Origin of the sequence: Sphingomonas faeni (assembly GCF_030817315.1) — a bacterium.
Lineage (GTDB): Bacteria > Pseudomonadota > Alphaproteobacteria > Sphingomonadales > Sphingomonadaceae > Sphingomonas > Sphingomonas faeni_C.
This window is the reverse complement of record NZ_JAUSZF010000001.1, coordinates 2,635,456-2,680,000: the sequence shown is the minus strand read 5'-3', so window position 1 is coordinate 2,680,000 and position 44,545 is coordinate 2,635,456. Positions and strand designations below refer to the sequence as shown.

Genomic DNA, 44,545 nt, shown 5'->3' with positions numbered 1-44,545 from the left:
GGATGAAGGTGCAGTAACATGCACTGGAGGTCCGAACCGATTAACGTTGAAAAGTTACCGGATGAGTTGTGTTTAGGGGTGAAAGGCCAATCAAGCCGGGAAATAGCTGGTTCTCCGCGAAAACTATTGAGGTAGTGCCTCGCACGAACACCTTAGGGGGTAGAGCACTGGATGGGCTAGGGGGTCGCGAGATCTACCAAACCTAACCAAACTCCGAATACCTAAGAGTGATATGCGGGAGACAGACGGCGGGTGCTAAGGTCCGTCGTCAAAAGGGAAACAGCCCTGACCTACAGCTAAGGCCCCCAAATCGTATCTAAGTGGGAAAGCATGTGGGACTTCCAAAACAACCAGGAGGTTGGCTTAGAAGCAGCCATCCTTTAAAGAAAGCGTAACAGCTCACTGGTCTAAACAAGAGGTCCTGCGGCGAAGATGTAACGGGGCTCAAGATACGTGCCGAAGCTTAGGGTGTGCCACTTATGTGGTACGCGGTAGCGGAGCGTTCCGTAAGCCTGTGAAGCGATCTGGTAATGGGTCGTGGAGGTATCGGAAGTGCGAATGCAGACATGAGTAGCGATAAAGAGGGTGAGATGCCCTCTCGCCGAAAGACCAAGGGTTCCTGCGCAAGGCTAATCCGCGCAGGGTGAGCCGGCCCCTAAGACGAGCCCGAAGGGGGTAGTCGATGGGAACCACGTTAATATTCGTGGGCCTGGTGGTGTGTGACGGATCATGTGTGTTGTGCGTCCTTATCGGATTGGACGTGCTTCGAAATGGTTCCAGGAAATAGCCCCACCGTATAGACCGTACCCGAAACCGACACAGGTGGTCAGGTAGAGTATACCAAGGCGCTTGAGAGAAGTGTCCTGAAGGAACTCGGCAAATTGCCTCCGTACCTTCGGAAGAAGGAGGCCCTCACTATGCGCAAGCACTTTGAGGGGGCACAGGCCAGGGGGTAGCGACTGTTTAGCAAAAACACAGGGCTCTGCTAAGTCGGCTTCAAGACGACGTATAGGGCCTGACGCCTGCCCGGTGCCTGAAGGTTAAGTGGAGGGGTGCAAGCTCTGAAATGAAGCCCAGGTAAACGGCGGCCGTAACTATAACGGTCCTAAGGTAGCGAAATTCCTTGTCGGGTAAGTTCCGACCTGCACGAATGGCGTAACGACTTCCCCACTGTCTCCAGGACATGCTCAGCGAAATTGAATTCTCCGTGAAGATGCGGAGTACCCGCGGTTAGACGGAAAGACCCCGTGCACCTTTACTGCAGCTTCAGAGTGGCATTAGGAAGAAACTGTGTAGCATAGGTGGGAGGCTTTGAAGCATTGGCGCCAGCTGATGTGGAGCCATAGGTGAAATACCACCCTGTTTGTTTCTGATGTCTAACCTCGTTCCGTAAGCCGGAACAGGGACCCTCTGTGGCGGGTAGTTTGACTGGGGCGGTCGCCTCCTAAAGAGTAACGGAGGCGCGCAATGGTGGGCTCAGGACGGTCGGAAACCGTCTGTTAGAGTGCAATGGCATAAGCCCGCCTGACTGCGAGACTGACAAGTCGAGCAGAGACGAAAGTCGGTCATAGTGATCCGGTGGTCCCTCGTGGAAGGGCCATCGCTCAACGGATAAAAGGTACGCCGGGGATAACAGGCTGATAACCCCCAAGAGCTCATATCGACGGGGTTGTTTGGCACCTCGATGTCGGCTCATCACATCCTGGGGCTGGAGCAGGTCCCAAGGGTTTGGCTGTTCGCCAATTAAAGTGGTACGTGAGCTGGGTTCAGAACGTCGCGAGACAGTTTGGTCCCTATCTGCCGTGGGCGTCGAAATTTGAGAGGAGTTGACCCTAGTACGAGAGGACCGGGTTGAACATACCTCTGGTGTACCAGTCGTTCCGCCAGGAGCGCAGCTGGGTAGCTATGTATGGACGGGATAACCGCTGAAAGCATCTAAGCGGGAAGCCTCCCTCGAGATAAGATTTCATAGAGCCGTCGGAGACCACGACGTTGATAGATCGGATGTAGAAGTGCGGTAACGCATGGAGCTAACCGATACTAATTGCTCTATTCGCGCTTGAGAGTCTCACACCATCAATGACAACACTGGGGTAACCCAACGCGTCAGATGCGTGCGGATGATTAAGTCGAACGCCAGATTGCCAATCCCCTCGCCGTCGAGGGATTGGTCCAAATACCACTACAACCTTGCACGGTATCGATTTTAAAACCCCACCAGGCGTCAAGCATGGTGGGGTACCCAAAGCATTCCCAACGTATCGTCGCACCGGCTCCATTGCCTGGTGGCTATAGCGTCGGTGTCCCACCCGATCCCATTCCGAACTCGGCCGTGAAACCCGCCTGCGCCAATGGTACTATCGCTCAAGCGATGGAAGAGTAGGTCGTCGCCAGGCATTGAAGCCCGTGCGGCGATACGTAACAGGAAACGCTGAAAACCCATTCACCATGTCTTCTACCCACGTTCTCCAACGAGAACCGTCGCGGGGTGGAGCAGCCCGGTAGCTCGTCAGGCTCATAACCTGAAGGTCACAGGTTCAAATCCTGTCCCCGCAACCATCTTAACTTGCAACGCCTCCGAGGGAACTCCCGAGGGGGGGGCGTTTCTGCTTCGATACATAGCGACAGCATCGACGCAAGCTCACCGCGCAGTTCGATGGCGAGATTGCCGTCTTCCGGCATCAGAACCACCGCCTCGATGAGCCCGCGCAACCGTTCGAACGCCTGCGCCTTCAGCGCATCGTCCTGGAACGCCGCAGTGAGCTGACCGACCTTTTCGCGATAAAGGCGACCAAGGTCGGGGCGCAGCAACTGGGATTCTGTGGATGCGGTCTGCGCGGTGTCCTGTTCAGCAAGCAGGACCTGACGACGCTCGGTCCAGACCTTCATGTCCTCGACGACAACGCTGCGTCGACACCCTTCAGGATGGCGGCCTTCGCAAGTGCGATCTGCCGGTCGAGATTCGCCAGTTCGACTTCGCGCTCCGGACGGGCGTTGACCGTTTCAGCCGCCAAGCGCCGGGTCTCCGCCTCATACTCGGTGAGGAATGCCGCGATGACATCGTCGCGCAGCATCTCGGTTGCCAACCCCGCGAGCACGCGCGTGTCCAGTTCGTCCTGGCGGATCGTCAGCCGGTTGCCGCACCAGGTGGGTCCTTTCGGGGTTTTGCTGCATGCGCCATCGTAGCCAGTCGGAATTTGACCCAGTCCCACAGTTCGAGGGGGACGATGCCAAGGGCCGGTGACTCAACGTCATCAGATCGCTTGTCTTCCGAGTTGATAAAGGCGTGGCGTTTTCCCGTTTCCGGGTTCTTGCGATACATCTGCTTGCCGTACGGTCGTCGGCCCACATACAGCGGGTTGTTAAGGATGCCGTTGCCACGCGCAGCCTTGCCGGTCAGCGTGTTCGGTGTCCATGCCGCGGCTTTGCCGAGCAGGTGCCTGCTGGCTTTGCCGCTACGCGGCGAGGGCACGCCCTTGGCATTGAGTTATCTGCGTAATTCTTCGAGTCGAAGCCGACATACGGGGTTGCGAGCGGCGGGGTGGTAGCGGCGAAGTCGGGTTCGACGTCAGTAACAATTCGGGCTGCTTCCATCGTGTTCGAATAGCACCACCAGGGACCAGCGAGCCAGAATACGCCCGCGTTAGTTCGAATACGCTGCGGTTCTTTTGAAAGAACCCCTGAACGGACCGGTCCGGCGGGTGATAATCGTATTGATGCAGGTAAACGTCGCGGATTTTCGGGAAAGATACGGTCTTGCCCACGTTTTTCGGTCGTGCAGGACTTCAGGAAGGGGTGCCCGGAGATAAATGGATCGGATGGCGTAGCACTAACCTGCGAAGATCCACATTTCCGATCGTTGTTCCTATGATTACTCAGAGAGTAATATCGGAGATTGATAATGGGAATTAAAGCTGTGATGGATTCGGCAGGTGTAATGCTCGAATCTGTTTGTTCGACAACGCAAGGTGATTTACAAGGCGATCGTGCCGACGTACTGCAGGATCTGCATTTGGCGGAAAAGGCCTGGGCGACCAACGGGGTAGTTACAGGGAATTGGTTCATGCGTGATGGCGACCATGTTGCTTTCACGCCTACTACCCGCAATGGCGCAACGCTGACGATCGCCGGTCAGACGACGACGTTCGTACCCGCCGCGCGGTTCGCCGATTACCTGGTGAACATGCGCACTGCGGTCGAGAGCGGCGAGTTCGATCATGAGATCGCTGCGGCTCTGCACGGGTCTGCAAATGTGGGCGGCATCGCCGAGGTTCCGCTTCCTGCCGAACGCGACGGCGACCCGGATACCGTTCGGCGGGCCCAACAGGACGCCGCGCTGGCGCGCGAGGGGCGTAACCCCGACGGTTCATTGGCGGCCGTTCGTTAGCCTATCCCGCAATTTATGCGGTTTCGCGCGTTTCGCCGAGGGGCCGCGACCAATCGGTTATCAGGAGAAAACGATGATGACGAAGTATCTTGGCCTATTGCTGTTCGCTGCGACCAGCGCACCACTGGCAGCGCAGACCCCGCCGCCTCCACCCCCCGCCGAGGCAAAGTCGTCGGCGGCAGCTTATGTTGCTGCTGCTGGAATGAGCGATCTTTACGAAATCAATTCGAGCCAAGTGGCGCTTCAGAAGTCGCAGACGCCAGCCGTGCGCAAGTTTGCGACGATGCTGATCAAGCACCACCAGAAAACGACGGCTGCGACGATGGCAGCGGCGAAAAAGGCAGGGCTGACGCCGATGCCGCCGGCGCTCGACGCAGGCGCGACGGCGTCGATCAACGAACTGCAAACCGCCTCGGCGGCGGATTTCGACCGGCTGTATCTGGGCCAGCAGGTTCCAGCGCACCAGGCGGCACTCGATCTTCACCAGAGCTATGCCGCCGGTGGCGATCAGGCACCGTTACGGGCCTCGGCCAAGGCTGCCGTTCCCATCGTGAAGCAACATCTGAATGCCGCGATGAAGATGAATACGGGCAGGCCGATGGGCAACATGTCCGGGATGTAAGGTCTAAACGAAGCGACGCTGGAGCGGTTATTGCGCTCCAGCGTCGTATTTGACGCTTTGGTGCGATCATATTCGGAGCAAGGACATGAACAAAGACCCGAATGCATTACCGGAAACCAACGAAGATTCCGGGCTTCACGGCAATGAGACCGGTACCCTCGGTCATTATTCCGGAGAGGAATATGACAGTTACCAAAAGGAGCAGCCTCGGTACGTCGAAGTCGGTGTAAGCCGCGGCAATCGGAAGGCGGATACGACGGAGGCGCATCAGGGCGTCGGACATGGAGTGCCCGACGACGGAGTTCCCCAAACTGCGCCGTCGGATGCCGGACACCGGGCCTATATCGACGAAGAAACCGGCGAAGTGCATGGCAGCGGCGCAGGGGCCGGCGGCGGCAACCCGGGCGAAAATTTTGACACCGGCCCGTCTGGTAACGGATAGTAGCCAGTCCAGGCAGACGTAGATGTTCGCGTCATTCGTAACGAGGGCAGTACATCGGTAACGGCCGTGCCTGTGTCAGCGCATCGCGGCAATCGACTCGGTCATCACCAACCGGGCCACGGTTCGCCCGTCGCTATCGGTAACATCGATACGACCGTGCTGATCCAACAGCCCGGACGGACTTGAAGCAAGTCTGCAGAACAGGCGGTTCGCCTCGATCAACGCCGTCTGTGCGTCATTTGCGTTCACGGGTTCGATGCGCAGGACCATTCCAGTCCGGTCGCAAATATTGAGCGAATACGTTGTCATATGGCCTACCGAAGTCCGCTGGCGATGATCGAAGGCCTTTCGACGCCATCGTTTCCGGCGGAAAGATGCTCGAACTCCGTCAGGTCATGTGCGCAAAAAATTCTGAGCGCGTTTCCTTGCTCCTGCACGAGCGCCCGCAGCCGATGTTGATTGGTCATCCGTGCCTTCGCGTCCACCTGCATCAGTCGCTGATATGCGCGGAGGCCTGGCGGACAGGTCCGACGATCCCCCCGGACCTCGCCATTCTGAAAATAGGCGTCGCCCGCATAGAATAACCAGCGGCCATCATCCTCGCGGATCGCGATTCCGGCATGGCCCCAGGTATGACCGGCGAGCGGGACCAGCAGGATCTCGGGTGGCAGGCCCTGCAAATCACGGACGGCGTCGAACCCGAACCACGGCTCGCCCCCGCCGAGCGGGTATAGCGACCAGTTTGCCGCGTCGTCCCATTGCTGTGGTCGATAGCGTTTGCGCGATACGAAGGTGCCGCCATTGCGTTCGTCCGCGACTTCCTTTTCGCGCGCGGTGACGTGGACGCGCGCGCGGGGGAAATCCTCGATACCGCCGGCATGATCGAAATCGAGATGCGTCACGACGATGTGCCGGACGTCGTTCGGATCGAAGCCTAGCCGGCGGACCTGCGCGATTGCGGTTTCCTCGGTCCGCAACTGCGGTCGGTTCAGCGCCAGAAAGAACTTCGACAGGCGATCGCTTTGTCGCGCGATATCCCGCGTGCCATAGCCGGTATCGACGAGAACGAGGCCGTTCTCCGTCTCGATCAGTAGGCAGTGGCATACCAGGTGCGCCGAAATGCCGGTGCTGTAGCCGTCGAACAGATGACCACCCATCGGGCAGCATGTCCCGCAATTCAGATGATGTACCTTCATCTCGATGCTCCGATCCCAAGCTCGTCCCAAATCAGCGATCGGCGCGTCCGGCAAAAACGGAATTACCTGCTGCGGTTCGGCAGGTTAGCCGACAATTTCGACAGTTGAGCGCCTTCCTGAATTGGTCATCGGTATAAGTTCGCAGCGAACCGTTGGCCGCGAAAACCGTGTTAACGCACATTAAAGGGGCCCGAATAATCGGAAACCGCCGCGGCTAAACGCGTTCAAGGAGCTTCCTACAGACAGCCAACCTATTGGGAGCGCTTCATGTATTATCATGACAAACGACTGCAGTATCCGGTTCACGTGACGAACCCCGATCCTGCATTCGCACGCATGCTTCAGCAGGCGATCGGCGGCGTCGAAGGAGAGATTCGCGTCTGCATGCAGTATTTCTTCCAGGCGTGGGGCAATCGCGCGCCGACGACCAAATACCGTGATATGCTGTTGCACACGGCGACCGAAGAGATCGGTCATATCGAGATGCTGGCGACGGCCGTCGCGCTGAATCTCGAGAAGGCGCCGACGCACCTTCAGGAAGAGGGCGTGAAGGACAGCATCGTCGGTGCGGTAATGGGCGGGGAAAATCCCCGTCACAGCATCGAGGGTATCATCCACAAGAACCTGCTCTCCGGCGGGATGGCGGCGATGCCGATGGATTCCGACGGCGTGCCGTTCAACATGAGTCATATCTACGCAAGCGGGAACGTCGCGGCGGATATGTACTGCAACGTGGCGGCCGAAAGCACCGGTCGTGTTCTCGCCGTGCGGTTGTTCAACGCTGCGCACGACGAGGGCATGAAGAAGATGCTCCATTACATGATCGCGCGTGACACGATGCACCAGCAGCAGTGGCTCGCAGTCATCGAAGAGCTTGGCGCCGAAGCCATGAACCTGCCGATCCCCAACAGCTTCCCGCAGGACATGGAAGACCAGCAGAACAACTATAATTTCTACGCGACCTCGGTCGACGGGACGTTTCCGGAAGGTCGCTGGACGTCAGGTCCATCGATGGACGGCAAGGGCGAGTTCACCGTGTTCCGCAACGAACCGCTCGGCGATGAGCCGGTGATGGGACCGGCACGCCCCGACAGCGGCGCGCAGAACCAGCAGATTGGTTGACACGGACAGGAGGGGGCGTGTGCTCCCTCCGCGACGCGCGGTGGGGATCCACCGCGCGTGTCGACGATAACATGGGCAGGTAGCATGATGGATAACGGCAAAAAGGGTCGATCACGCGCGACCATCATCGCCGCGGTGGTGATGATCGCGATCGTGGCGATCGTCGTAATGACCTTCGTCGGGCTCAACAGCCACGACGTCAAGAACGCGGCGGAAAACAACATGATCGCCCAAGAAACGGGGTGACGACGACCGTCTGCGCCGCCCCGTCTGGCCAATTCCCGTTCTGGAAGGATTAAATATGAGCACGTCACCCGATACGCTGGAGACCCTCTTCGTCACCGGCGCCGTCAATCTGCACGCGGTGGAGAAGCAGGCGCTCTCGATCATGACGCCGCAGGTCGCCCGTATCGAACATTATCCCGAGATCGCGGATCGGTTGCAGGCGCATATCGAGGAGACCAACGCGCAGATCGCGCGGCTGGACGAGATATTGGCGACGTTCGACACCAGTGCTTCGGCGCTTAAGGATGCGGGGCTTAGCTTTACCGGGAGCATGGCGGCGATCTCGCACAGCGTGGCGGGGGACGAGATCCTCAAGAACAGCTTCGCCAATTACGCGTTCGAGCATTTCGAGATCGCTGCGTACAAGTCGTTGCTGACGCTGGCAGAGGATGCTGGGATCACCCAGGCGACCGCGTTGTTGCAGCAATCCCTGCGCGAAGAGCAGAGCATGGCGCAGTGGATCGACGAAGCGTTGCCGATGGTGACCCGTCGTTACGCATCGCTCTACGCTGATGGCGGCGCAAGCGCATCCAAGGTTTGAGCAGACCATCATGGCGACGATCAGCAAGACCACCGAGGACGCCGTCAGCCCGTACCTCCTGGGTCTGCGCCAATTCGGGCAAAATCCGGTTCTCAAGCCCAAGGCAACATTTGCGGCGGGCGAGCTGGACGTCGCAGTTCACGCTACCGACGATTCGGTCATGGTGGTGGTTCGGCGGGAAGGCAGGGGAGGCGTGGCGCTTCGCGCTGCCTATCTCGCGGGACCGTTCAGTTGCAAAGCGGTCAAACCCAAGCCGGGGGAAACGGCCAGGTTGACCGTCAGCAGCGCGCTCGGCCAGCACCTCGTGATCTTGCGAGCGGGGGCCAACGCACTCGAGAACCTGCGCGTCACGGTACGGTTCACGCCCGCCGCACCCATGGTGATCCCGTTCATGCCCCGCGACCTGTATCCGCTGGACGACGCGGGCGACCCGCTCGGTGCCAGTGGCAGCGTCGAGGCCAGCCAGCGTGGTCTGAACGTCGGCGTGCTGTATCTCCATATCGATCGCCCGCGCTTCGGCGACGTGTTGTACGTGCAGAACCTGACAGCCTTGAACGACTATTACCGAGCGACGGGCACGACCCCGGATGGTGCGGTCGGTGGGACGTGGCCCGAAATCGGTTACCTCATGCCTACCCCTAAGCCCCGCACCGACACCGCGTCCGGTGCGCTGCAGGCAGGCGTCGAAGTCACGCTGTCCGATGCCATTCTGGTCTTCCGTCACGACGCCCCGCCGCATGAGCGCGAAACGGCACGGCGTTTTCTTCAGATGCTCGGCGTCGCCTACAAGGCGATCGACCTTCCCCAGGTCGAGTACCGCGACTGGGTCGATCGCGCCGAGCGGACCCTGCGCGACCTCGACCAGGCGCCCGAAGCCACGATCGAGCATTACGGCCACCGGTACGTCCACCCCTACACGAGCGCGGAATACCCCGACATCATGGTGCAGATGTCGATCGTTACGGCGATCCACGATTGGGGAAAGTGGAGCGGCGCACCGCACCCGCTCGAGGCGGAGTTCAAGGCGGGACTCGAGAAGTTTTACGATCCGAAGCTGACGTCGCTCCGGCGATACCTGCCCAACGTCGGCGACGACAAGGACGCCGACGCGGTCGACAGCTGGTATCTCTACCACCCGATGCTCAACCTTGGCATTTTGGCGCTCGACGGCGACGAGACGGCAAAGTCGCTGCTGCTCAAATCGCTCGACTACGGGATCAAGGCGGCACGGCATTTCGAGTATAAATGGCCGGTCCAGTACAAGGTCACCGACTTCAGCGTCATCACCGACGTCGCAGGTGCCGATGGCCGGGGGCAGACCGATGTCGGCGGGATCTATGCTTGGGTGATGCTCCAAGCGTTCGAGCTGACAGACGACAAGCGCTATCTGGATGAGGCGCGGGCGGCGATAGAGGCTGCGATCGGCTTGCGGTTCAACGTCAATTACCAGGCGAACCTCACCGCCTGGGGGGCTGCCGCCTGCATGCGATTGTGGCGCATCACCAACCGCGCGGTCTACCTCGAACAGAGCTACGTCTATCTCGCGAGCTTCTTCCACAATTGCGTCATCTGGGAGAGCGAGATCGGCCACGCGGCGCACTACAAGAACTTCCTGGGCGTGACCTGCCTTCAGGATGCGCCGTACATGGCGGTCTACGAATGCTTCGATTCCTTCGTCGCGTTCCAGCGATATCTCGAAGACAGCGGCCCGAATCTCGAACCGGCGGCACGCATGCTGGTGTCGGAATATTGCAAATATGCGCTCGACCGCGCCTGGTTTTTTTATCCCGATGCCCTGCCGCCCGAAGCGCTTTCGCCCAAGCAGCGTGAGACCAACGGCCATATCGATCGGACGCTCTCGTTTCCGGTCGAGGATCTTTACGCCGACGGGCAATTGGCCGGGCAGGTGGGGCAGGAGGTCTATGGCGCGGGCGCCGCGATGATATTCGCGACACGCAGCGTACACCGGATCGAGAATGCACCGTTCGACGTCTTCTGCGATCATTTCATCCAGTCGATGGAACGGACGGGCGACCGCGCGCTGACCATTACGCTGGACGGCGGCGAGACGTGCACCGCCGGCCTCAATATCGTGCGGAAAAAGCGGCGGAAACTCGGCAAAATCACCGTCACGACGGCGGGCGGCGATATCATCCGCGCGTATCGGACCACGGCCGATCGCATCGATTACAACGTTTCGGCCAGCGGCCAACTCATACTCACGTGGGAATGATCATGACTGACAGGATCGACCTGACCGGCAAGCGCATTCTGGTGACCGGCGGAACGACCGGCATCGGCCTTGCGACGGTCGCGCAACTCGTCCGGCACGGCGCGCGCGTGCTGACCTTCGGCCGCCACCAGGAAAGCCTCGACCACGCGCTCGAACAGGCGGGGTCCGGGCCCGGCACCGTCGCAGGTCTAGTCGCGGATGCTGCAACGAAGGAGGGGATCGACACGGTCTTCGCGCATATGGACGAGACGTTGGGCGGGATCGACATGCTCGTGACCTCCGCCGCGCTCGGGGCGCAACCGATCCATGAGATGGAGGAGGATTCCTGGCGCTATGTCGTCGAAACCAACCTGATCGGTACGCTCGCCAGCGCCCGCCGGGCGATCCTGCGGATGGATGCGCAGGGCGGGGGGCACCTGCTGTTCGTCGGATCGATCAGCACCGAGATCAAGGCGGTCGGCGAGAGCGTCTACGCCGCGACCAAGGCAGGTATCCAGGCCTTCGCGGAAACGCTTCGCAAGGAGGTCGCGGAAAAGAACATCAAGGTCAGCGTGATCCAGCCGGGGTCCGTCTCCACCCCCATGCAGGAGTGCAGCGACGATCAGAAGGAACAGGCGATCGCCGATCACGAGATGCTCTACGCCGACGAGATCGCCGAAACGATCGTCTTCGCACTGACCCGCTCCGAACGCGCAGACATCGTCAATCTTCGCATCGAACCGCGCGTACAGAAGACGAGCTGAAGGATCCGCCATGAAGGCTGCGCTGAAAACCGCCGACGGCCGCTTCGAGATCGCCGAGGTCGAGCGACCGATCATCCCGACCGGAGATTTCGTACTCGCACGCGTACGGGTCGCGGGCATCTGCGGCACCGACCTGCGCCATTGGAACAAGGCCGAGCCCGAGCTCGAATGCCATATCGTGGGTCACGAACTGGCCGGCGAAGTCGTCGAGGTCGGCGAAGACGTGACCGATCTAAAGCCCGGCGACCGGGTCGTGATCGAAACCGTGATGGGCGACGACGTCTGCGAATACTGCAGAATCCAGCGTTACAATATCTGCGAGCATTTGTACGACGTCCGCACCAAATACGTGTCGCGCGCATATGGCGAGTTCGTCTGCGGCCCGCAGAGAAAGTTCTACAAACTTCCTGGACACGTCAGCTTCGAGGAAGCGGCGCTGATCGATACCTTCTCGGTGTGCCTGCACGCACACCACCGCGCCGAGGTCGGGGTCAATCACAAGATCGCGATCATCGGTGCGGGCCCGATCGGCCTGGGACAGCTGCAACTCGCCAAGATGAGCGGCGCAGACGTACTGATTATCGACCGCGTCCGCAGTTCGCTCGATCTGGCGAGGGACCTCGGCGCCGACATGATCGTCGACAGCGCGCAAGGGGACGTGATCTCGCGCGTCATGGACTTTACTGGCGGACGCGGGGCCGATGTTTCCTTCGAATGCGCCGGCGGCCTGTCGATGCCGGAAACCCTGCCGCTGGCGACCAAGCTCGTCCGGCGGGGCGGCAAAGTGGTCGTGGTCGGCGGCTTCGACGGGGGTGAAATCGCGATCCCGCTCGAATGGCAGCGTATCCAGATGTCGGAGATCGAGATCGTGATGAGCGCCAGCTTCGCCTATCGCGACATCTATCCCGAACAGGGCATGGTGCTGGACCTGCTGGCAAAGGGAAAGCTCGACGCGAAGAGCCTGATCACGCACCGGTTCGACCTGGATCACATCAACGAGGCGTTCGAAACCGCCGACGGGAAGGAAGAGACGGGGGCCGTGTTCGTTGCGATCACGATATCGTGATGCCGCCGATCTTCGTTGGCACCTACGCGGAGAGCGGCGGTCCCGGACTGCAACGACTGGGCTTTCATGCAACCCGCGGGTGGGCGTGCGAAGGCGCCTTTCCCAATGCGCGAAATGCCTCGTTCGGGGCGTATTCCACGCGTCACGATCTTCATTATCTGGTCGATGAACACCAAGCCGGTACGGTAGGCGTTTTTCGGAGATCAGGCGACGACTGGCAGGAGGTCGCGCGCGTGGCGACCAAGGGTGAAGACCCATGCTATATCACGCTCGATGCGGACGAAGGCATGCTCGCGGTCGCCAATTATGGCAACGGCACCGTCGCGGTGTTTCGCCTCGACCCCGCGACCGGGATTCCGCTCGATAAATCCGGACATCCTCGACAATGCAGGGCACGGGCCCGTCAGGGACCGTCAGGGGGGCGCGCACGCGCATTGTGTTCGCTTTGGGCCCGATGGCAGATGGCTTTTCCATGTGGATCTCGGGACCGACGAAATACTCGCTTACCAGCGTGAACGGGCAACGAACCGGCTTGGCGAGCGTCGGGTAGCGTATGCGGCGCCGGCCGGGTCCGGTCCGCGCCACCTGGTTTTTTATCCGACGTTGCCGCTCGCGATACTCGTCAGCGAACTCGCCAATACGCTGACGGTGCTGCGCGTCGAGGGCGGGACTTTGACAGCAGTCCACGAGGTCTCGACCCTGCCGGACGGTTTTACCGACGACAGTATCGCCGGCCATCTGTCACTCGATCGTTCCGGCGCGCGCATCTACGTCACCAATCGCGGGCATGACAGCGTTGCGGTTTTCGACTGGGCCGACGGTGGCGTCCCACGTCTTCTCCAGCACGTGCCGAGCGGCGGGGAATCGCCGCGTGCCTTCCTTCTCCTGGAGAAGGAGCGCCTGTTCGTCCTGGCGAACGAGGAGGGAAACAGCGTCACCGTATTTGCCGTGCTCGACGAGGGTACGCTGGCCCCACACCATCAAAGCATCGCAGTACCGGCTCCGGTGTTCGTGTTCGTCGGTCAGCCATCGCCCGAATGACGAGGCTCGCTCCCGCACCCTACGTCAGCGAGCAGGAGCGCGAGCGTGGACTATCGCTGCTGATTGTCGAAGCCGCGTTTTCCGGTGGGGCTGCGGCGCTCACGACGGGGGTTATCCTCACGGCGTTCGCGCTGCATCTGGGTGCCTCCAATGTCATGATCGGCATTCTCGCGAGCGCGCCGTTCCTCGCGCAGTTGCTGCAACTCCCCGCAATCCTGCTGGTCGAGCGTCGACGTGCCCGTAAGCGGATCGCAATTTATACCAGTATCGCCGGCCGCCTCATGCTGGGCGTCATGGCGGCCACCGCCTTCTTCAGTGGTACCGGTGCCTTGCTGATCTTTCTCGCAGCGCAGTGGGTCCTGTGTGGCTTGGGTGCGATCGGTACCTGCGCCTGGAATTCCTGGCTGCGCGACCTGGCGCCCGAAAACCGGCTCGGACAGATCTTCGCCAAGCGCTCCATCTGGCTGACGACGATCAGTCTCGCTTTGGGGCTCGCTGCGGCATTTGCGCTGGACCTGACCGCCGAGCATTCCCCCGCGCGTAACCTCGTATTTGCGAGCATGTTCGCGACCGGGTGTATCACCGGTCTGCTGAGCGCGCGCGTCGTCAGCGCGATGCCGGAGCCGATGATGCCCACGCCGATCGGCGACGTGCGGCTGACGGAATTGCTCCGGCAACCCTTGCACGACGGCAATTTCCGACGGCTCCTGGTATTCGTCGGCAGCTGGCAATTCGCCGTGAACCTGGCGACGCCGTTCTTCACCGTGTTCATCGTCCGACAGCTTCACTTCAACGTCAGCTTCGTGCTGGTGCTGAGCGTGGTCAGCCAGATCGCGAACATCGGTGCGCTGCGCTATTGGGGGATGCTCAGCGACCGCTTCGCCAACAAGTCGGTGCTGGCGGTCTGTGCGCCGGCGTATATCGTTTCGATCGTCGGCATGATCGGCGCATCGCAGATCGGGGACCGCGATCTGGTCAAGCTATGGCTGATCGCGCTGCATCTGCTGATGGGCGCGTCCGTTGCCGGGGTCACGCTTACCGCCACCAATATCGCGCTCAAATTGTCGCCGAGAGGTAGCGCCACGGCCTATGTCGCGGCAAGCGCGACCGTCACGGCGGTCGCCGCGGGCATGGCCCCCATCATCGGTGGTTTGCTGGCGGACTTTTTCGCCAAGCGGAAACTCGAAGTGCTGGTGCGATGGTCGAACCCGGAACGGAGTTTCGGCCTGCCGCTGGTGCTGACCAACTGGGATTTCTATTTTCTCGTCGCGGGGCTGATCGGTCTTTTCGCAATCCACCGGCTGTCTCTCGTGCAGGAACAGGGCGAGATCGAGCGACGCGAATTGATGGGCAAGATGCTCGACGATACGCGCCGTAGTATTCGAAACATCTCCAGCGTCGCTGGACTGAGAAGCGCCACGGCAATTCCCGTATCCCTGCTACGCGATGCCCGCGTCCGGCGGCGTTTGCGGAGGGCGCGATCCGTCGACTGACCGAGTCCAACGCCGCGCCGCTCTATGGCCCAGTGTCCGCCATCGCTCTCGGCGTCCTCGTGGACTATTCGGTTCGTCGTAGCAGGTCGGCCAGATCCTGCTTCCAGAACCGGGCAGCGGTGTGGGTGCCATGCCCTCGCGTGTCGGCGCTTTCCGGGATCATCCGAAATCGCGCGTCCTTCATCCGGGCGACGGCGCGTTGCGGGTAATCGAGATTGCGTGGATTGATGAAATCGTCTGCCGAGTTGACCCAGATCGTGGGCGCGGTAATCGCTTCCAGCTGTGATCAAGGCGCATAGGTTCGCGAGGCGTCGAGTTGATACATCAGGTCGTTGGCATCCGTCCCCTTGATCGACGCCGCGACCTTCTGCTGGGCAAATGCCTCTGCGGCATCGCGGCCGGGATATTGTTTCTGGAAGTAAAGCGGCGCCGCTCCGGCGATGAACAGCAAGCTGGAGGCCGTGCGCAAGCCGTGGACCGGTAGCGTGCGTACTCGCCGTCTGCCCAGGCCGGATCGGCCTTGATGCCGTCGATCGCAAGCTTGCGCCACATGCGGTTCAGCCCGGTAATCTCCACCGGTTCGCAGGCGAGCGGCATGAGCGCGCGGACGAACTCCGGGTGTGTCTCGCCCCAGACCAAGCTGTGCATGCAGCCCATCGACGTGCCCATGATCAACCGCATCCGGCGAATGCCCAGCCAGTCGTGGAGCAGCCGGTACTGTACCTCCACCATGTCGTCATAGTCGCAGTGCGGGAACCGCATTTGCAGCTCGTCGGACGGCTTGGAAGATCTGCCATGGCCGATCCCGTCGGGAAGGATGATCCAATAGCGTGCTATGTCCAGCGGGTGGCCCGGGCCGTAGAGTTCGTCGGCGAACTGCGAGCTGAGGAATTGGCGGCCGGTGCCGCCCGTGCCGCACCATCACCGCGTCGTCGATTTCACCCCGGGCATTCCGATGCCGCTGCCCCAGCATCGTATAGTTGATGCGCAGCTCCGGCAGCGTCTTGCCCGAGCGGAAGTGAAATCGCCGGATTGTGAACTGCGCGTCGCGTGCGGGCCACTTTGACGTAGACGGGGTCGTCCTGACTGCGGGCGTGAGCGGCGGCGTCTGTGTGGCGGCTGCCTGGAGCAGCAGGAGCGGGAGTAAGAACGACATGCCCCATCGTTGCGTCTAGGCAGGTCGCGCGCAAGCGATGACCTTATGCGCCTCGAATGAAAACGCACGCCCGGGGGCAGGTCCTCGCAAACGCCGCTGCAAACCCGATCCTCGGGCACGCCTCAATCGTGAAGGCCTGACGCCTAGCGTTCCAAGGTTCACAGTCACCTGCAGGTTCAGCGCGTTGCCCATCTGCGCCCGTGCGCCGCCTCGCGCGAACCGATACTGCTTGAGATAGCCGAGATCAGCCATCACCGCCTTGGCGAGAGGAAAGGCCAGCCCAACGATGTTGCGCATCCGCTCGTACCCCGCGCGTTGACCCCAAGTCGTGCTGTTCGGCAGGAAGAAGCTCTCGTGGATGACGAATGCGGCGAGTCGTTTTGGTCCGAGGGGCATGTTATACCATAACAATGGACGGACGCGGAAGCCAATTTCGCTACCGTCGGAATTGAAGCGTTCGTCGAGCCGCAAGCGGCCGGCGAACCTCCCGCTGGTGATCACGACTTGCTGGCGGACACGGTCCTCGTCTGGGGCGAGGTTGCGACTATGAAAGCCGACATGGCGGTATCCGAACCCGAGTTCGATACCCTCGACCACCTGCCAGCCGACGAGCGCGCCGAACTCGGTGGTGTAAACGCCGCGCTGGCGGTCGCTGATCCGCGCGATTTCTTCCAGCGTCACCCGCAATTGCGGCGCGACGGGCACGACCACGTTAAGCTGTTCCCACGTCTGCGCATCTTCTTGCTGTGCCTAGGCCGGGGCAGCAACGAGCAGCAGCGGCAAGACTATTAAAGAGGGAGGGCGATACATCGGGGTCCTGTTGTCACGCCGCGGCCGATGCAGGCAATGGACGCGCCTTGAAACCGCGATTCACGCTCTCGTTATCCGGTCGGGCAAGGAACGCGGGGCGCGCGGGACGCCGCGTTCGCCGAACCGATTGCCACAAGCCGGACTGGCTCGACCTATAAATTTAGGTGGATCGAAGTCCTCGAAGCGCGATTGGCTCAGGGACGGCGACATATCGATAAACGAATAATGCGCGAGAAACTGCCGGACCTCGCGGTCGTCTACCTCAAGACTTTTGTCAGCGAATTGTAAGCATCATCTTTGGCCCGCTATCGTCTCTGCAGACCGGCGTTGCCTGGGACTGCAGGCCGCAGATGGCGCGGTGTCCAACTTCGACCAAAAAATGGTGCCCGGAAGAGGACTCGAACCTCCACGACCTTGCGATCGCCAGCACCTGAAGCTGGTGCGTCTACCAATTCCGCCATCCGGGCACGGGGTAGGAGGGCGCCTCTAGTGGAGGGTCGCGATGCTTGTCAACACGCCTCTTGCTGGGGCAAGGGGTTATTCGCAAACTGGCAGGCAAAACAAAGTGGACGGACGGGCGATGAACGACAAACTGGTGACGCTGATCGGGGGTGGCGGTTTCGTCGGCCGCTATGTCGCACAGGCGCTGCTGGCGACGGGCGCGCGCGTCCGCATCGCGCAGCGCGATCCGCGGCAGGCGTTCTTCCTGAAACCGCTCGGCGGGCTTGGCCAGACGCAGTTCGTCGGTGCCGACGTGACCAAGCCCGAGACGATCGCGCATGCGGTCCACGGCTCTGACGTGGTGGTGAACCTCGTTGGCGTGCTCGCGGGTGACTTTCAGCGCGTCCAGGCGCTCGGCGCGCAGACCGTCGCGCAGGCTGCGGCGAAGGCCGGCGTCGGTGCGCTGGTGCACGTCTCGGCGATCGGCGCGGATCCCGAGTCCGCGTCGGCGTACGGCAAGTCGAAGGGACAGGGCGAGGCGGCGGTGCTCGACGCGTTCCCGAACGCGACGATCCTGCGGCCGTCGATCGTGTTCGGCCAGGAAGACCAGTTCTTGAACCGCTTTGCCGGCATGATCGCCAAGGCGCCGGTCGTACCGGTGTTGCGCGCGGGTGCGAAGTTCCAGCCGGTATTCGTCGGCAACGTGGCGGATGCGATCGTCGCGGCGGCGTCCGCGCCCGAGACGTTCGGCGGCCAGACGCTGGAGCTCGGCGGGCCCGACATCATCACGATGGGCAACCTCATCCGCTGGATCGCCAAGACGATCGGTCGTGATCCCTCGATCGTCGAGCTGCCCGACTTTGCCGGCGCGATGATCGCCAAGGCCGGCTTCCTGCCCGGCATGCCGATCACCAAGGACCAGTGGACGATGTTGCAGAGCGACAACGTCGTTACCGGCACCGACGGCCTCGCCGCATTCGGCATCGACGCTACGCCGCTGTCGACGGTCGCGCCGGGCTGGCTGGTGCGCTTTCGCAAGGCCGGACGGTTCGGGCGTCGCGCCGAAACGCGCGCGGAAGTCCCTGTCATCTGATCCTGCGCGTGCTACGCCGCCCCTGACATTGCCCTGACCTATCGCGCCGGAGCTCCCGCTTGACCGAACTTCTCACCGTCATCCTCCTCGGCATCGTCGAGGGGATCACCGAATTCCTGCCCGTCTCCTCGACCGGTCACCTGATCCTCGCGACGCGGCTGCTCGGTTATGATGCGGGGCGCTGGGAAGTGTTCAACGTCGTCATTCAGCTCGGTGCGATCCTCGCGATCGTCGTTCTCTATTGGCGGACGTTCTGGGCGGTCGGCATGGGGCTGATCAAGCGCGAGCCGAAGTCGTGGCTGTTCCTGCGCAATCTGGTGGTGGCGTTCATTCCGGCGGCTGTCATCGGGCTGGCGCTGCACAAATATATCGAGGCGCTGCTCGGCAATGCGGAAGTCGTCGCGATCGCGCTGATCGTCGGCGGCTTCGCGATCCTCGCGGTCGAGCGGTTCGCGCCTCGCAGCGACATCAGCGGGGTGGCGGACATTCCATTGAAGACCGTGATCGGCATCGGTTTTCTCCAGTGTCTCGCGATGATCCCGGGCGTCAGCCGTTCGGGCGCGACCATCCTCGGTGCGTTGGCGCTGGGCGTCGAACGGCGCACCGCGGCCGAGTTCAGCTTCTTCCTTGCGATCCCGACGATGCTGGGCGCGAGCGCGCTCGAACTGTTGAAGAACCGCGATGCAATCGCGAGCGGCGGCGGGGTCGGGCTGGGCGCGATCGCGATCGGCGCCGCGGTGTCGTTCATCGTCGCGTTGCTGGTGGTGAAGTGGTTCGTCGGGATCGTTACCAAGCACGGCTTCGTCCCGTTCGCCTGGTACCGTGTGGCAGCCGGCTCGGCCGCGCTGGTGTGGCTGTTGACCAAGTAAGTCCGAACTGGAACCAATAAAGATAGCTGAGAACGATTCTCACAGAATCCTGTCTGAAAAGGCAGTTATATACGACAGCATTTATGTCTTATATGTTGATTTAGCCGTGACAAGCCTCCGATCGCGCAATAACGCGGCTGTCGGAGGCTATGATGGCGAACGATTCGATGCTTAAATTCGTCGGCAGGGAGCAATCCTACCCCGACAAGCGCACCGCGGATGAGCGGGCCGATGATTTCTGCGAGATTGCGCAACGCTATGCCGTCGAACCTGCGGAAGAGCAGGCCGGACGCTGTTCGCAGTGCGGCGTACCCTATTGCGCCGTCCATTGCCCGCTGCACAACCACATCCCCGATTGGCTCAGGCTGACCGCGGAAGGGCGTCTGCGCGAGGCGTATGAGCTGAGCAACGCTACGTCGACCATGCCCGAGATCTGCGGACGCATCTGCCCGCAGGACCGGCTGTGCGAAGGCAATTGCGTCATCGAATTCACCGGGCATGGCGCGGTCACGATCGGAGCGGTCGAGAAGTTCATTACCGATACCGCCTGGGAGAATGGCTGGGTCGAGCCACTGGTCCCCGGCAAGTCGCGGGGCCAGTCGGTCGGCGTGATCGGCGCTGGGCCGGCAGGTCTGACCACCGCGGAATATCTGCGCGGTCACGGCTACGACGTGCACGTCTACGATCGCTACGACCGGGCGGGCGGATTGCTCACCTATGGCATCCCCGGCTTCAAGCTCGAAAAGCCGATCGTCATGCGCCGCGTCGAGCGCCTCAAGGCAGCCGGCATCGTCTTCCACGAAGGCTTTGCGGTTGGCGAGGATGCGAGCCTCGACGATCTGCGCCAGCGTCACGACGCGATTCTGATCGCGACCGGCGTCTACAAGGCGCGCGCGATGGACCTGCCCGGCGGCAGTTCGAACGGCGTGGTCGCGGCACTCGATTTCCTCGTCGCCTCGAACCGCAAGGGCTTCGGCGACGCCGTCCCCGCGTTCGACGACGGCAGCCTCGATGCCGCGGGCAAGGACGTCGTCGTGATCGGCGGCGGCGACACCGCGATGGACTGTGTCCGTACCGCGATCCGCCAGGGTGCGAAGTCGGTGAAGTGCCTCTACCGCCGCGACCGCGCCAACATGCCCGGCTCGCAGCGCGAAGTCGCCAATGCCGAAGAGGAGGGTGTTGAGTTCGTCTGGCTCTCCGGCCCGCAGAGCTTCGACGGTGGTGACACGGTATCGAGCGTCAAGGTGCGGAAGATGCGTCTCGGCGCGCCCGACGCGAGCGGCCGCCGCGCACCCGAGCCCGATCCCGCCGGTGACTATTCGGTGAACGCCGATCTGGTCATCAAGGCGCTCGGCTTCGACGCCGAGGACCTGCCGACCCTGTTCGCGACGCCCGAACTCGGCGTTAGCCGCTGGGGCACCGTGCTGGTCGACGGCAAGACGCTGATGACCTCGCTCGACGGCGTGTTCGCAGCGGGTGACATCGTCCGCGGCGCGAGCCTCGTCGTCTGGGCGATCCGCGATGGTCGCGACGTCGCCGCGACGATGCACAAATGGCTGAAGACCAAGGCTGCGAACGCGAAGGTGGCGGCATGAGGCTGAACCCCGAAGAGGTCGCCGCGATCAAGGAGGCCGCCGCGGAGACGTTCGGCGAAACCGCGGTCGTGCGCCTGTTCGGCAGCCGGGTCGACGACGCCTTGCGCGGCGGCGACATCGACCTCCACATCGAGGTCGACGCGGTTGCGGATGAATGGCGTGATCGGGGCAAATTCGAGGACCGGCTGTTCCGACGGATCGATCCGCAAAAAGTCGACGTCGTACTCACGATCCGTGGCGGTACGCCGCGCGGGTTCGAGCGGATCGCCTATCGTGACGGGATCGTGCTGTGACGGAGCCCGAAGACGACATCCTCGAGATCATCTGTGATCGGGTGCAGTCGCTCAACATCGCGCTCGACGAGGATATGCGGTTGCTCGGTACCGTGCCGAACGACCTGACTGCGTTCAAGGCCATGACGGAACATGGTCGTGTCGGATCGCGCGCCTTGCTAAAAACGGTCGAACAACTGGAAGATCAGTTGATGCGACTGTTTCGGACCATTCTTCAGGCGCGCGCTGTCGATACAAAGGACCTGTACGCCCGCGATGTCGCCAACCGGATGGCGTCGCTGCGAATCATCGATAGCGTCGACGACTGGATGGCGGTGGTCAAGCTACGCAATCGTCTCGTCCACGACTATCCACTGACCAGCGAGGCGCGGTTCGCCAAGTTGGTCGAGGCGGTCCGGGCCACCGACACTCTCCGCGCCGCTAGCCAGCGCGCGCTCACCTACGTCGACAAGAAGGAATGGTTGGCATGACCAACGAAACCGAACGCGCCCGTCTCGCCGAGCACGGCATGTACCGTCCCGAGTTCGAGGGCGATGCGTGTGGCGTCGGCCTCGTCGCCGCTACCGATGGCCGCGCGTCGCGGCGCGTGGTGCAGTCGGCGGTCGATGCGCTGAAGGCGGTGTGGCATCGCGGCGCGGTCGATGCGGACGGCAAGACGGGTGATGGCGCGGGGCTGCACATCGACCTGCCGATGAGGTTCTTCGACGATGCGGTCGCCGCCTCCGGCCACAAGGTGCGGCCGAACCGGCTCGCGGTGGGGATGATCTTCCTGCCGCGTACCGATCTCGGCGCCCAGGAGGATTGCCGGACGATCGTCGAAAGCGCGATCATCGAGGCGGGCTATACCATCTATGGCTGGCGGCAGGTGCCGGTCGACGTGTCGGTGATCGGCCAGAAGGCGCAGGCGACGCGTCCCGAAATCGAGCAGATCATGATCGCCGGGCCGCTCCCCGAGGAGCAGGACGCCGCCGAGTTCGAGAAGACGCTGTACCTCGTCCGCCGGCGGATCGAGAAGCGCGTGATCGCGGCGCAGATCCAGGGCTTCTACATCTGTTCGCTGTCGTGCCGGTCGATCATCTACAAGGGGCTGTTCCTCGCGGAATCGCTGTCGGTCTTCTACCCGGACCTGTGCGACCAGCGCTTCGAAAGCCGCGTCGCGATCTTCCATCAGCGCTATTCGACCAACACCTTTCCGCAATGGTGGCTGGCGCAACCGTTCCGCTGCCTTGCGCATAACGGCGAGATCAACACGATCCGCGGCAACAAGAACTGGATGTTGAGCCACGAAATCCGGATGGCGAGCCTCGCGTTCGGCGACAATTCGGAGGACATCAAGCCGGTGATCCCGGCGGGTGCATCCGACACCGCTGCGCTGGATGCCGTGTTCGAAGCCATCTGTCGCTCGGGCCGCGATGCGCCGACCGCCAAGCTGATGCTGGTCCCCGAAGCCGCCAGCCCGGACATGCCGCCCGAGCATACCGCGATGTACCAGTATCTCGCGAGCGTGATGGAGCCCTGGGACGGCCCCGCCGCGCTGGCGATGACCGATGGCCGCTGGGCGGTCGCCGGGATGGATCGCAACGCGCTGCGGCCTTTGCGCTACACGCTGACGTCGGATGGCCTGCTGATCGTCGGGTCGGAGAGCGGCATGGTCGTCGTTCCCGAATCCACCATCGTCGCCAAGGGGCGCTTGGGGCCGGGCGAGATGATCGCGGTGGACCTCGACGAGGGTCGCTTGCTGCAGGATCGCGCGATCAAGGATCGCATATCGGGCGAGGCGGACTATGCCGCGATGATCGGCGAATTCCACACGCTCGCCGACTTGCCCTCGGTCGAGGACGTGGTCGTCCGCTACGACCGCGCCGAGCTTGCGCGCCGCCAGGTCGCGGCGGGCCAGACGATGGAGGACATGGAGCTGATCCTGTCGCCGATGGTCGAATCCGCCAAGGAAGCGATCGGATCGATGGGCGACGACACGCCGCTCGCGGTGATCTCGGACAAGCCGCGGCTGATCAGCCAGTTCTTCCGCCAGAACTTCTCGCAGGTTACCAACCCGCCGATCGATCCGTTGCGCGAGCGCCACGTGATGTCACTGAAGACGCGGTTCGGCAATCTGGCCAACATCCTCGACGTGCGTGACCAGCGCGAGCGCGTGCTGGTGCTCGATTCGCCCGTGCTGACGGGCGAGCATTGGTCGCGGTTGAAGGCCCATTTTGGTAACGCGGTCGCCGAGATCGACTGTACGTTCGACGTCGGCGGTGGGCCGGAGAAGCTGCGCGCGGCGATCCAACGGATCCGTAACGAGGCCGAGCAAGCCGTCCGCCAGGGCAAGAGCGAGATCTTCCTCACCGACGAAGCCATCTCCGAAGACCGCGTCGGCATCGCCGGCGTGCTCGCGGTGGCGGCGGTGCACACGCACCTCGTCCGCCGTGGGCTGCGCTCTTACGCGTCGATCAACGTGCGGACCGCCGAGTGCCTCGACACACATTATTATGCGGTGTTGATCGGCGTCGGTGCGACCACCGTGAACGCGTATCTGGCCGAGGCTGCGATCGTCGATCGGCAGTCGCGCGGGCTGTTCGGCGATCTGGAGCTGGCCGAATGCCTTCGTCGCCACCGTGTCGCGGTCGAGGAGGGGCTGCTCAAGATCATGTCGAAGATGGGTATCGCGGTGATCTCGTCGTACCGCGGCGGCTATAATTTCGAGGCCGTCGGGCTCTCGCGCAGTCTCGTCAACGACCTGTTCCCGGGGATGCCCGCCAAGATCAGCGGCGAGGGTTACGCCTCGCTGCACGTCAACGCGACGGATCGCCACGAGGCGGCGTTCGATCCGGCGGTCGCGACGTTGCCGATCGGTGGCTTCTATCGCCAGCGCCACACCGGCGAGACGCACGCCTATTCTGCGCAACTGATGCACCTGCTCCAGACCGCGGTCGCGACCGACAGCTATACGAGCTACCTGCAATTTTCGCGCGGCGTGTCCGACCTGCCGCCGGTGTACCTGCGCGATCTGCTCCAGTTCAACTTCCCCGCGGAAGGCGTGCCGGTCGATCAGGTCGAGGCGATCACCGAGATCCGCAAGCGCTTCGTGACGCCGGGCATGTCGCTGGGGGCGCTGTCGCCTGAGGCACACGAGACGCTGGCGATCGCGATGAACCGGATCGGCGCGAAGGCGGTGTCGGGCGAGGGCGGCGAGGACAAGTCGCGCTTCGTGCCGTACGCGAACGGCGACAATGCGAACTCGACGATCAAGCAGATCGCGAGCGGGCGGTTCGGCGTCACGGCGGAATATCTGAACGCCTGCGAGGAGATCGAGGTCAAGGTCGCGCAAGGGGCGAAACCCGGCGAGGGCGGGCAGTTGCCGGGGTTCAAGGTGACCGAGTTCATCGCCAAGCTGCGCCATGCGACGCCCGGCGTGACGCTGATCTCGCCGCCGCCGCATCACGATATCTACTCGATCGAGGATCTGGCGCAGCTGATCTACGATTTGAAGCAGATCAATCCGCGGGCGCGGGTATGCGTGAAGCTCGTCAGCTCGGCGGGCATTGGCACGGTCGCGGCGGGTGTCGCGAAGGCGCATGCCGACGTGATCCTGATCGCCGGGCATGTCGGCGGGACGGGCGCGTCGCCACAGACGTCGATCAAGTACGCGGGCACGCCGTGGGAGATGGGGCTGTCGGAGGTCAACCAGGTGCTGACGCTCAACGGCCTGCGCGGTCGTGTGCGTCTGCGCACCGATGGGGGCCTCAAGACCGGGCGCGATATCGTCATCGCCGCGATCTTGGGCGCAGAAGAGTTCGGGATCGGCACGCTGTCGCTGGTGGCGATGGGCTGCATCATGGTGCGCCAGTGTCATTCGAACACGTGCCCAGTCGGCATCTGCACGCAGAACGACGCGCTCCGCCAGAAGTTCGTAGGCACGCCCGAGAAGGTGATCAACCTGATGACCTTCATTGCCGAGGAAGTCCGGGACATCCTCGCGCGGCTTGGCGTGAAGAGCCTCGACGACGTGATCGGGCGGACCGAGCTGTTGCGGCAGGTGAGCCGCGGGGCGGAGCATCTCGACGATCTCGATCTCAACCCGATCCTGGCGAAGGTCGACGCGGACGATTCTCAACGCCGGTTCTCGCTGTCGACATTCCGCAACGAAGTCCCCGACAGCCTCGACGCCCAGATCATCAAGGACGCGGCGGCGGTGTTCTCGCGCGGGGAGAAGATGCAGCTGACCTATTCGGTGCGCAACACGCACCGCGCGGTGGGAACGCGGCTGTCGAGCGAGATCACGCGGAAGTTCGGCATGTCGACGCTGGCGGACGATCACGTCACGATCCGGCTGCGTGGGTCCGCGGGGCAGTCGCTCGGTGCGTTCCTGTGCAAGGGCATCACGCTCGAAGTGTTCGGCGATTCGAACGACTATGTCGGCAAGGGGCTTTCGGGCGGTACGATCATCGTGCGGCCGGCGGTGAGTTCGCCGCTGGCGAGCCAGGACAACACGATCATCGGCAACACCGTGCTCTACGGAGCAACGTCTGGCCGGCTATTCGCGGCAGGGCAGGCGGGCGAGCGCTTCGCGGTCCGCAACTCGGGCGCGACCGTCGTCGTCGAGGGCTGCGGCGCGAACGGGTGCGAATATATGACCAACGGCATCGCGGTGGTGCTCGGCGCGGTCGGTGCGAACTTCGGTGCGGGGATGACCGGCGGGATGGCGTTCGTCTACGATCCCGACGGCGTGTTCGCCAAGCGCGCCAACCCCGAGAACATCACCTGGGACCGCGTGAAATCGCTCCACTGGGCCGACGTGCTGCTCGACCTGGTCCGCGATCATGCCGACACGACGGACAGCAAATGGTCGAAGGGCCTGCTTGAGGACTGGGACCGGGTCGCGCCGCATTTCTGGCAGATCGTGCCAAAGGAAATGCTGACGCGCCTGAGCCACCCGCTCGACGACAGCGCGGAGTTGGTTGCGGCGGAGTAGGACGCCGTCTTTCCCCCCGGTGTCCGCCGGGGAGGGCAACAGTAAGATTGGTTCACGCGGAGACGCGGAGACGCGGAGACGCGGAGCTAAATTCCCTCTGCATCTCTCCTATTGCGATTGGTGACGAAGGAGCTTCGCTCGCGCCGAACGCAACACCTCCGCGTCTCCGCGCCTCCGCGTGAACCAAATCTTCTTACTCGACGACCAACCCGCGCTAGTGACACACCCGGCACATGCCGCCTAAACGAAGAGTATGTGGCAGCTTTATCAATTCCCCCTGTGTCCCTTCTCGCGAAAGGTGCGCCTGCTGCTGGGCGAGAAGGGGGTTGGCTACGAACTGGTGCGCGAATCGCCCTGGGACCGCCGCGACGAGTTCATGGACATGAACCCCGCCGGCCAGACCCCGGTAATGGTCGACGCGTCGCGCGGTGTCGCTCCCCTCATTGATTCGATGGCGATCTGCGAATTCTTCGAGGAAACCGTCGAGAAGGCGGCGATGATCAACGGCACCGCGACCAACCGCGCCGAGATCCGCCGGCTGGTCACGTGGTTCGACACGCATTTCTACCGCGACGTGACCGGGCCCTTGCTCCACGAGCGCATGGTCAAGCGCCTCGCGCACCGCACCGCGCCCGACGCGAAGGGCTTGCGCGAGGCGATGAAGGCCGCGGTCGGGCATCTCGACTATATGGATTACCTGCTCGATCACCGGAACTGGCTCGGCGGCGCGACGATGAGCCTCGCCGATCTGGCGGCCGCCGCGCAGATCTCGGTCACCGATTATCTCGGTGGGATCGACTGGAAGGGCCACGACCAGACAGCCCGCTGGTATCGCGGGTTCAAGAGCCGCCCGAGCTTCCGACCGCTGCTGTCCGAACGGATGGAGCTGATTTCGCCGCCTGCGCACTACGACAATGTCGATTTCTGAGCCCATCGCCTACCCGGACTTCGAGAAGGTCGACATCCGCGTCGGCACGATCGTCGAGGCCGAACCCTTCCCGGAAGCGCGCAAACCCGCGTTCAAGCTGCGGATCGATTTCGGCGACGAGATCGGCGTAAAGCGATCGTCGGCGCAGATCACCGAACACTATACGCCGGAGACGTTGGTCGGCCGCCAGGTCGCGGCGGTGGTCAACTTCCCGCCGCGCCAGATCGGCCCGATGATGTCGGAAGTCCTGACACTCGGCTTTCCCGATGCGGACGGGAAAGTGGTGCTGATTGCGCCGACCGGGCAGGTCCCGAACGGCGGACGGTTGTTTTAGCAGGCTCGTCGCGCGCGGCTGCTGGTCTAGCCACGGATGCAACTCTTCGTTCGCCCTGAGCGAAGTCGAAGGGCTGGTGCGCAACGGCTGGGCTTCGACTTCGCTCAGCCCGAACGGGTGGGGAGCGGCCAATCCGTCCCCACCCCGAATCCCTTACTGGCGCAGATCGCTCTGCGTGATCGGCACGATCTTCACCTCGACGCGACGGTTCGCAGCGCGACCCTCGTCGGTGTCGTTCGACGCGATCGGCTGCGTCTTGCCGTAACCGCGCGTGCCGATGCGCGCCGCCTGAACGCCGTGGCCCGAGAGATAATCCGCGACCGAGCGCGCGCGACGTTCCGACAGCGTCTGGTTGTATGCATCGCTGCCGGTCGAATCGGTGTGCCCGTACACGTCGACATAGGTCTGGTTGTACTGCGACAGCGTATCCGCGACCTGATCGAGCGTGCGCTGGAACTGCGGCTGCACCGTCGCGCTATCATAGGCGAAGGTGATGCCCGACGGGATGTTGAGCACCAGGTCGTCGCCCTGGCGGATGACCTGCACGTCGGTACCGGCGGTGCGCGCGCGCAGATCGCGCTCCTGCTTGTCCATGTACGCGCCGACGCCCGCGCCAGCGAGACCGCCGATGCCGGCACCCAGCAGCTTCTCGGTCCGGTCGCTCCGTCCACCGACGACGTCGCCGAGCAGATAGCCACCGAGCGCGCCACCGATACCGCCCAGTGCGGTCTTCGAAATCGTCTGGCGACCCGTCTCGGGATCGGTCGTGCAGCCGCTGGTGGCGATCAATGCGGCGATTGCAGCACCTGCGAACATCTTGGTTTTCATAGATAATCTCCCTGAGACGTGATGGATGACGGCTTTGTGCCCGATACGGCCGACAACCCGGCTTCGCGACGATTGTTCCGCCTGCGCACTGAACCGACCATGACCATCATCGCGCGGCGATGTCGAGTATCCGCACGGCTTTACGCAAGGACGGTTGTACGACGCGGCGTTGTCCTGCAAAGAGGCGGCGAGCCAATGGCACCGCTTCCCCCCTTCCCCTGGATCGACGTCGCGATCATCCTCGCGCTGGTCGCGTTGAACGGTGTGTTCGCGATGAGCGAACTCGCCATCGTCTCCGCGCGGAAAGCCCGGCTCGAGGCGATGGCGCGCCAAGGCAAGAAGGGCGCGCGCGCCGCCATGGTCCTCGCCGCCGATCCTGGCAAGTTCCTGTCGACCGTCCAGATCGGCATCACGCTGATCGGCATTCTCGCGGGTGCCTATTCGGGCTCCAGCCTCGGCATGCCGACCGCCGCGCGGTTGCAGGCCTGGGGCCTGTCCGCCTCGACCGCCGAGACCGCTGGCTTCGCGATCGTCATCGGCCTGACGACCTATGCGTCGCTGATCATCGGCGAACTCGTCCCCAAGCAGTTCGCGCTCCGCTCGCCCGAGGCGATCGCCTCGTTCATGGCGCCGGTGATGCGATGGCTCGCGATCGGTACCGCGCCGATCGTGCTGGTGCTCGATTCGACCAGCGCGCTGATCTTCAAGCTGCTCCGGCTCAACCGCGAATCGGAAGAGCACGTCACCGCCGAAGAACTCCACATGATCGTCGCCGAGGCGTCGAAGTCGGGAATCATCGAGGAGCATGAGCGATCGATCATCTCGGGCGTCGTCCGCCTCGCGGATCGCCCGGTCCGCGAAGTGATGACGCCGCGCACCGAGATTGACTGGCTCGACTGCGACTGGGGCCCCGACGAGATCCGCGAGACGTTGCTCGCGTCGCAGCACACCCGCCTGCCGGTCGGCGAAGGCTCGATCGACGCGGTCAAGGGCGTCGTCCAGGCGCGCGACATCGCCGCGGCGCTGTTCCGCGGCGATCCGATCGACCTGCGCGCGCTGATGCGGAAAGCCCCCGTCGTGATCGACCAGATCGACGCGATGGATGCGTTGCTGGCATTGCGCGAGGCCGAGGTGCCGATGGCGTTGATCCACGACGAATACGGTCATTTCGAAGGCATCGTCACGCCGGCCGATCTGCTTGCCGCGATCGCCGGCGAGTTCAAGTCGGACGCCGACCCGGACGACGCGCCTTCGGTGGTGGTGCGCGACGACGGCTCTTTGTTGGTGGCGGGGACGATGGCGGCGGACTCGCTCGCCGACCGCCTCGGCATCGACCTGCCCGAGGATCGCGACTACGCGACGGTCGCCGGGCTGGCGCTGTCGGTGTTCCGCCACCTGCCGGGCGAGGGCGAGAGCTTCGTCGAGCAGGGGTGGAAGTTCGAGATCGTCGACCTGGACGGGCGGCGGATCGACAAGCTGCTCGTGAGTGAGGTCTGAGGGTAAGGTTTGGCTCTGTTGGGGACGGTTCCCCTCGGCCTCCCCCAGCATGCGCCTCCCCCCGGCGAAGGCCGGGGCCCAAATGGGAAGGTCGCAGTAACTATGCGCTAACTCAAGTTTGCCACGTCCCCCAATTGGGCCCCGGCCTCCGCCGGGGAGGTGCTCGGGGTTGAGTTAGTTGCTCCCCTTGCTTGTGAGGCGCCCCCTCCGTTCGTCCTGAGTAGCTGCTGAGCTTGTCGAAGCGGCGTGTCAAAGGACAGGTTGGGGTGCGGGACATGTGCTTCGATACGAGCCCTCGATACGCTCCTGACGGAGCTACTCGGTCTCTACTCAGCACGAACAGAGAGGGGGCGGTAAGGCTCCTCCTTCGTTCAGGGGCGAGCTTCGGATCCGCTAGTCGCGTCGACGCCGGGAGAAGCCGCCGCCGGCGCTGCCGCCGGCACATCGCCACCGGGAGCAGCAACCGCGGGCGCCGCCGCCGGCACATCGACGGCCGGAGCAGCCGGGAAAGCCGCCGCGGGTACATCAACGGTAGGTGCACCGCTGGAGTCCGCCGCCGGCACCTCTGAATTCGTCCCCGAAGCGGCTGCCGCCCCGGGCTCCAGATCGCTCGGCACGAACGGCACCACGCTCGGCGGCGGCCCCGACATTCCCGCCGGATCGCCCTCGACGCGCCCGTGGAGGTGGTCGATCTCCGCCTGCCGCCGGTTGAGATAGAAGGCCCGCGTCGCCGCATACGGATCGGGCGAATTGTCGTGCAGGTCCTTCAGCGTCTGGTCGAACTCGGACCGGTGGTCGAGCGCGCCCAGGATCCCCGCCGGGATCGTGTACGACGCGCTGGTGAACGGCTTGCCGACGCCGACCGGCAGGATCAGCCTATCGACCGCGCCACCCAGCAGATCGCGAATCGTCGTCGGCCCGACCAGCGGCAGGAACAGGAACGGCCCGTTCTTGACGCCGTAATAGCCGAGCGTATTCGCGAACCCGTTCGAGCGCCGCGGCAGGCGGAACGGCTTGCGCTTCGCCATGTCGATCACGCCGGCCGCACCGATCGTCGAGTTGATCGCGAACCGCCCGACCGTTTCCGCCGCCTTGCCCGGCTTGAACTGGAGCAGGAAGTTCAGGAAGACGATCGGCTCGCGCAGATTGTAGAGGAAGTTGTGGATGCCGCGCCGAATCGGGCTCGGCACGGCCCGTTTGTAGGTCCGCGCGACCGGACCGATCACCGCGTCGTCGACCTTCTGCGTCACCGCGAACGACTCGGCATTGACCGCGCGCAACGGGTCGCCCGCGGTCTCCCTGCGGCCGGTGACGACGATATCCTTCGAAGTTCGCTCGGCAGGCAGGGTGCCCAACGGAGCAGGCCCGACCGGCGGAATGTCCTGCGTGGGTAGCCCTTGGGCGAAGATTTCGATCGCCGGAAGCGACGTGGCCAAGGCAAGTGGCGAGGCCGCCATCTGTACGGCCGCCATCTGTAAGACGGCCGGAAAATCGCTGGCAAAAGGCGACGGAACCGCGCCGGGGAGGGCCGCGCTCGCGCTTTCACCGGGTAACGAAACCGGCGCGGCCGTCAGGTGAACGGGTGCAGCGGTCAACAGCATTGCGCTCATCGTTACCAGCATGTGCACTCATCGCCCTGTATATCGGCCGCCCTCCTACATCGAGGTACGACGCGCCCGACATGCCCGTCGGCGCGCGTGCAGCATAGAGCCAATCGTCATCGAACAGTGCGGATCACGGTTAACGGAACAGACCGATGGCAGGCCTTCTGTACACTGCCAATCCACCATGCGCGGGGCTTAAAGCTTGCCGAATACCGCTTCGAAGCCCGCCTTGTCGCCGGCTGCAAGCAACCGTGCCTGTTCGATCCAGCGATCGCGACCCATCCGCCCGGTGAAGTTGCCAAGCTGCGCATCGATGCCCTGCGCCTCGCTCTCCGATAGCGCCGCCATCTGGCCGACCGTCGAAACGCCGAGCGCGCCAAGCTGCGCGGCGACCTTCGGCCCGAGCCCCTTCAACTGCGTCACGGGCCCGTCCGCATAGGACTGCGCCGACGCTACCGGTTCGACCGCCGCCGGTTCAGCTGGAGCCGGCGCGGCAACCTCGGTCGCCGGGCTAGCCTCCAACGGCGACGCAGCGGCGATCGGTTCGTCGGCGAGACGATGGGGCGTTTCCGTCAACTCGTCGTCGCGCTGGACCGGCGCTGGTTCGGGTGCGCTTCGAACCGGCGGCGCAGGTTCGGAGGGAGCGGGGGGCGGCGCGACGGGGGCAAGGGCCGGCGCGGGAACTGGCGCGCGCGCGATTTGCGTCTGCGCCTGCGATTGCTCGGCCTTGCGCTCCTCGACCACCGGTTTCGTCGTGATCGGCTCGGGCGGGACGCCGGCTTCCTCGGCATTGGCGATGACGTCGTGCGCGGCCTTGGTGCGGCTGCGCTTGGCCTTGATGCCCCACATCAGGCCGATCACGACGAGAACCGCCAGCACCGCGATGATCGCGAAGTGGATCGCGGTCAGCGTTCCGATGCCGTCGGGCAACAGGCTCAGGCCTGAGGCGGAAGTCGAGGAAGTTTCGTTCATTCCCATACCGTAGCGATGCGAGTGAAGTGCGGCGAGAGGTAATCGGCTAGGTAGTCAAGTCTGGTCCTCCCCCTCCGTCTGGCAAGCGCCAGCCGCCTCCCCGGCGGGGGAGGACCAAGGGGCATCACCCGCGCGCGATTTCCCGCCAGCCGATGTCGCGGCGATAGAAGCCCTCCGCGAAATCGATCGCCTCGACCGCGCGATAGGCGTTCGCCTGCGCCGTCGCGACATCGTCGCCGGTCGCGGTCACCGCGAGTACGCGGCCGCCCGATGCGACCAGCCTGCCGTCCTCCAGCCGGGTACCCGCATGGAACACCGTGCCGCCCGCAGCCTGCGCCGAATCCAGTCCGACGATCGCGCCGCCAGCCTTGGGTGTGCCCGGATAGCCATTCGCTGCCATCACCACCGTCAGCGCAGTCTCGTCGCTGAACTTCGCCGCCGGCATCTCGCCGAGCCGTCCTTCCGCCACCGCGAGCATCGTCGCCAGCAGGTCGCCCTGGAAGCGCATCATCAGCACCTGCGTCTCGGGATCCCCGAACCGCGCGTTGTATTCGATCAGCTTGGGACCCTGCGGCGTCAGCATCAGCCCCGCGTACAGCACGCCCGAGAACGGCATGCCCTCCGCCGCCATCGCCGCCACCGTCGGCGCGACGATCTCGTCGATCGCACGCTTTTCCAGCGCAGGCGTCAGGACGAGGGCAGGGCTGTACGCGCCCATCCCGCCGGTGTTCGGCCCGGTATCACCCTCGCCGACGCGCTTGTGATCCTGCGCGGAGCCGAACGGCATCAGCGCCACGCCGTCGGTCAGCACGAAGAGGCTCGCCTCCTCGCCCTCCAGGAATTCCTCGATCACCGCCTCGGCCTCGCCATCGGCAAACAGCGCGTCGAGCGCGGCCTCGGCCTCGGCGGCGCTGAACGCGATGACCACGCCCTTGCCCGCCGCGAGGCCGTCCGCCTTGATGACCACCGGCAACGAGAAGGTGCGGGCAAGCGCGGCATCCGCCTCTTCGCGGCTCTTCACACGGACATAGCCTGCGGTCGGGATGCCGGCGCGCAGGCACAGATCCTTGGTGAAACCCTTCGATCCCTCCAACTGCGCTGCCGCCTTCGAAGGCCCGAACACCGGAATGTCCGCAGCCCGCAGCGAGTCAGCCAGCCCGTCGACCAGCGGCGCTTCCGGCCCGATCACGACCAGCCCTACCTCATGCTCGCGGACGAACGCGACGACCGCGGCATGATCCGTCGCATCCAGCGGCACGAGCGTCGCAACACGCGCGATCCCGGGGTTGCCCGGCGCGGCATACAGCGTATCGAGGCCGCGAGATTGCACCAGCTTCCACGCGAGCGCATGTTCGCGACCCCCCGAGCCCAGCAGCAGGACGTTCATGCCCGATCCCTTTTCCGATGATGTCGTGTCGAATGACATGGGCCGGCTGGTAGCCGAGCAAGTCCCCGGCGACAACGCACTGGCGATGTCGGTCGGCGAACTCGCCTTCAAGCTGAAGCGGATGGTCGAGGGCGAGTTCGGCCATGTCCGCCTGCGCGGCGAGATCTCGGGCTGGAAGCGCGTCGCGTCGGGCCATTGCTACATGTCGTTGAAGGACGACCAGGCGGTGATCGACGGCGTTATCTGGAAGGGCAATGCGTCGAGCCTCGCCTTCGTGCCGCAGGACGGCATCGAGGTGATCGCGACCGGCAAGCTCACCACCTATCCCGGGCGCTCGAAATACCAGATCGTCATCGAGCGGATGGAGCTGGCGGGCGCCGGCGCGCTGATGGCGTTGCTCGAGAAACTGAAGGCGAAACTGGCGGGCGAGGGGCTGTTCGACGGCACGCGGAAAAAGCGGCTGCCGTTCATGCCGAAGGTGATCGGCGTCGTCACGTCGGGGACGGGCGCAGTGATCCGCGACATCCTCCACCGCCTGGAGGATCGCTGCCCGACGCACGTCATCGTCTGGCCGGTCAAGGTGCAGGGCGAGGGCTCGGCGGCCGAGATCGCCGCCGCGGTGCGCGGATTCGACGCGCTCGTCCCCGGCGGCCCGGTACCGCGGCCAGACCTTGTGATCGTCGCGCGCGGCGGGGGTTCGGTCGAGGATCTGTGGTCGTTCAACGAGGAAGTCGTGGTCCGCGCGGTCGCCGCCTGCACGATCCCGATCATCTCCGCCGTAGGCCACGAGACCGACACCACCTTGTGCGATTTCGCCGCCGACCTGCGCGCGCCGACGCCGACCGCGGCTGCCGAGATCGCGGTGCCGGTGCTTGCCGACCTCCGCCTGACGATCGACAGCCACCGCAACCGCACCGAACGCTGCGCCCGCCGCCATGTCGAGCGCGGTCGCGAGCGCCTCGATGCCTTGGCGCGGTTGCTGCCGAAGCGCGACCAGTTGCTCGGGCCGCAACGCCAGCGCGCGGACGATTTCGGCCAGCGTCTGGATCGTGGGCTGGAGCGTCGCCTGACTCTCGCGCGCGGCAGTCTCGATCGCTCGGGCGCCGCTCTCCGTCCCGCCACGCTCGAACGCAAACTCGAAGCGAAGCGCGCGCAGCTCGACGCGACCTGGCGCCTCGTCCAGTCGCTCAACCCCGACGCGATCCTCGACCGCGGCTATGCCCGCGTCACCGCGCGTCCCGGCGGCGAGACGCTCGCGTCCGCCAAGTCGGCGCGCGACGCGGGCACGCTGACACTCCACTTCCGCGACGGCGTGGTCGACGCGGTGACGGACACCGGCCTTGAGCGCCCCATCGCCAAAACCTATGCTGCCCCCAAGGCAAAGCCTGCGCCCGATGCGCCGCCGCGCCAGCCGACCCTGCTGTAAAGAAGAGCCCCACAATGCTGATGTCCAACTCCGACCGCGCCGCGCGCCTGCATTATATGGCCAATGGTTTCCGCGTGCTCAGCCCCGGCGACCACGTCGCCTGCGCCGCCACCGGCCATCGTATCGCGCTGGAGGATCTGCGCTACTGGAGCGTCGCCCGCCAGGAAGCCTATGCCACCGCCGCCGCCGCCAGCGAAGCGATGGCGCCTCGATGATCCGGGCGGCGCTGCTCGTCCTGCTGGTTGCAACCAACGCGACCGCCCAGCAACCGCCGCCCCCAGATACCGCGAGCCAGTCCGCCTTCCGCTGGACCGGCACGCTCAGCCAGGGAGGCCTGATCCTCGGCACCGCCCCCGCAGGTACGCGCACCGTTACGCTGAACGGCAAGCCGATCACGCTATCCCCCGACGGTCGCTTCATCGCCGGTTTCGACCGCGACGCGGGGCCGCAAGCAATGCTGGCGGCAACGCTCGCCGACGGTCGGACCGTCACCCAACCGCTGACGATCGCGCCTAGAGCCTGGCGGATCGAGCGCCTCAACACGCTTCCGAAATTCCCCGCGCCCGACCCGGTCTTCGCGAAACTCCGTCCGCCCGAGCTGGCCCAGATCGTGGCCGCCCGCGCTCGCTCGACCGACGCACAAGGCTGGCGACAGGCCTTCGCATGGCCCGCCACCGGCCGCATCTCCGGCCTGTTCGGCGCGCAACGCGTCTATAAGGGCGAACCCGGCAGCTATCATTCGGGCACCGACGTCGCCGTCCCCACCGGCACGATCGTCACCGCCCCCGCTGACGGCGTCGTGATCCTCGCCGCAGACCACCCCTTCACGCTGGAGGGCAACCTGCTCATGCTCGACCACGGCATGGGCCTCAACAGCGCATTCCTGCACCTGTCGCGGATCGACGTGAAACCCGGCGACCACGTGCGCCAGGGCCAACCGATCGGCGCCTCCGGCATGACCGGCCGCGCGACCGGCCCCCATCTGCACTGGAGCCTGCGCTGGAACGACGCCAAGCTTGATCCGATGATCGTTGCCGGTGAAATAAGGTAGTTAAGCTTCCTTACATTATTACAATGAGCACCGTTTAAATTTAGCATTATTTCTCGATAGTAGAAAAGCGGCAAGCTTTCGTGTCATTTTTAACACTGCTAACGTCAAAAATCTGCGGCGCGTCCGGCCCCACCTTTACACGCCAGTCGTGGATCTTCATCCTTAACCCATGTCCTCGGCAGGGCTGTAGCGCAGTAGCCGAGGTGATTTTCGTGGTGGATCGCCAAAGCGACCGCTGCGCAGCGCAAGGGGTTCTCACTTGGTTACCACGTCACGATTTACGTCAAAGGCACTGCTGCTTGCTGCGGCAACGCCATTCGCCCTGGTTCTGTCCACCACGACCGGTTTCGCTCAGGACGCCACGACCGCCACAGACGCTCAGACCGTCGCACCTACGGCGCAGACGCTACCTGCCGACGAGTCGTCGGAGGGCCAGGACATCGTCGTAACCGGGTCGCTGTTCCGCGGTGCCGATACCGGTCCGTCGCCAGTGACCACGCTAACCGCGGCCACGCTTCAGCAGCGCGGCATCAACACTGCTGCGGAGGCTGTGCAGCGACTGACTGCGAACGGCGCTGGCACGATCAGCCAAGGCTGGAATACCGGTAGCAACTTCGCAACAGGCGCGACGGCTGCCTCGCTGCGCGGTTTGTCCGTGCAGTCGACGCTGACACTGTTCGACGGACTGCGCATGGCGCCGTATCCGCTCGCCGACGATGGCCAGCGCAACTTCGTCGACATGAACACGATCCCGAGTTCGCTGGTCGACCGCATCGAAGTGCTGAAGGACGGCGCTTCGTCGACCTATGGCGCAGACGCAGTCGCAGGCGTCATCAACGTCATCATGAAGAAGCAGATCGAGGGCCTTCACCTGAACGGCTCCGCGGGCATCTCGGATCGCGGCGATGGTGCCGAACAGCGTCTCGATGCAACGTGGGGCTATGGCGACCTCGCCACCCAGGGCTTCAACTTCTACGTCAACGGCGAGTACCAGAACACCGAGGCGGTAAATGCGAGTGATCGGGGCTATCCGTTCAATTCGTCAGACCTCAGCCGCATCTGTAACGATGCAGGCAGCTGCATTGCGCAGCCTGCTGGTGCTCGCAACTTCTTCAACGCGGACGGTACCTATTCCGGCCTCGCATCGACGACCGTGGCAATGGTACGTCCCGTTGATGAGACGGGCGGGGCTTTGGGCCGGTATAATATTCTCAACGCCGCCGATGGATGCCGCGATCTGAATCCGGTGACGGTCCTTCCGGGCCAGAGCCCGACCGCAGGCTCGGTCGTCTGTCAGCAGGATTTCCGCAAGCAGTATCTACAGGTCCTGCCGCAGCAGGAGCGCTACGGATTCTCCGGTCGGTTTACGGCTAATGTCGGCGACAACGCTCAGGCCTATGTGTCCGGCAATTACTACCGGACCAACACCTTCACGCAGATCAGCCCGCTTGGTTTCAACAATCAGACCACGCCACCAGGCTCGGTTCTACTGAACCCACTCTATCTGCCGGCCTATGTCTGCGCCGGCGGCGTCGGCTCGCTGACCATGCTCGACACGGGGTGCAACGCGGGTAACGGCGTCCTCAACCCTAACAATCCTTTCGCAGCCAGCGGCAGCCGTGCGCAGCTGCTGAGCCTCTACGACCGTCCGCGTACGATCGAGACGAATTCGCGTGCGTTGCGGCTCGCGGCCGGGATCTCCGGTACGTTCGGTGACGACTGGAAATACAGCGGTGATTTCACGGCGTCGAACACCCAGTTGGACGTGATTCAGAAGAACTATCTGATCCCGCAGCGGCTCCTCGACGTGATCGCGCGCGGAACCTATGACTTCGTAAACCCAGGCAACAATTCGGAAGAGATCCGCAACTATATCTCGCCTGAGAACCGGACGCGATCGACGGCCGACCTTTGGCAGATCCAGGGCACCCTCTCGAAATCGTTGTTCACGCTGCCGGGTGGTCCGTTGCAGGTTGCCATCGGCGGGGCTTATCGCAAGGAGTCGATCGACAACCCAAGCGCGAACCCGCAGAACGACGCGCATCCCTATGACCGCTATTACGGCGTCAACTCGGTTGGTGCGGTCGGCAGCCGCAACGTGAAGTCCGCCTTCTTCGAAATCAACGCGCCGGTTCTCGACCAGCTCGTGATCAACGGGTCGGGCCGTTACGACGATTATTCGTCGGGCCAGAGCAACTTCTCGCCGATCCAGCAGTTCTCGGTGCGCGGTACCTTCTCGAAGGGGTTCCGTATCCCGAGCTTCAACGAAGCCAACGGTCTGCCGACCACGGGTTATGTGACTCGCTCGCTCGATCCGAGCATTCCTGCGCAGGCAGCGTTCATCGCGGCGCACGGCGGCAACTCTTACGCAACGGGTCAGTTCTCACTCGGCAACACGTCGACGGGTAACCCAGACCTGGATCCGGAGAAGTCGACCAGCTGGACGCTGGGCGCGATCTTCGAGCCAACGTCACGGATCAACTTCACCGTCGATTACTTCAACATCAAGGTGAAGGGCATCATCAACCCGGCGAGTTCCGCGGGTGCGTTCGAGCAATACTATGCCAACAACGGCGTCGTGAACCTTCCGGGCGTCGTCGTACGTCCGGGTCTGGCCGACAACGACAATCCCGCTGCCCTGCCGCAGATCGGCTTCATCGAGGTGTCGTATCAGAATGCTGACGAACAGCGCGTGTCGGGCATCGATTTCGGTGCCAATGCCCGCTTCCCGATCGGTGACAACGTGACGTTCATCACCTCGGCCGACGCGTCGTACCTGCTGAAGTTCGAGAAGCAGACTGCAGACGGCAACGTCGAACGGTATGACGGCACCCTCAGCCCCTGCAACAACACGTCCTGCTCGGGCTCGCCGAAGTGGCGCGCGACGTGGCAGAACACCCTCGAAGTCGGTGCCGCATCACTCTCGGCGACGGCATATTATACCGCTGGCTACGACCTGGCGTCGACCGATGTGTCCAACGGCTACAGCGGCGTCAAAGGCGATTGCGAAGCCAGCATCGGATCGTCGGTCGTGACGTATCAGGACGGTTCGCCGGTACTGTGCAACGCGAAGGCAACGTGGAACTTGGACATGACGGCGACCGTCAAGGTCAACGATCGTTTCACGCTGTACACCAACGTGCTCAACATCCTAGACATCAAGCCTCCGTTCGATCCGAGCGGCGGGTACAGCATCAACCAGTATAATCCTGCCTGGACGACCGGCAACATTATGGGTCGCTTCATCCGTGTCGGCGCGCGCGTCGGCTTCTAAACAATAGTCGAGTTAGAATGGGGCGGCTTCCTTCGGGAAGCCGCCCTTTTTTGCGAACGTCGCTCAGGCGACGACCAGCACCAGCTTCCCGTCGCCCTCGTCGATCTTGACGGTCGAGCCGTCCTTTACCTCGCCGCGCAGGATCATGTCGGCGAGCGGGTCCTGCAGATAGCGCTGGACCGCACGCTTCAGCGGCCGCGCGCCGTATACCGGGTCGTAGCCGACGCGTCCGAGCCACGCGCGCGCCGCGTCTGTCAGGTCGAGGACGATCTTGCGATCCGCCAGCAGCTTGTCGACGCGCGATACCTGGATATCCACGATCGGTGCCATGTGTGACTGGCCGAGGCGGTGGAACAGGATCACCTCGTCGAGCCGGTTGAGGAACTCGGGCCGGAAGTGTGCGCGGACGATCTCCATCACCTGCGGCTCGACCGACGACACGTCGTCGCCCTCCGCCATGTTCGCCAGATACTGGCTGCCGAGATTGCTCGTCAGGATGATCAGCGTGTTGCTGAAATCCACCGTGCGCCCTTGTCCGTCGGTCAGCCGTCCGTCGTCGAGCACCTGCAACAGCACGTTGAACACGTCACCGTGCGCCTTCTCGACCTCGTCGAACAGGATCACCTGGTACGGCCGCCTGCGCACCGCCTCGGTCAGCACGCCGCCTTCCTCGTATCCGACATAGCCCGGAGGCGCGCCGATCAGCCGCGCGACCGCGTGCTTTTCCATGAACTCGCTCATGTCGATGCGGACCATCGCCGACGGATCGTCGAACAGGAACTCGGCCAGCGCCTTGGTCAGCTCGGTCTTGCCGACGCCGGTTGGCCCCAGGAACAGGAATGACCCGAGCGGCCGGTTCGGATCCTGCAACCCCGCACGCGCCCGCCGCACCGCTGTCGACACCGCCTTCACCGCATGCGCCTGGCCAATCACGCGCTTGCCGATCGTCGCTTCCATCGCGAGCAGCTTGTCGCGCTCGCCCTGCAGCATCCGCTCGACCGGGATCCCGGTCCAGCGGCTGACCACGCCGGCGATGTCGTCGGCCGTGACCTCCTCGCGCAACATCGCGCCCTTAGTCGCGCCTGCCGCCTCGTCGAGCTGGCGCTGCAACCCCGGAATCGTGCCGTAGGAAAGCTCGCCCGCCTTCGCCAAGTCACCCGAGCGCTGCGCCTGTTCCAGCTCGAGCCGCGCGGCATCGAGCTGTTCCTTCAGCCGTGCCTCGGCGTTGATCTTGTCCTTCTCGCCCTTCCAGCGCGTCGTCAGTTCGGCGGATTGCTCCTCCAGATTGACGAGCTCGCCTTCCAGCGTGTCGAGCCGATCGACCGACGCATCGTCGGTCTCGCGCTTCAGCGCCTCGCGTTCGATCTTGAGCTGGATGATCCGCCGGTCGAGATTTTCAATCGCCTCGGGCTTCGATTCCACCTCCATGCGGATGCGCGACGCGGCCTCGTCCATCAGGTCGATCGCCTTGTCGGGGAGGAAGCGGTCGGTGATGTAGCGGTTCGACAGCGTCGAGGCGGCGACGATCGCGCCATCGGTGATCCGCACGCCGTGATGAAGCTCGTACTTCTCCTTCAATCCGCGCAGGATCGAGATCGTGTCCTCGACGGTCGGTTCGCCGACCATCACCGGCTGGAAGCGCCGCTGCAACGCCGGGTCCTTCTCGACATATTTGCGGTATTCGTCGAGCGTGGTCGCGCCGACGCAGTGCAATTCACCCCGCGCCAGCGCTGGCTTGAGCAGATTGCCCGCATCCATCGCGCCCTCGGATTTGCCCGCGCCGATCAACTGGTGCATCTCTCGTCGATGAACAAGATGATGTCGCCTTCGGCGGCCTTTACCTCGTCGAGCACGCCTTTCAGGCGCTCCTCGAACTCGCCGCGATATTTGGCACCCGCGATCAGCGAGCCCAAGTCGAGCGACATCAGCCGGCGATCCTTCAGCGTATCCGGCACGTCGCCATTGGCGATGCGCAGCGCCAACCCTTCGGCGATCGCGGTCTTGCCGACGCCGGGTTCGCCGATCAGCGCGGGGTTGTTCTTGGTGCGCCGCGCAAGGATCTGGATCGTGCGACGAATCTCCTCGTCGCGGCCGATGACGGGATCGAGCTTGCCGTCGCGCGCCGCCTGGGTGAGATCGCGCGCGAACTTCTTGAGCGCATCATAGCGGTCCTCTGCGCCCGCAGTGTCGGCGGTGCGGCCCTGGCGCAGGCCGTTGATCGCGGTGTTCAGCCCCTCGGGCGTCACGCCGCCGGCCTTCAACGCTTTCCCTGCGGCGGTATTGAGCGACAGCGCGAGCGCGACCAGCAGCCGCTCGACGGTGACGAAGCTATCGCCCGCCTTCGTTGCGATCTGCTCGGCCTGGTCGAGGACCCGGACGGCGTCGTTGTCGATTCCCGGCGTGGTCTGCGCACCCGAGCCCGACACGACCGGGATCTTCGCCAAAGCTAAGTCGGTCTCGGACGTCGCACGCTTGGCGTCGCCACCAGCGGTTGCGATTAGTCCGGCAGCCATGCCCTGCTCGTCTTCCAGCAGCGCCTTCAACAGATGCTCGGGCGCGATCCGCTGATGATTCATGCGGATCGCGACGGTCTGCGCGGATTGCAGGAAGCCCTTCGCGCGGTCGGTGAATTTGTCGATGTTCATGACGAATTCCTGTGGGATTGGTTCGGTGTTGGCCGAAAGATGGTGTTGTATTTGGGCAACACAAGAGGCGGCGCTGACCACATGCTAGGCGCCGCGCGATGGGGCCGGAATAGCGTTTATTGTCGGTATCTAAGCCTCGCCGTCATCGCTATATTCAGGTCCGCATGCTATATGTCGCACGTGACAACAGCGATTCCCCATACCTACGCCATCGGCATCGAGCCGGAAGACATCGACTTCATGGGTCACGTCAACAACGCGAACTATCTGAAGTGGGTACAGGCTGCGGTGATCGACCATTGGCAGCGCCTCGCGCCAGCCGAGGCGGTGGCCGGGCACCTGTGGGTCGCGCTGAAACACGAGATCACGTACCGCAAGCCGGCGTTCCTGAACGACGACGTTATCGCGACGGTGTTGCTCGAAAAGGTCCAGGGCGCGCGCGCGTTCTATGAGACGATCATCAAGCGCGGCGAGGATGTTCTCGCCGAGGTGAAGTCGAGCTGGTGCTGCCTCGATGCCGAGACGCTGCGCCCATCGCGCCTCGCGAACAACGTGGTCGAGCACTTCTTCCCGAAGACCGACGTCAAGGACTGACGGGTCCGGGCGACCGGCCTTAGAAGTCGATTGCCATGCCCTTCAGTTCCCAATCCCCATAGCGCGTAGGATCGCGGGGTTCGGGATCCTTGTCCGGGACGATCGCCTCGGGCTTCGGCACCGGCGTATTCTTCGCCAGATATTCGGGTGGCTTAACGTGATCGGGGCGCTGGCCCATCGCGGCTCTCCGGATTGCGTGTTTGCGTCGTAACCGCCACATGGGCCTTGTCGTGCCGCTTTGCCATAACAGCCGCGCGGCAAACCGAACGCGAAGGACCTTCATATGCCCGATTATACCCACGCCCCCGAGCCGCTCGGCGTCCCCACCCGCCGTGCCGCGCTTCGCCTGCTCGACGCCGTCCTGCGTCGCGGCGAGTCGCTCGAATCCGCCTTGCCGGCCGCGACGCGCGCGATCCACGGGCCCGATCGCGGCCTCGCGCACGCGATCGCCGCCGAGACGCTGCGCCGCCTCCCCGATCTCGACGCGATGATCGATTCGGTCACCAAGACCAATTTGCCCGACGATGCGAAGGCGCGGATGGCGCTGCGGATCGCGCTGGTCCAGGTGTTGATCCTCGGCACCCCCTCGCACGCCGCGATCTCGACCGTGCTGCCCTTGGTCGACGGCGGTCCGCGCAAGCTGGTGCACGGCGTGTTCGGCACGCTGTTCCGCGCCAACATGCTGCTCCCCGAAGTGCCGACGCTGCCGGCGCCGGTCGAACTGCGCTGGGAAGCCGCGTGGGGCGAGGAGATGGTCGACGCCGCCGGCCGCGCGATCGCCCAGGTGCCGCCGCTCGACCTGACCATCGCCGACCCGTCCGAGACCGAAGGTTGGCGCGAGAAACTGGGCGGCGAAAGCTTCATGCCCGGCCATTTGCGCTTGGGCGACCATGATTCGGTCCCCGACATGGCAGGCTTCGGCGACGGCGCCTGGTGGGTTCAGGACATCGCCGCTTCGCTGCCCGCGCGGTTGCTGGGGAAAGGAGAGGGCCATGTCCTCGATCTCTGCGCAGCCCCCGGCGGCAAGACGCTGCAACTCGCGAGCGCAGGCTGGACCGTCACCTCGGTCGACAATTCGCAGAGCCGCATCAAGCGCCTCCGCGAGAACCTCTATCGCACGCATCTGAAGGCCGAGGTCGTCAACGCCGACATCCTCGAATGGGCACCCGCCGAGCCCGCTGATGCAATCCTGATCGACGCGCCGTGCAGCGCGACCGGCATCTTCCGCCGCCACCCCGACGTCCTCCACCGCGTCCGCCCGTCGATCATCGCCGAAACCGCGGCGTTGCAGGCGCGAATCTTCGCCAGGGCGGCGGACTGGGTGAAGCCCGGTGGAACCTTGGTGTACGCCACCTGCTCGCTCGAACCCTCCGAAGGCGAAGCGCAACTCGACGCGTTCCTGTCCGCCCGCAGCGACTACACGATCGCCCCGGTCGACCAATCCGAACTCCCCGCCGGCATCACGCCCACGGAGACCGGCACCATCCGCACGCTCCCCGGCATGCTCGCCGACCAAGGCGGCTGCGACGGCTTCTTCATCACCCGCCTAAAACGTAGCTGACCTTCTGCTTCCCCCCTCCCTTCCAGAGAGGGGCGAGAAGC

General features: G+C 63.8%; 35 protein-coding genes, 2 tRNA genes, 2 rRNA genes and 5 pseudogenes (1 of these 44 cut by a window edge). 30 read left to right on the top strand and 14 right to left on the bottom strand.

The window, feature by feature from the left end:
• From QFZ54_RS12410 to QFZ54_RS12400, 3 genes are all read left to right on the top strand, one after another.
• Positions 1 to 2,064: ribosomal RNA gene (locus tag QFZ54_RS12410) — 23S ribosomal RNA — on the top strand (it extends 732 nt beyond the left edge of the window).
• Between the two features lie 217 nt (positions 2,065 to 2,281).
• Positions 2,282 to 2,396 (top strand): 5S ribosomal RNA (rrf, locus tag QFZ54_RS12405).
• Positions 2,397 to 2,482: 86 nt separating this feature from the next.
• Positions 2,483 to 2,559 (top strand) — tRNA-Met (locus QFZ54_RS12400).
• Here QFZ54_RS12400 and QFZ54_RS12395 read toward each other — a convergent pair.
• From QFZ54_RS12395 to QFZ54_RS12385, 3 genes and pseudogenes are all read right to left on the bottom strand, one after another.
• The gene (locus tag QFZ54_RS12395) at positions 2,530 to 2,889 is read right to left on the bottom strand and encodes a hypothetical protein (protein ID WP_307083766.1); all 360 of its coding nucleotides are present in this window, start codon (positions 2,887 to 2,889) and stop codon (positions 2,530 to 2,532) included. The two genes, QFZ54_RS12400 and QFZ54_RS12395, sit on opposite strands and share 30 nt — an antisense overlap.
• Positions 2,886 to 3,098 (bottom strand): hypothetical protein, encoded by a 213-nt coding sequence (locus tag QFZ54_RS12390; RefSeq protein ID WP_307087494.1) that lies wholly within the window; start codon positions 3,096 to 3,098, stop codon positions 2,886 to 2,888. Before QFZ54_RS12390 ends, QFZ54_RS12395 begins: the two co-directional genes overlap by 4 nt.
• Before the next feature lie 29 nt (positions 3,099 to 3,127).
• Positions 3,128 to 3,475 (bottom strand): annotated as a pseudogene (locus tag QFZ54_RS12385) (recombinase family protein); the annotation flags it as partial.
• A gap of 426 nt (positions 3,476 to 3,901) precedes the next feature.
• On the opposite strand from QFZ54_RS12385, the gene QFZ54_RS12380 reads away from it, so the two are divergent.
• The 3 genes from QFZ54_RS12380 (at position 3,902) to QFZ54_RS12370 (ending at position 5,451) form a co-directional block, all read left to right on the top strand.
• Positions 3,902 to 4,387, top strand: coding sequence for a hypothetical protein (locus QFZ54_RS12380; RefSeq protein ID WP_307087492.1), 486 nt, complete (start codon positions 3,902 to 3,904; stop codon positions 4,385 to 4,387).
• Positions 4,388 to 4,460: 73 nt separating this feature from the next.
• A complete protein-coding gene (locus QFZ54_RS12375; RefSeq protein ID WP_307087491.1) occupies positions 4,461 to 5,009 on the top strand; it encodes a DUF4142 domain-containing protein in 549 nt (182 codons plus the stop codon).
• Positions 5,010 to 5,094: 85 nt separating this feature from the next.
• Positions 5,095 to 5,451, top strand: coding sequence for a hypothetical protein (locus QFZ54_RS12370; RefSeq protein ID WP_307087488.1), 357 nt, complete (start codon positions 5,095 to 5,097; stop codon positions 5,449 to 5,451).
• A gap of 75 nt (positions 5,452 to 5,526) precedes the next feature.
• On the opposite strand, the gene QFZ54_RS12365 is transcribed toward QFZ54_RS12370, so the two are convergent.
• A complete protein-coding gene (locus QFZ54_RS12365; protein ID WP_307087486.1) occupies positions 5,527 to 5,760 on the bottom strand; it encodes a DUF6894 family protein in 234 nt (77 codons plus the stop codon).
• Positions 5,761 to 5,765: 5 nt separating this feature from the next.
• Positions 5,766 to 6,647: an MBL fold metallo-hydrolase gene (locus QFZ54_RS12360; protein ID WP_307087484.1), complete on the bottom strand. Its 882-nt coding sequence runs from the start codon at positions 6,645 to 6,647 to the stop codon at positions 5,766 to 5,768.
• 267 nt (positions 6,648 to 6,914) lie between these two features.
• Here QFZ54_RS12360 and QFZ54_RS12355 point away from each other — a divergent pair, with 267 nt between their 5' ends.
• The 9 genes and pseudogenes from QFZ54_RS12355 (at position 6,915) to QFZ54_RS12315 (ending at position 15,171) form a co-directional block, all read left to right on the top strand.
• Positions 6,915 to 7,769: a manganese catalase family protein gene (locus QFZ54_RS12355; RefSeq protein ID WP_307087482.1), complete on the top strand. Its 855-nt coding sequence runs from the start codon at positions 6,915 to 6,917 to the stop codon at positions 7,767 to 7,769.
• An 87-nt stretch (positions 7,770 to 7,856) separates the two neighbouring features.
• Complete coding sequence (locus QFZ54_RS12350) at positions 7,857 to 8,015, top strand: hypothetical protein (protein WP_307087481.1); 159 nt, start codon at positions 7,857 to 7,859, stop codon at positions 8,013 to 8,015.
• 55 nt (positions 8,016 to 8,070) lie between these two features.
• Positions 8,071 to 8,595: a ferritin-like domain-containing protein gene (locus tag QFZ54_RS12345; protein ID WP_307087480.1), complete on the top strand. Its 525-nt coding sequence runs from the start codon at positions 8,071 to 8,073 to the stop codon at positions 8,593 to 8,595.
• A 10-nt stretch (positions 8,596 to 8,605) separates the two neighbouring features.
• Positions 8,606 to 10,828, top strand: coding sequence for a hypothetical protein (locus QFZ54_RS12340; protein WP_307087479.1), 2,223 nt, complete (start codon positions 8,606 to 8,608; stop codon positions 10,826 to 10,828).
• A 2-nt stretch (positions 10,829 to 10,830) separates the two neighbouring features.
• Complete coding sequence (locus QFZ54_RS12335; protein WP_307087478.1) at positions 10,831 to 11,571, top strand: SDR family oxidoreductase; 741 nt, start codon at positions 10,831 to 10,833, stop codon at positions 11,569 to 11,571.
• A gap of 10 nt (positions 11,572 to 11,581) precedes the next feature.
• Positions 11,582 to 12,637 carry a zinc-dependent alcohol dehydrogenase gene (locus QFZ54_RS12330; protein WP_307087477.1) on the top strand — a complete coding sequence of 352 codons (1,056 nt, stop codon included), beginning with the start codon at positions 11,582 to 11,584 and terminating at the stop codon, positions 12,635 to 12,637.
• Positions 12,637 to 12,927 (top strand): annotated as a pseudogene (locus QFZ54_RS20405) (beta-propeller fold lactonase family protein); the annotation flags it as partial. The gene QFZ54_RS12330 and the pseudogene QFZ54_RS20405, both read left to right, overlap by 1 nt.
• Positions 12,911 to 13,678, top strand: coding sequence for a lactonase family protein (locus QFZ54_RS12320; protein WP_373458517.1), 768 nt, complete (start codon positions 12,911 to 12,913; stop codon positions 13,676 to 13,678). The pseudogene QFZ54_RS20405 and the gene QFZ54_RS12320, both read left to right, overlap by 17 nt.
• A complete protein-coding gene (locus QFZ54_RS12315; RefSeq protein ID WP_307087473.1) occupies positions 13,675 to 15,171 on the top strand; it encodes an MFS transporter in 1,497 nt (498 codons plus the stop codon). The genes QFZ54_RS12320 and QFZ54_RS12315 overlap by 4 nt, the downstream gene beginning before the upstream one ends.
• A 64-nt stretch (positions 15,172 to 15,235) precedes the next feature.
• Here the strand turns inward: QFZ54_RS12315 and QFZ54_RS20400 are convergent.
• The 3 genes and pseudogenes from QFZ54_RS20400 to QFZ54_RS12295 form a co-directional block, all read right to left on the bottom strand.
• Positions 15,236 to 16,327, bottom strand: a pseudogene (locus tag QFZ54_RS20400) (alpha/beta fold hydrolase).
• Positions 16,328 to 16,342: 15 nt separating this feature from the next.
• Positions 16,343 to 17,047, bottom strand: a pseudogene (locus QFZ54_RS12300) (DUF2490 domain-containing protein); the annotation flags it as partial.
• Positions 17,048 to 17,517: 470 nt separating this feature from the next.
• Positions 17,518 to 17,604: transfer RNA gene (locus QFZ54_RS12295), tRNA-Leu, on the bottom strand.
• Positions 17,605 to 17,717: 113 nt separating this feature from the next.
• Between QFZ54_RS12295 and QFZ54_RS12290 the strand changes: the two genes are divergently transcribed.
• From QFZ54_RS12290 to QFZ54_RS12255, 8 genes are all read left to right on the top strand, one after another.
• Complete coding sequence (locus QFZ54_RS12290; protein ID WP_307087470.1) at positions 17,718 to 18,671, top strand: complex I NDUFA9 subunit family protein; 954 nt, start codon at positions 17,718 to 17,720, stop codon at positions 18,669 to 18,671.
• Positions 18,672 to 18,730: 59 nt separating this feature from the next.
• Positions 18,731 to 19,540, top strand: a complete 810-nt coding sequence (locus QFZ54_RS12285; protein WP_307087468.1) for an undecaprenyl-diphosphate phosphatase — start codon at positions 18,731 to 18,733, stop codon at positions 19,538 to 19,540.
• Between the two features lie 152 nt (positions 19,541 to 19,692).
• On the top strand, positions 19,693 to 21,135 hold the full coding sequence (locus QFZ54_RS12280; RefSeq protein WP_307087467.1) for an NAD(P)-dependent oxidoreductase: 1,443 nt from the start codon (positions 19,693 to 19,695) through the stop codon (positions 21,133 to 21,135).
• Complete coding sequence (locus QFZ54_RS12275) at positions 21,132 to 21,428, top strand: nucleotidyltransferase domain-containing protein (RefSeq protein ID WP_307087465.1); 297 nt, start codon at positions 21,132 to 21,134, stop codon at positions 21,426 to 21,428. The genes QFZ54_RS12280 and QFZ54_RS12275 overlap by 4 nt, the downstream gene beginning before the upstream one ends.
• On the top strand, positions 21,425 to 21,898 hold the full coding sequence (locus tag QFZ54_RS12270) for a hypothetical protein (protein WP_307087463.1): 474 nt from the start codon (positions 21,425 to 21,427) through the stop codon (positions 21,896 to 21,898). Before QFZ54_RS12275 ends, QFZ54_RS12270 begins: the two co-directional genes overlap by 4 nt.
• Positions 21,895 to 26,403, top strand: a complete 4,509-nt coding sequence (gltB, locus tag QFZ54_RS12265) for a glutamate synthase large subunit (protein WP_307087461.1) — start codon at positions 21,895 to 21,897, stop codon at positions 26,401 to 26,403. Before QFZ54_RS12270 ends, gltB begins: the two co-directional genes overlap by 4 nt.
• A gap of 253 nt (positions 26,404 to 26,656) precedes the next feature.
• Positions 26,657 to 27,331, top strand: a complete 675-nt coding sequence (locus QFZ54_RS12260) for a glutathione S-transferase family protein (protein ID WP_056054264.1) — start codon at positions 26,657 to 26,659, stop codon at positions 27,329 to 27,331.
• On the top strand, positions 27,318 to 27,665 hold the full coding sequence (locus tag QFZ54_RS12255; RefSeq protein WP_307087456.1) for a tRNA-binding protein: 348 nt from the start codon (positions 27,318 to 27,320) through the stop codon (positions 27,663 to 27,665). The genes QFZ54_RS12260 and QFZ54_RS12255 overlap by 14 nt, the downstream gene beginning before the upstream one ends.
• A gap of 153 nt (positions 27,666 to 27,818) precedes the next feature.
• On the opposite strand, the gene QFZ54_RS12250 is transcribed toward QFZ54_RS12255, so the two are convergent.
• On the bottom strand, positions 27,819 to 28,493 hold the full coding sequence (locus QFZ54_RS12250; RefSeq protein WP_307087454.1) for an OmpA family protein: 675 nt from the start codon (positions 28,491 to 28,493) through the stop codon (positions 27,819 to 27,821).
• Between the two features lie 195 nt (positions 28,494 to 28,688).
• Here QFZ54_RS12250 and QFZ54_RS12245 point away from each other — a divergent pair, with 195 nt between their 5' ends.
• Positions 28,689 to 29,990 (top strand): hemolysin family protein, encoded by a 1,302-nt coding sequence (locus QFZ54_RS12245; protein ID WP_307087452.1) that lies wholly within the window; start codon positions 28,689 to 28,691, stop codon positions 29,988 to 29,990.
• A gap of 371 nt (positions 29,991 to 30,361) precedes the next feature.
• On the opposite strand, the gene QFZ54_RS12240 is transcribed toward QFZ54_RS12245, so the two are convergent.
• The 3 genes from QFZ54_RS12240 to purD all read right to left on the bottom strand — a co-directional run bounded on the left by QFZ54_RS12240 (position 30,362) and on the right by purD (position 33,953).
• Entirely contained in the window at positions 30,362 to 31,612 is a 1,251-nt protein-coding gene (locus QFZ54_RS12240; protein ID WP_307087449.1) for an MlaA family lipoprotein, read from the bottom strand.
• 177 nt (positions 31,613 to 31,789) lie between these two features.
• On the bottom strand, positions 31,790 to 32,566 hold the full coding sequence (locus tag QFZ54_RS12235; protein ID WP_307087446.1) for a hypothetical protein: 777 nt from the start codon (positions 32,564 to 32,566) through the stop codon (positions 31,790 to 31,792).
• 124 nt (positions 32,567 to 32,690) lie between these two features.
• The gene (purD, locus tag QFZ54_RS12230) at positions 32,691 to 33,953 is read right to left on the bottom strand and encodes a phosphoribosylamine--glycine ligase (protein WP_307087444.1); all 1,263 of its coding nucleotides are present in this window, start codon (positions 33,951 to 33,953) and stop codon (positions 32,691 to 32,693) included.
• Between purD and xseA the strand changes: the two genes are divergently transcribed.
• The 4 genes from xseA to QFZ54_RS12210 all read left to right on the top strand — a co-directional run bounded on the left by xseA (position 33,952) and on the right by QFZ54_RS12210 (position 39,704).
• Positions 33,952 to 35,379, top strand: coding sequence for an exodeoxyribonuclease VII large subunit (gene xseA, locus QFZ54_RS12225; RefSeq protein WP_373458515.1), 1,428 nt, complete (start codon positions 33,952 to 33,954; stop codon positions 35,377 to 35,379). The two genes, purD and xseA, sit on opposite strands and share 2 nt — an antisense overlap.
• Positions 35,380 to 35,393: 14 nt before the next feature.
• Positions 35,394 to 35,594: a DUF2093 domain-containing protein gene (locus QFZ54_RS12220; protein WP_055881745.1), complete on the top strand. Its 201-nt coding sequence runs from the start codon at positions 35,394 to 35,396 to the stop codon at positions 35,592 to 35,594.
• Positions 35,591 to 36,430 (top strand): M23 family metallopeptidase, encoded by an 840-nt coding sequence (locus tag QFZ54_RS12215; RefSeq protein ID WP_307087441.1) that lies wholly within the window; start codon positions 35,591 to 35,593, stop codon positions 36,428 to 36,430. Before QFZ54_RS12220 ends, QFZ54_RS12215 begins: the two co-directional genes overlap by 4 nt.
• Before the next feature lie 259 nt (positions 36,431 to 36,689).
• Positions 36,690 to 39,704 carry a TonB-dependent receptor domain-containing protein gene (locus QFZ54_RS12210; protein WP_307087439.1) on the top strand — a complete coding sequence of 1,005 codons (3,015 nt, stop codon included), beginning with the start codon at positions 36,690 to 36,692 and terminating at the stop codon, positions 39,702 to 39,704.
• 63 nt (positions 39,705 to 39,767) lie between these two features.
• Here the strand turns inward: QFZ54_RS12210 and clpB are convergent.
• Positions 39,768 to 42,349, bottom strand: a pseudogene (gene clpB / locus QFZ54_RS12205) (ATP-dependent chaperone ClpB).
• A gap of 180 nt (positions 42,350 to 42,529) precedes the next feature.
• Between clpB and QFZ54_RS12200 the strand changes: the two are divergent.
• Entirely contained in the window at positions 42,530 to 42,943 is a 414-nt protein-coding gene (locus tag QFZ54_RS12200) for an acyl-CoA thioesterase (RefSeq protein WP_307087438.1), read from the top strand.
• Between the two features lie 19 nt (positions 42,944 to 42,962).
• On the opposite strand, the gene QFZ54_RS12195 is transcribed toward QFZ54_RS12200, so the two are convergent.
• Positions 42,963 to 43,121, bottom strand: coding sequence for a DUF1674 domain-containing protein (locus tag QFZ54_RS12195; protein ID WP_107963485.1), 159 nt, complete (start codon positions 43,119 to 43,121; stop codon positions 42,963 to 42,965).
• A 105-nt stretch (positions 43,122 to 43,226) separates the two neighbouring features.
• Between QFZ54_RS12195 and QFZ54_RS12190 the strand changes: the two genes are divergently transcribed.
• Positions 43,227 to 44,504, top strand: coding sequence for an RsmB/NOP family class I SAM-dependent RNA methyltransferase (locus QFZ54_RS12190; protein WP_307087436.1), 1,278 nt, complete (start codon positions 43,227 to 43,229; stop codon positions 44,502 to 44,504).
• The last annotated feature ends 41 nt before the right edge of the window (positions 44,505 to 44,545 follow it).

Coding starts and splice junctions, on each gene's coding strand:
- QFZ54_RS12280 (WP_307087467.1), top strand. CDS start 19,693: ATGGCGAACGATTCGATGCTTAAATTCGTCGGCAGGGAGCAATCCTAC.
- QFZ54_RS12355 (WP_307087482.1), top strand. CDS start 6,915: ATGTATTATCATGACAAACGACTGCAGTATCCGGTTCACGTGACGAAC.
- xseA (WP_373458515.1), top strand. CDS start 33,952: ATGCCCGATCCCTTTTCCGATGATGTCGTGTCGAATGACATGGGCCGG.
- QFZ54_RS12315 (WP_307087473.1), top strand. CDS start 13,675: ATGACGAGGCTCGCTCCCGCACCCTACGTCAGCGAGCAGGAGCGCGAG.
- QFZ54_RS12250 (WP_307087454.1), bottom strand. CDS start 28,493: ATGAAAACCAAGATGTTCGCAGGTGCTGCAATCGCCGCATTGATCGCC.
- gltB (WP_307087461.1), top strand. CDS start 21,895: ATGACCAACGAAACCGAACGCGCCCGTCTCGCCGAGCACGGCATGTAC.
- QFZ54_RS12235 (WP_307087446.1), bottom strand. CDS start 32,566: ATGAACGAAACTTCCTCGACTTCCGCCTCAGGCCTGAGCCTGTTGCCC.
- QFZ54_RS12360 (WP_307087484.1), bottom strand. CDS start 6,647: ATGAAGGTACATCATCTGAATTGCGGGACATGCTGCCCGATGGGTGGT.
- QFZ54_RS12255 (WP_307087456.1), top strand. CDS start 27,318: ATGTCGATTTCTGAGCCCATCGCCTACCCGGACTTCGAGAAGGTCGAC.
- QFZ54_RS12245 (WP_307087452.1), top strand. CDS start 28,689: ATGGCACCGCTTCCCCCCTTCCCCTGGATCGACGTCGCGATCATCCTC.
- QFZ54_RS12215 (WP_307087441.1), top strand. CDS start 35,591: ATGATCCGGGCGGCGCTGCTCGTCCTGCTGGTTGCAACCAACGCGACC.
- QFZ54_RS12380 (WP_307087492.1), top strand. CDS start 3,902: ATGGGAATTAAAGCTGTGATGGATTCGGCAGGTGTAATGCTCGAATCT.
- purD (WP_307087444.1), bottom strand. CDS start 33,953: ATGAACGTCCTGCTGCTGGGCTCGGGGGGTCGCGAACATGCGCTCGCG.
- QFZ54_RS12240 (WP_307087449.1), bottom strand. CDS start 31,612: ATGCTGGTAACGATGAGCGCAATGCTGTTGACCGCTGCACCCGTTCAC.
- QFZ54_RS12350 (WP_307087481.1), top strand. CDS start 7,857: ATGGATAACGGCAAAAAGGGTCGATCACGCGCGACCATCATCGCCGCG.
- QFZ54_RS12275 (WP_307087465.1), top strand. CDS start 21,132: ATGAGGCTGAACCCCGAAGAGGTCGCCGCGATCAAGGAGGCCGCCGCG.
- QFZ54_RS12195 (WP_107963485.1), bottom strand. CDS start 43,121: ATGGGCCAGCGCCCCGATCACGTTAAGCCACCCGAATATCTGGCGAAG.
- QFZ54_RS12220 (WP_055881745.1), top strand. CDS start 35,394: ATGCTGATGTCCAACTCCGACCGCGCCGCGCGCCTGCATTATATGGCC.
- QFZ54_RS12345 (WP_307087480.1), top strand. CDS start 8,071: ATGAGCACGTCACCCGATACGCTGGAGACCCTCTTCGTCACCGGCGCC.
- QFZ54_RS12290 (WP_307087470.1), top strand. CDS start 17,718: ATGAACGACAAACTGGTGACGCTGATCGGGGGTGGCGGTTTCGTCGGC.
- QFZ54_RS12395 (WP_307083766.1), bottom strand. CDS start 2,889: ATGAAGGTCTGGACCGAGCGTCGTCAGGTCCTGCTTGCTGAACAGGAC.
- QFZ54_RS12335 (WP_307087478.1), top strand. CDS start 10,831: ATGACTGACAGGATCGACCTGACCGGCAAGCGCATTCTGGTGACCGGC.
- QFZ54_RS12340 (WP_307087479.1), top strand. CDS start 8,606: ATGGCGACGATCAGCAAGACCACCGAGGACGCCGTCAGCCCGTACCTC.
- QFZ54_RS12365 (WP_307087486.1), bottom strand. CDS start 5,760: ATGACAACGTATTCGCTCAATATTTGCGACCGGACTGGAATGGTCCTG.
- QFZ54_RS12260 (WP_056054264.1), top strand. CDS start 26,657: ATGTGGCAGCTTTATCAATTCCCCCTGTGTCCCTTCTCGCGAAAGGTG.
- QFZ54_RS12370 (WP_307087488.1), top strand. CDS start 5,095: ATGAACAAAGACCCGAATGCATTACCGGAAACCAACGAAGATTCCGGG.
- QFZ54_RS12190 (WP_307087436.1), top strand. CDS start 43,227: ATGCCCGATTATACCCACGCCCCCGAGCCGCTCGGCGTCCCCACCCGC.
- QFZ54_RS12375 (WP_307087491.1), top strand. CDS start 4,461: ATGATGACGAAGTATCTTGGCCTATTGCTGTTCGCTGCGACCAGCGCA.
- QFZ54_RS12320 (WP_373458517.1), top strand. CDS start 12,911: ATGCGGACGAAGGCATGCTCGCGGTCGCCAATTATGGCAACGGCACCG.
- QFZ54_RS12330 (WP_307087477.1), top strand. CDS start 11,582: ATGAAGGCTGCGCTGAAAACCGCCGACGGCCGCTTCGAGATCGCCGAG.